Origin of the sequence: Streptomyces avicenniae (assembly GCF_000719135.1) — a bacterium.
In the GTDB taxonomy this organism is placed as follows: domain Bacteria; phylum Actinomycetota; class Actinomycetes; order Streptomycetales; family Streptomycetaceae; genus Streptomyces; species Streptomyces avicenniae.
Genome location: NZ_JOEK01000014.1, coordinates 1 through 55,271, shown reverse-complemented (window position 1 = coordinate 55,271; position 55,271 = coordinate 1). Strand labels below are relative to the sequence as shown.

57 protein-coding genes are annotated in these 55,271 nt (G+C 73.8%); 34 read left to right on the top strand and 23 right to left on the bottom strand.

Features of this window, described 5'->3' with window-relative positions:
* Window position 1 precedes the first annotated feature (1 nt).
* Complete coding sequence (locus tag IF27_RS23230) at window positions 2-1,417, top strand: NCS2 family permease (RefSeq protein ID WP_052851692.1); 1,416 nt, start codon at window positions 2-4, stop codon at window positions 1,415-1,417.
* Window positions 1,418-1,422: 5 nt separating this feature from the next.
* Window positions 1,423-1,929 (top strand): NUDIX domain-containing protein, encoded by a 507-nt coding sequence (locus tag IF27_RS23225; RefSeq protein ID WP_052851691.1) that lies wholly within the window; start codon window positions 1,423-1,425, stop codon window positions 1,927-1,929.
* 24 nt (window positions 1,930-1,953) lie between these two features.
* Here IF27_RS23225 and IF27_RS23220 read toward each other — a convergent pair whose 3' ends face one another.
* Window positions 1,954-2,724 carry an IclR family transcriptional regulator gene (locus IF27_RS23220; protein WP_052851690.1) on the bottom strand — a complete coding sequence of 257 codons (771 nt, stop codon included), beginning with the start codon at window positions 2,722-2,724 and terminating at the stop codon, window positions 1,954-1,956.
* A 116-nt stretch (window positions 2,725-2,840) separates the two neighbouring features.
* On the opposite strand from IF27_RS23220, the gene IF27_RS23215 reads away from it, so the two are divergent.
* Window positions 2,841-4,424 (top strand): aldehyde dehydrogenase (NADP(+)), encoded by a 1,584-nt coding sequence (locus IF27_RS23215; protein ID WP_052851689.1) that lies wholly within the window; start codon window positions 2,841-2,843, stop codon window positions 4,422-4,424.
* Between the two features lie 111 nt (window positions 4,425-4,535).
* Window positions 4,536-6,491, top strand: a complete 1,956-nt coding sequence (locus tag IF27_RS23210) for a PhoX family protein (protein ID WP_052851688.1) — start codon at window positions 4,536-4,538, stop codon at window positions 6,489-6,491.
* 75 nt (window positions 6,492-6,566) lie between these two features.
* On the opposite strand, the gene thpD is transcribed toward IF27_RS23210, so the two are convergent.
* The 4 genes from thpD to ectA all read right to left on the bottom strand — a co-directional run bounded on the left by thpD (window position 6,567) and on the right by ectA (window position 9,825).
* Window positions 6,567-7,466 (bottom strand): ectoine hydroxylase, encoded by a 900-nt coding sequence (gene thpD / locus IF27_RS23205; protein WP_052851687.1) that lies wholly within the window; start codon window positions 7,464-7,466, stop codon window positions 6,567-6,569.
* Between the two features lie 55 nt (window positions 7,467-7,521).
* Window positions 7,522-7,926, bottom strand: a complete 405-nt coding sequence (locus IF27_RS23200; protein ID WP_052851686.1) for an ectoine synthase — start codon at window positions 7,924-7,926, stop codon at window positions 7,522-7,524.
* Between the two features lie 64 nt (window positions 7,927-7,990).
* Window positions 7,991-9,253, bottom strand: coding sequence for a diaminobutyrate--2-oxoglutarate transaminase (gene ectB, locus IF27_RS23195; protein ID WP_052851685.1), 1,263 nt, complete (start codon window positions 9,251-9,253; stop codon window positions 7,991-7,993).
* A gap of 83 nt (window positions 9,254-9,336) precedes the next feature.
* Window positions 9,337-9,825 (bottom strand): diaminobutyrate acetyltransferase, encoded by a 489-nt coding sequence (gene ectA, locus IF27_RS23190; protein ID WP_052851853.1) that lies wholly within the window; start codon window positions 9,823-9,825, stop codon window positions 9,337-9,339.
* Between the two features lie 670 nt (window positions 9,826-10,495).
* Here ectA and IF27_RS23185 point away from each other — a divergent pair.
* Together IF27_RS23185 and IF27_RS23180 are read left to right on the top strand one after the other, a co-directional pair.
* The gene (locus IF27_RS23185; RefSeq protein WP_052851684.1) at window positions 10,496-11,587 is read left to right on the top strand and encodes an amidohydrolase family protein; all 1,092 of its coding nucleotides are present in this window, start codon (window positions 10,496-10,498) and stop codon (window positions 11,585-11,587) included.
* Between the two features lie 139 nt (window positions 11,588-11,726).
* On the top strand, window positions 11,727-12,701 hold the full coding sequence (locus tag IF27_RS23180; protein ID WP_052851683.1) for an SCO1860 family LAETG-anchored protein: 975 nt from the start codon (window positions 11,727-11,729) through the stop codon (window positions 12,699-12,701).
* 51 nt (window positions 12,702-12,752) lie between these two features.
* On the opposite strand, the gene IF27_RS23175 is transcribed toward IF27_RS23180, so the two are convergent.
* From IF27_RS23175 to IF27_RS23165, 3 genes are all read right to left on the bottom strand, one after another.
* Window positions 12,753-13,424 carry a CbiX/SirB N-terminal domain-containing protein gene (locus IF27_RS23175; protein ID WP_052851682.1) on the bottom strand — a complete coding sequence of 224 codons (672 nt, stop codon included), beginning with the start codon at window positions 13,422-13,424 and terminating at the stop codon, window positions 12,753-12,755.
* A 76-nt stretch (window positions 13,425-13,500) separates the two neighbouring features.
* Window positions 13,501-13,695 carry a hypothetical protein gene (locus IF27_RS23170; RefSeq protein WP_052851681.1) on the bottom strand — a complete coding sequence of 65 codons (195 nt, stop codon included), beginning with the start codon at window positions 13,693-13,695 and terminating at the stop codon, window positions 13,501-13,503.
* A gap of 60 nt (window positions 13,696-13,755) precedes the next feature.
* On the bottom strand, window positions 13,756-15,042 hold the full coding sequence (locus IF27_RS23165) for an inorganic phosphate transporter (RefSeq protein WP_052851680.1): 1,287 nt from the start codon (window positions 15,040-15,042) through the stop codon (window positions 13,756-13,758).
* Between the two features lie 70 nt (window positions 15,043-15,112).
* Here IF27_RS23165 and IF27_RS23160 point away from each other — a divergent pair, with 70 nt between their 5' ends.
* From IF27_RS23160 to amaP, 11 genes are all read left to right on the top strand, one after another.
* Entirely contained in the window at window positions 15,113-15,790 is a 678-nt protein-coding gene (locus IF27_RS23160) for a class II aldolase/adducin family protein (RefSeq protein ID WP_052851679.1), read from the top strand.
* A 54-nt stretch (window positions 15,791-15,844) separates the two neighbouring features.
* Window positions 15,845-16,948, top strand: coding sequence for an alpha/beta hydrolase (locus tag IF27_RS23155; RefSeq protein ID WP_052851852.1), 1,104 nt, complete (start codon window positions 15,845-15,847; stop codon window positions 16,946-16,948).
* 64 nt (window positions 16,949-17,012) lie between these two features.
* Complete coding sequence (locus IF27_RS23150) at window positions 17,013-18,386, top strand: hypothetical protein (protein WP_110946180.1); 1,374 nt, start codon at window positions 17,013-17,015, stop codon at window positions 18,384-18,386.
* A gap of 269 nt (window positions 18,387-18,655) precedes the next feature.
* On the top strand, window positions 18,656-20,254 hold the full coding sequence (locus IF27_RS23145; RefSeq protein ID WP_052851677.1) for an ABC-F family ATP-binding cassette domain-containing protein: 1,599 nt from the start codon (window positions 18,656-18,658) through the stop codon (window positions 20,252-20,254).
* Window positions 20,255-20,575: 321 nt separating this feature from the next.
* Window positions 20,576-20,797: a helix-turn-helix domain-containing protein gene (locus IF27_RS23140; RefSeq protein ID WP_052851676.1), complete on the top strand. Its 222-nt coding sequence runs from the start codon at window positions 20,576-20,578 to the stop codon at window positions 20,795-20,797.
* A 71-nt stretch (window positions 20,798-20,868) separates the two neighbouring features.
* A complete protein-coding gene (locus tag IF27_RS23135) occupies window positions 20,869-21,648 on the top strand; it encodes an enoyl-CoA hydratase/isomerase family protein (protein ID WP_052851675.1) in 780 nt (259 codons plus the stop codon).
* A 122-nt stretch (window positions 21,649-21,770) separates the two neighbouring features.
* Window positions 21,771-22,253 carry an Asp23/Gls24 family envelope stress response protein gene (locus IF27_RS23130; protein ID WP_110946179.1) on the top strand — a complete coding sequence of 161 codons (483 nt, stop codon included), beginning with the start codon at window positions 21,771-21,773 and terminating at the stop codon, window positions 22,251-22,253.
* A gap of 68 nt (window positions 22,254-22,321) precedes the next feature.
* Window positions 22,322-22,519: a hypothetical protein gene (locus IF27_RS23125; RefSeq protein ID WP_052851674.1), complete on the top strand. Its 198-nt coding sequence runs from the start codon at window positions 22,322-22,324 to the stop codon at window positions 22,517-22,519.
* 3 nt (window positions 22,520-22,522) lie between these two features.
* Window positions 22,523-22,927, top strand: coding sequence for a hypothetical protein (locus tag IF27_RS23120; RefSeq protein WP_110946178.1), 405 nt, complete (start codon window positions 22,523-22,525; stop codon window positions 22,925-22,927).
* Window positions 22,924-23,538 (top strand): DUF6286 domain-containing protein, encoded by a 615-nt coding sequence (locus IF27_RS23115; protein ID WP_052851673.1) that lies wholly within the window; start codon window positions 22,924-22,926, stop codon window positions 23,536-23,538. The genes IF27_RS23120 and IF27_RS23115 overlap by 4 nt, the downstream gene beginning before the upstream one ends.
* Window positions 23,539-23,549: 11 nt before the next feature.
* Complete coding sequence (amaP, locus tag IF27_RS23110; RefSeq protein ID WP_052851672.1) at window positions 23,550-24,131, top strand: alkaline shock response membrane anchor protein AmaP; 582 nt, start codon at window positions 23,550-23,552, stop codon at window positions 24,129-24,131.
* A gap of 16 nt (window positions 24,132-24,147) precedes the next feature.
* On the opposite strand, the gene IF27_RS23105 is transcribed toward amaP, so the two are convergent.
* From IF27_RS23105 to IF27_RS23090, 4 genes are all read right to left on the bottom strand, one after another.
* Window positions 24,148-24,990, bottom strand: a complete 843-nt coding sequence (locus tag IF27_RS23105) for a helix-turn-helix transcriptional regulator (protein ID WP_052851671.1) — start codon at window positions 24,988-24,990, stop codon at window positions 24,148-24,150.
* Between the two features lie 58 nt (window positions 24,991-25,048).
* The gene (locus IF27_RS23100) at window positions 25,049-25,816 is read right to left on the bottom strand and encodes an SDR family NAD(P)-dependent oxidoreductase (RefSeq protein WP_052851670.1); all 768 of its coding nucleotides are present in this window, start codon (window positions 25,814-25,816) and stop codon (window positions 25,049-25,051) included.
* Window positions 25,817-25,962: 146 nt separating this feature from the next.
* A complete protein-coding gene (locus tag IF27_RS23095) occupies window positions 25,963-26,805 on the bottom strand; it encodes an SURF1 family cytochrome oxidase biogenesis protein (protein ID WP_052851669.1) in 843 nt (280 codons plus the stop codon).
* Between the two features lie 84 nt (window positions 26,806-26,889).
* Window positions 26,890-27,918, bottom strand: a complete 1,029-nt coding sequence (locus IF27_RS23090; protein ID WP_110946177.1) for a DEDDh family exonuclease — start codon at window positions 27,916-27,918, stop codon at window positions 26,890-26,892.
* Between the two features lie 154 nt (window positions 27,919-28,072).
* On the opposite strand from IF27_RS23090, the gene moaA reads away from it, so the two are divergent.
* Window positions 28,073-29,062, top strand: coding sequence for a GTP 3',8-cyclase MoaA (gene moaA, locus IF27_RS23085; protein ID WP_052851668.1), 990 nt, complete (start codon window positions 28,073-28,075; stop codon window positions 29,060-29,062).
* Here the strand turns inward: moaA and IF27_RS23080 are convergent.
* From IF27_RS23080 to IF27_RS23060, 5 genes are all read right to left on the bottom strand, one after another.
* Window positions 29,045-29,314: a hypothetical protein gene (locus IF27_RS23080; protein ID WP_052851667.1), complete on the bottom strand. Its 270-nt coding sequence runs from the start codon at window positions 29,312-29,314 to the stop codon at window positions 29,045-29,047. The genes moaA and IF27_RS23080 overlap by 18 nt on opposite strands.
* 192 nt (window positions 29,315-29,506) lie before the next feature.
* Window positions 29,507-29,851 carry a DUF3099 domain-containing protein gene (locus tag IF27_RS23075; RefSeq protein WP_052851666.1) on the bottom strand — a complete coding sequence of 115 codons (345 nt, stop codon included), beginning with the start codon at window positions 29,849-29,851 and terminating at the stop codon, window positions 29,507-29,509.
* A 46-nt stretch (window positions 29,852-29,897) separates the two neighbouring features.
* Window positions 29,898-31,307: a tyrosine--tRNA ligase gene (gene tyrS, locus IF27_RS23070; RefSeq protein WP_052851665.1), complete on the bottom strand. Its 1,410-nt coding sequence runs from the start codon at window positions 31,305-31,307 to the stop codon at window positions 29,898-29,900.
* A gap of 97 nt (window positions 31,308-31,404) precedes the next feature.
* Entirely contained in the window at window positions 31,405-32,817 is a 1,413-nt protein-coding gene (locus IF27_RS23065) for a metallopeptidase TldD-related protein (protein ID WP_052851664.1), read from the bottom strand.
* Complete coding sequence (locus IF27_RS23060) at window positions 32,814-34,334, bottom strand: TldD/PmbA family protein (RefSeq protein WP_052851663.1); 1,521 nt, start codon at window positions 34,332-34,334, stop codon at window positions 32,814-32,816. Before IF27_RS23060 ends, IF27_RS23065 begins: the two co-directional genes overlap by 4 nt.
* 250 nt (window positions 34,335-34,584) lie before the next feature.
* Between IF27_RS23060 and fabG the strand changes: the two genes are divergently transcribed.
* Window positions 34,585-35,304 (top strand): 3-oxoacyl-[acyl-carrier-protein] reductase, encoded by a 720-nt coding sequence (gene fabG, locus IF27_RS23055; protein ID WP_052851662.1) that lies wholly within the window; start codon window positions 34,585-34,587, stop codon window positions 35,302-35,304.
* Between the two features lie 2 nt (window positions 35,305-35,306).
* On the top strand, window positions 35,307-36,086 hold the full coding sequence (gene fabI / locus IF27_RS23050) for an enoyl-ACP reductase FabI (protein WP_052851661.1): 780 nt from the start codon (window positions 35,307-35,309) through the stop codon (window positions 36,084-36,086).
* Between the two features lie 68 nt (window positions 36,087-36,154).
* Here fabI and IF27_RS23045 read toward each other — a convergent pair whose 3' ends face one another.
* Window positions 36,155-36,841, bottom strand: coding sequence for a FadR/GntR family transcriptional regulator (locus tag IF27_RS23045; protein WP_052851660.1), 687 nt, complete (start codon window positions 36,839-36,841; stop codon window positions 36,155-36,157).
* A 65-nt stretch (window positions 36,842-36,906) separates the two neighbouring features.
* Here IF27_RS23045 and IF27_RS23040 point away from each other — a divergent pair, with 65 nt between their 5' ends.
* The 4 genes from IF27_RS23040 to IF27_RS23030 all read left to right on the top strand — a co-directional run bounded on the left by IF27_RS23040 (window position 36,907) and on the right by IF27_RS23030 (window position 39,313).
* On the top strand, window positions 36,907-38,184 hold the full coding sequence (locus IF27_RS23040) for a CynX/NimT family MFS transporter (protein WP_052851659.1): 1,278 nt from the start codon (window positions 36,907-36,909) through the stop codon (window positions 38,182-38,184).
* Between the two features lie 16 nt (window positions 38,185-38,200).
* Window positions 38,201-38,317, top strand: a complete 117-nt coding sequence (locus IF27_RS31860; RefSeq protein ID WP_263053852.1) for an SGM_5486 family transporter-associated protein — start codon at window positions 38,201-38,203, stop codon at window positions 38,315-38,317.
* A gap of 193 nt (window positions 38,318-38,510) precedes the next feature.
* A complete protein-coding gene (locus IF27_RS23035; RefSeq protein ID WP_223291180.1) occupies window positions 38,511-38,702 on the top strand; it encodes a hypothetical protein in 192 nt (63 codons plus the stop codon).
* A gap of 92 nt (window positions 38,703-38,794) precedes the next feature.
* Window positions 38,795-39,313, top strand: coding sequence for a SixA phosphatase family protein (locus IF27_RS23030; protein WP_052851657.1), 519 nt, complete (start codon window positions 38,795-38,797; stop codon window positions 39,311-39,313).
* A gap of 59 nt (window positions 39,314-39,372) precedes the next feature.
* On the opposite strand, the gene IF27_RS23025 is transcribed toward IF27_RS23030, so the two are convergent.
* Window positions 39,373-41,658 carry an excinuclease ABC subunit UvrA gene (locus IF27_RS23025; RefSeq protein WP_052851656.1) on the bottom strand — a complete coding sequence of 762 codons (2,286 nt, stop codon included), beginning with the start codon at window positions 41,656-41,658 and terminating at the stop codon, window positions 39,373-39,375.
* A gap of 71 nt (window positions 41,659-41,729) precedes the next feature.
* Here IF27_RS23025 and IF27_RS23020 point away from each other — a divergent pair, with 71 nt between their 5' ends.
* Window positions 41,730-42,716, top strand: coding sequence for a helix-turn-helix transcriptional regulator (locus IF27_RS23020; protein WP_052851655.1), 987 nt, complete (start codon window positions 41,730-41,732; stop codon window positions 42,714-42,716).
* Window positions 42,717-42,756: 40 nt separating this feature from the next.
* On the opposite strand, the gene serB is transcribed toward IF27_RS23020, so the two are convergent.
* The gene (gene serB / locus IF27_RS23015) at window positions 42,757-44,016 is read right to left on the bottom strand and encodes a phosphoserine phosphatase SerB (protein ID WP_052851654.1); all 1,260 of its coding nucleotides are present in this window, start codon (window positions 44,014-44,016) and stop codon (window positions 42,757-42,759) included.
* A 218-nt stretch (window positions 44,017-44,234) separates the two neighbouring features.
* Between serB and IF27_RS23010 the strand changes: the two genes are divergently transcribed.
* The 5 genes from IF27_RS23010 to IF27_RS22990 all read left to right on the top strand — a co-directional run bounded on the left by IF27_RS23010 (window position 44,235) and on the right by IF27_RS22990 (window position 49,537).
* Window positions 44,235-46,748, top strand: a complete 2,514-nt coding sequence (locus tag IF27_RS23010; RefSeq protein ID WP_052851653.1) for an FHA domain-containing protein — start codon at window positions 44,235-44,237, stop codon at window positions 46,746-46,748.
* A gap of 164 nt (window positions 46,749-46,912) precedes the next feature.
* Complete coding sequence (locus IF27_RS23005; protein ID WP_052851652.1) at window positions 46,913-48,094, top strand: GAF domain-containing sensor histidine kinase; 1,182 nt, start codon at window positions 46,913-46,915, stop codon at window positions 48,092-48,094.
* Between the two features lies 1 nt (window position 48,095).
* On the top strand, window positions 48,096-48,734 hold the full coding sequence (locus IF27_RS23000; protein WP_052851848.1) for a response regulator: 639 nt from the start codon (window positions 48,096-48,098) through the stop codon (window positions 48,732-48,734).
* Between the two features lie 182 nt (window positions 48,735-48,916).
* Complete coding sequence (locus tag IF27_RS22995) at window positions 48,917-49,156, top strand: chaplin (RefSeq protein ID WP_052851651.1); 240 nt, start codon at window positions 48,917-48,919, stop codon at window positions 49,154-49,156.
* Window positions 49,157-49,297: 141 nt separating this feature from the next.
* Window positions 49,298-49,537, top strand: coding sequence for a chaplin (locus IF27_RS22990; RefSeq protein ID WP_052851650.1), 240 nt, complete (start codon window positions 49,298-49,300; stop codon window positions 49,535-49,537).
* Window positions 49,538-49,615: 78 nt separating this feature from the next.
* Here the strand turns inward: IF27_RS22990 and IF27_RS22985 are convergent, their stop codons facing one another.
* A complete protein-coding gene (locus IF27_RS22985; RefSeq protein ID WP_052851649.1) occupies window positions 49,616-50,413 on the bottom strand; it encodes a hypothetical protein in 798 nt (265 codons plus the stop codon).
* A 108-nt stretch (window positions 50,414-50,521) separates the two neighbouring features.
* On the opposite strand from IF27_RS22985, the gene IF27_RS22980 reads away from it, so the two are divergent.
* The 3 genes from IF27_RS22980 to IF27_RS22970 all read left to right on the top strand — a co-directional run bounded on the left by IF27_RS22980 (window position 50,522) and on the right by IF27_RS22970 (window position 52,877).
* Window positions 50,522-51,313, top strand: coding sequence for an ABC transporter ATP-binding protein (locus IF27_RS22980; RefSeq protein WP_052851648.1), 792 nt, complete (start codon window positions 50,522-50,524; stop codon window positions 51,311-51,313).
* A gap of 113 nt (window positions 51,314-51,426) precedes the next feature.
* Window positions 51,427-51,858, top strand: coding sequence for an NfeD family protein (locus IF27_RS22975; protein WP_052851647.1), 432 nt, complete (start codon window positions 51,427-51,429; stop codon window positions 51,856-51,858).
* 59 nt (window positions 51,859-51,917) lie between these two features.
* Window positions 51,918-52,877: an SPFH domain-containing protein gene (locus IF27_RS22970; protein WP_052851646.1), complete on the top strand. Its 960-nt coding sequence runs from the start codon at window positions 51,918-51,920 to the stop codon at window positions 52,875-52,877.
* Between the two features lie 69 nt (window positions 52,878-52,946).
* Here the strand turns inward: IF27_RS22970 and IF27_RS22965 are convergent, their stop codons facing one another.
* The gene (locus IF27_RS22965; RefSeq protein ID WP_052851847.1) at window positions 52,947-53,465 is read right to left on the bottom strand and encodes an HNH endonuclease; all 519 of its coding nucleotides are present in this window, start codon (window positions 53,463-53,465) and stop codon (window positions 52,947-52,949) included.
* Window positions 53,466-53,655: 190 nt separating this feature from the next.
* A complete protein-coding gene (locus IF27_RS22960; protein ID WP_052851645.1) occupies window positions 53,656-54,195 on the bottom strand; it encodes a YbhB/YbcL family Raf kinase inhibitor-like protein in 540 nt (179 codons plus the stop codon).
* 85 nt (window positions 54,196-54,280) lie between these two features.
* Between IF27_RS22960 and IF27_RS22955 the strand changes: the two genes are divergently transcribed.
* Entirely contained in the window at window positions 54,281-54,973 is a 693-nt protein-coding gene (locus IF27_RS22955; protein WP_052851644.1) for a DNA-3-methyladenine glycosylase, read from the top strand.
* Window positions 54,974-55,271: the final 298 nt, after the last annotated feature.

The following is a 55,271-nucleotide window of genomic DNA, read 5'->3' as shown; positions in this document are numbered from 1 at the left end:
CATGCCCTCTGCGCCTGCGCAGCGCCTGGACCGCTTCTTCCAGATCTCGGAGCGCGGCTCCACGATAGGCCGGGAGGTGCGCGGCGGACTCGTCACGTTCTTCGCGATGGCCTACATCCTGGTCCTCAACCCGCTGATCCTGGGCGGCGACAACGTCCAGGACATCAACGGTGACCAGCTGTCGTTCCCGCAGCTGGTCACCGTGACCGCCCTCGTCGCGGCGGTCATGACCGTCCTGATGGGCATCACCGCCAACCTGCCGCTCGCCCTCGCGGCCGGCCTGGGCATCAACGCGATGCTCGCCTTCCAGATCGCCCCGCAGATGACCTGGCCCGACGCGATGGGCCTCATCGTCATCGAGGGCATCATCCTGTGCGTCCTGTCCGCGACCGGGCTGCGCGAGGCCGTGATGAACGCCATCCCGATGGGCCTCAAGCAGGCCATCGGCGTGGGCATCGGCCTGTTCATCGCGCTGATCGGCTTCGTGGACGCGGGCTTCACCACCGGCCTCGCGGGCTCCCCGCCGCTGAGCCTCGGCGGCACCGGCGAACTGCACGGCTGGCCCGTCCTCGTCTTCTGCCTCGGCCTGCTCCTGACGCTGGCGCTCATGGCCCGCAAGGTCAAGGGCGCGATCCTCATCAGCATCCTGGTCATGACGGTCTTCGCGATCGTCGTCAACGCGATCGCCGACATCGACGACGCGGCCTGGGGCGTCACCGCGCCGACGCTGCCCGACGACGTCGTGGCGAGCCCCGACCTCGGCCTGCTGGGCGACTTCAGCCTCTTCGGCGCCTTCGGCGAGGTCGGCACGGTCACCGTCGTCCTGCTGGTCTTCACGCTCTTCCTGACCGACTTCTTCGACACCATGGGCACGGCCGTCGGCGTCACCGGCGAGGCCGGGCTGCTGGACGAGAACGGGCGGGTGCCGCGCCTGGGCCGCCTGCTGTTCGTGGACGGCCTGGCCGCCGCCGCGGGCGGCGCCGCGTCCGCGTCGTCCAACACGTCATTCGTCGAGTCGGCCGCCGGTGTCGGCGAGGGTGCGCGGACGGGCCTCGCGAACCTCGTCACGGGCGGCCTGTTCGCCGCCGCGCTCTTCCTGTCGCCGCTGGCCGCCGTCGTCCCGCCGCAGGCCGCCGCGCCCGCGCTGGTCGCCGTCGGCTTCCTGATGATGGTGCAGGTCGGCCGCATCGACTGGACCGACTACGCGATCGCCATCCCGGCCTTCGTCACCATCGCGGTCATGCCGTTCACGTACTCGATCACCAACGGCATCGGCGCCGGGTTCATCACCTACGTCGTCCTGAAGGTCGTCCTCGGCCGCACCAGGGAGGTCAGCTGGCTGCTGTGGCTGACGGCCGCCCTGTTCGTCGTCTACTTCGGGATCGACCCCGTCGAGCAACTGCTCGGTGTTGACTGACCCTCATGGGACTGTTCCGCAGAGCACGCCGCTTCGACCGCCGCACGGCACGCGTCCTCCTCCTCGACGCCCAGGACCGGCTGCTGCTCCTGCGCACGGAGGACCGCAGGACGTCCACCGCCGAGTGGCTCACCCCAGGCGGCGGGGTCAAGGCGCGCGAGGCGCTGCCCGCCGCGGCGGCGCGGGAACTGCGGGAGGAGATCGGCCTGCGGGTCACCGGCGCGGAACTGGGCGCGCCGGTGGCCCGCACCCACGGGTACCTGTCGGGGGAGTGGCTGACCGGCTGGGTCGAGGACGTCTTCTTCCTCCACCGCGTCGTCGCGCACGAGGTGGACACCGGCGCGATGGAGGCGTACGAACGGTCGGCCGTGACGGAGCACCGCTGGTGGGGCCTGCCGGAGATAGCCGCGACGACCGAGCGCGTCGTCCCGCTCGGCCTCGCGCCGCTGCTCACCGGCCTGATCGCGGGCCGCGTCCCGGCCGAGCCGGTCGAACTGCCCTGGCACCACTGACGGTCCGGCCGCCGCCGGGGCGGCTCACAGGTGGCGCGTGGCCAGCGCCAGCCGGTCGCGGGCGTCGAACAGCGCCTCGCGGATGAGCTGTTCGTGCCCGGGACGCAGGCGCGCCACCGGCACCGAGCAGCTGATCGCGTCCCGCGCCGGGCGGCGGTAGGGGATCGCGATGCCGAAGCAGGTGAGCCCGAGCGTGTTCTCCTCGCGGTCGATGGCGTAGCCGCGCTCGCGGATGACGTGCAGCTCCTCGATCAGCCGCTCGCGGTCGGTGAGGGAGTGCTCGGTCAGCGGCTCCAGCTTCTCCGGCAGCAGCGCGCGCACCTGGTCGTCCGAGTGCGTCGCCAGCAGTGCCTTGCCGAGCGAGGTGGAGTGCGCGGGCAGCCGCCGTCCGACGCGGGTGAACGGCCGCAGGTAGTGCTGCGACTGACGCGTCGCGAGGTAGACGACGTTGGTGCCGTCGAGGCGGGCGAGGTGGATCGTCTCCGACGTGTCGTCCGAGAGCCGGTCGAGCGTCGGCCGCGCCGCGGCCACCACCTCGTCGCCGTCGATGTAGGACGTGCCGACCAGCAGGGCGCGGACGCCGATCCCGTACCGGGTGCCGGTCGCGTCGGTCTCGACCCAGCCCAGCTCCACGAGCGTGCGCAGCAGCATGTACAGGCTCGACTTGGGGTAGCCGACGGCCGTCTGCACGTCGGCGAGGGAGTGCATGCCGGGCTGCCCGGCGAAGAACTCCAGCAGCTCGACCGTGCGTACCGCCGATTTGACCTGGGCTCCGCCCGTCTCCGGCACTGCCATCCGACCTGACCCCCTTGAATCGCGCCGCAGCCACATACTACAGTCCCGTTATTCACATACGGAGACGTCGTTCAGTATATCGAACTGTGCGTCGCGTGACAGGAGGGACGGGCCCGGTGGCCGAACCAGTGTGGAGCGTGGACCCGCGGACCGGGACGCGGCGGGTGCGGGTCGCCGGGGAGGCCACGGCCGCCGCCGTGGACGCCGCCGTCCGCGCCGCGCACGCCACCCGCGCCGCCCTCGCCGACCGTGACCGGCGCGTCGCCCTGCTGCGCGCGGCGGCCGACCGGCTGACCCAGGCCGGGCCCGAGCTGATCGCCGCGGCCGACGCCGAGACGGCCCTCGGCGTCCCCCGGCTCACCGGTGAACTCGCCCGCACCACGGGGCAGTTCCTCGCCTTCGCCGACGAGGTCCTGGACGGCGGCGCGCTCGGCGTCGTCATCGACCACGCCGACCCGTCCGCCACCCCGCCACGCCCCGACCTGCGCCGCCACAAGGTGCCGCTCGGCGTCGTCGCCGTCTACGCGGCCTCCAACTTCCCGCTGGCCTTCTCCGTGCCGGGCGGCGACACCGCCAGCGCCCTGGCCGCGGGCTGCCCCGTCGTCGTCAAGGCCCACCCCGACCACCCCGAGACCTCGGAACGCGCCGCCGCCGCCCTGCGCCTGGCCGCCGCCGACGCCGGGCTGCCCGAGGACGTGCTCACCCTCGTGCACGGCTTCCGGGCGGGCATCGACCTCATCGGGCACCCGCTGGTCACCGCGGCGGGCTTCACCGGCTCCGTACGCGGGGGCCGCGCGCTGTTCGACACCGCCGCGGCCCGGCCCGTGCCCATCCCCTTCTACGGCGAACTGGGCAGCCTGAACCCGGTCGTCGTCACCGAGCGCGCCGCGCGCGAGCGGGCCGGGGAGATCGGCGCCGGGCTCGCCGCCTCCATGACGCTCGGCACCGGCCAGTTCTGCACCAAGCCGGGGCTCGTGTTCGTCCCGCGCGGCGAGGCGGGCGACGCCCTGGTGGCCGCGCTCGCCGGGCAGGTCGCCGAGGCCGCGCCCGGCGTGCTGCTCGACGCCGGGATGCGCGAGGCGTTCGTCTCCGGCGTCGCCGCGCGCGCCGCGCTCGACGGCGTCGAGGCGCCTGTCGCCCCCGGCCCCGGCGCGGACGGCACCGTCGTGCCCGGCTTCCTCACCGTGGACGCCGCGCGGCTCGCCGCCGACGGGCCCCACGACCTGCTGCTCGACGAGTGCTTCGGCCCCGTCACCGTCGTCGTCCGCCACGACGCCGACGCCGACGCCGACGCCGACGGCCCGGCCGCCGTCCTCGCCCGCCTCGGCGGCAGCCTCACCGCGACGGTCCACCTCGCCCCGTCCGAGACCGGAGGTGAACACACCGCGACCGGCCGCGCCCTCCTCGCCGCCCTCACCCCGCTCGCCGGGCGCGTCCTCGTGAACGGCTGGCCCACCGGCGTCGCCGTCACCCCCGCCCAGCACCACGGCGGCCCCTACCCGGCCACCACCTCCCTGTTCACCTCGGTCGGCGCCACGGCGATCGAACGCTGGCTGCGCCCCGTCGCCTACCAGAGCACGCCGCCCGCGCTGCTCCCGCCGGAACTGCGCGACGACAACCCCCTCGGCCTGCCCCGCCGGGTGAACGGGGTGCGTCAGGGTGGAGGCGCGGGGCTGAACGCGCCGGGACAGCGCGGATGAATACGCCGTACGAATGGAGGTGGCCGGACGTTCACCTTCGGGGCTTCTTCGCGCCACCGGCGGCTCCTAGCCTCACGTGAACGTCATGCCGTCCACACGTGAGGTCACGCGATGTCAGGTCAGCTGCCCGTGTTCCCGGAGATCGACCCGGACGACGTCAGCTCCAACCCCTCCGGCAACCGCACCTTCGGCGAGGTGGCCGCGACGCGGCTGTCCCGCCGGACCGCCCTGCGCGGCGGGACAGCCGCCGCCGCGGGGTTCCTGATCGCGGCGGGCGCGGGCGCGGGCACCGCCTCGGCGGCGTCCGCCGCGACGGCCGCGCCCGCCGCCGCACCGGCACGGCACGGCCGTGACCTGCTCGGCTTCCGGCCGGTGCCCACCAGCACCGACGACACGTTCGCCGTGCCGGAGGGCTACGTCACGCAGGTCCTCATCCCCTGGGGCACCCCGGTACGCCCCAGCGGCCCGGCCTGGCGGTCCGACGCGGGCAACTCGGCCGAGGAGCAGGCCGAGCAGATCGGCATGAACCACGACGGCATGCACTACTTCCCCCTCGGGCGCGGCGCGGAGGGCAGCCGCCGCGGCCTGCTGGTGCTGAACCACGAGTACGTCGATCAGGAACTGCTGTTCCCGGACGGCCCTGAGGAGATGACGGCCGAGAAGGTCGCCAAGGCCCTGGCCGCGCACGGCGTCAGCGTCGTGGAGATCGAGCGGCGCGGCGACACGTGGCGCGTCGCCGAGTCGCGCCGCGCCCGCCGCATCACCGGCAGCACGCCCGTCACGTTCTCAGGACCCGTCCGCGCCGACCACCCCGCCCTGCGCGCGGAGGGCGCCCCCGCCGGGACGCTCAACAACTGCTCCAACGGCTGGACCCCCTGGGGCACGTACCTCACGTGCGAGGAGAACTGGAACAACTACTTCGGCACCGAGGACCCCGACTGGGAGCCCACGCCCAGCCAGGCCCGCTACGGCGTCTCGCGCACCGGCGGCGGCTTCCGTTGGCACCTCGCCGACCCGCGCTTCGACCTCGCCGAGAACCCGAACGAGATCAACCGCTTCGGCTGGGTCGTCGAGATCGACCCGCAGGACCCGCGCGCCAAGCCCGTGAAGCGCACCGCACTCGGCCGCGTGAAGCACGAGGGCTGCACCGTCACCGAGTCGCGCGGCCGGATCGTCGCGTACACCGGTGACGACCAGGACGGCGACTACATCTACAAGTTCGTCGGCCAGGGCAACTGGCGGGTGCAGCGCGCCCTCGGCCGCAGCCCGCTCGACCACGGCACGCTCTACGTCGCCCGCTTCGACGACGACGGCACCGGCACCTGGCTGCCCCTGGAGCACGGCCGCGGCCCGCTCACCCGCAGGAACGGCTGGGCCGACCAGGCGGACGTCCTGCTGCGCACCCGCGAGGCGGCCGACGCGCTGGGCGCGACGCGCATGGACCGGCCCGAGTGGATCTCCGTCAACCCGGAGAACCAGGACGTCTACTGCACGCTGACGAACGGCAGCGGCTGGGACAGCGCGGTCAGCCCCCGCCGCCCCAACCCGTACGGCCACATCGTCCGCTGGACCGAGCGCCGCCGCGACAACACCGCGACGACGTTCGAGTGGGACCTGTTCCTCCTCGCGGGCGACCCGGCCCACGACCCGGAGACGACCCTGGACGCGCGCGACGTCTTCGGCTCGCCCGACGGCCTCGCGTTCGACGCCGACGGCCGGCTGTGGATCCAGACCGACGTCTCCAACTCGACGCAGAACCTGCCGGAGCGCGGCCACGAGAACATCGGCAACAACCAGATGCTCGCCGCCGACCCGCGCACCGGCGAGATCCGCCGCTTCCTCACCGGCCCGCGCGGCTCGGAGATCAGCGGCGTCACGTTCACGCCCGACCGCAGGACGATGTTCGTGAACGTCCAGCACCCGGGCGAGGCCACGACCGCCTGGGGCGCCCCGAGCCCCGAGGACCCGCGGGCCGTCAGCAACTGGCCCGACTTCGACCCCGAGGGCCGTCCGCGCTCGGCGACCGTCGTCGTCCGCAGGCGCGACGGCGGCGTGATCGGCACCTGAACGACCGCGCGGGCCCGGGCACCCCAGGGGTGTCCGGGCCCGTCCGTCCCCGCGCGGCGGCGCCGCGTCGGCGGGTCAGCGCACCGGCGTGAAGTCCCGCGCGCCGATGAACTCGGGGCGCCGCACCGGCGCCGCGAACGGCTCGACGGCCGCGTTCTCCACGCTGTTGAAGACGAGGAACACGTTGCTGCGCGGGTACGGGGTGATGTTGTCGCCCGAGCCGTGCATGCAGTTGCAGTCGAACCAGGTCGCGGAACCGGCTGCCCCGGTGAACAGCTTGATGCCGTGCCGGTCGGCGAAGCCCGTCAGCGCCTCGTCCGACGGCGTCCCCGCGTCCTGCATCTGGAGCGACTTCTTGTAGTTGTCGCGCGGCGTCTCGCCCGCGCAGCCGAGGAACGACTCGTGCGAGCCCGGCATGATCATCAGCCCGCCGTTGGTGTCCAGGTTCTCGGTCAGCGCGATCGACACCGACACCGCGCGCATCCGCGGCATCCCGTCCTCCGCGTGCCAGGTCTCGAAGTCCGAGTGCCAGTAGAACCCGCTGGCACCGAAGCCCGGCTTCACGTTGATCCGGCTCTGGTGGACGTACACCTCGGAGCCGAGGATCTGCCGCGCGCGCTCCACGACCCGCGGGTCACGCACCAGCGCGGCGAACACCTCGCTGATCCGGTGCACCTCGAAGACCGAGCGGATCTCGCCGGACGCCGACTCCACGATCGACCGCTCGTCCGCCCTGATCCGCGGGTCGCCGACCAGGCGGTCCAGCTCGGCCCGGTAGACGGCGACCTCGTCCGGCGTGATCAGCTGCTCCACCGAGGCGAACCCGTCCCGTTCGAACGCCGCCAGTTCCCCGGCCGCGAAGGGGCCTGGCGCGTCGGTGCCCGCCCACACCACCGGGTCCTGGCGCGGCGTGGCCACCTCGGTCGCGCCCCGCGTGGGGTACAGGTCGGCTGTCCGCTCGGGTGCGGCTGTCATGACTGACTCCTCTCCTTCGGTGCTCGGTACTTCCGTGTCGTCGGCGCGGCTGGCCCTAGGAGGCGGGGGCCTCGGTCAGCAGCGGGTAGACGCCGTTCTCGTCGTGGTCCTCCCGGCCGGTGACCGGCGGGTTGAAGACGCAGATCGTGCGGAAGTCGGTGCGCGGGCGCAGCGTGTGCTTCTCGTGGCCGTCGAGCAGGTACATGGTCCCCGGCGTGATCTCGTACGTCTCGCCCGTCCCCTCGTCGGTCAGCTCGGCCTCGCCCTCGACGCACAGGACGGCCTCGATGTGGTTCGCGTACCACATGCGGGTCTCCGTGCCCGCGTAGAGCACCGTCTCGTGCAGCGAGAAGCCGACGCCCTCCTTGGCGAGCACGATGCGCTTGCTGCGCCAGGTGCCCGAGGCCGACCTGACGTCCCGGTCGGTGCCCTCGATGTCCTTCAACGATCGGACGATCACGCTTCTCCCCTTCGTCGTCTGCTTGCGGTGCGGCGGTGGCGTGGCGGTGGTGGCGGCGGCCCGTTCAGGCCGTCTCGCGCACCGCGCGGGTCAGCGTCCGCAGTCCCTCGTCCAGTTCCTCCGGCGTGACGGTCAGCGCGGGCAGCAGCTTCACGACCTCGCTCTGCGGCCCCGACGTCTCGATCAGCAGCCCCAGTTCGAACGCGCGGCGGCAGACCGCCGTCGCCCGGTCCTGGTCCTCGAACGTCAGGCCCCAGACGAGCCCGCGGCCCCGGTAGGCGGCGCCCGCGTGCTCGGCGGCCAACTGCCGCAGCGCCGTCTCGACCTGCTCGCCCCGGCTGAGGGTCTGCTTCTCCATCCCGCCGTCCGACCAGTACATGTCGAGCGCGGCGGCGGCCGTGACGAACGCCGGGTTGTTGCCGCGGAAGGTGCCGTTGTGCTCGCCCGGCTCCCAGATGTCCAGCTCGGGCGCCAGGAGCACCAGCGACATGGGCAGCCCGTAGCCGCTGATGGACTTCGACAGCGTCACGATGTCCGGCACGATCCCGGCCTCCTCGAAGGAGAAGAACGCGCCGGTCCGCCCGCAGCCCATCTGGATGTCGTCCACGATCAGCAGCATGTCGTGCCGCTTGCACAGGTCGGCGAGGCCGCGCAGCCACTCGGCCCGCGCGACGTTGATGCCGCCCTCGCCCTGCACCGTCTCCACGATGACGGCGGCGGGCTTGTTCAGCCCGGAACCGGCGTCGCCCAGGAGCCGTTCGAACCAGATGAAGTCGGGCGTCCGGCCGTCGAGGTAGTCGTCGAACGGCATCGGCGTGCCGTGCACCAGCGGGATGCCCGCCCCGGCGCGCTTGAACGCGTTGCCCGTGACCGCCAGCGCGCCGAGCGACATGCCGTGGAACGCGTTGGTGAACGACACGATCGCCTCGCGCCCCTTCACCTTGCGGGCCAGCTTCAGCGCGGCCTCCACGGCGTTGGTGCCGGTCGGCCCGGGGAACATGACCTTGTGGTCCAGCCCGCGGGGCTCCAGGACGACGCTCCTGAACGTCTCCAGGAACGCCCGTTTCGCCGTCGTGGACATGTCGAGCCCGTGCGTGACGCCGTCGCGCTCCAGGTAGTCCAGCAGGGCGCGCTTCAGGACCGGGTTGTTGTGGCCGTAGTTGAGCGATCCCGCCCCGGCGAAGAAGTCGAGGTACTCGCGGCCGTCCTCGTCGTACATCCGGCTGCCGCGTGCGCGGTCGAAGACGGTCGGCCAGGCGCGGCAGTAGCTGCGCACCTCCGACTCCAGGGTCGTGAAGACACTCGGGGCGGGCTGGGTGGTGGTCACGGCTTTCTCCTGGTCTGCGAGGTCTCTCGGGGTTCTGGCGGGCGGACGGCGGTGGTCCGGTGAGCGGCCGGACGCGCGCCCGGTCACGGACGGGGCGCCCCGTCGCGGGCGCCCACCGGCCCGATGCGGTACAGCAGTTCGGGCGCGTGCCCGCCCTCGGGGAAGAGCGCGGCGTCGAACAGCACCTCACGCTCCACGACGGCGCCGTGGCGTGCGGCGAACGCCGTGAACAGCCGGTCGGAGGCGTGGTTGTCGGGGGTGACGGTGGTCTCGACGGCGTCCACGCCCCGCGCGCTCCCCGCACGCAGGACCAGGGCGTCCAGCATGGCGGCGGCGACGCCCTTGCCACGCTGCGCGTGATCGACCGCCACCTGCCAGACCAGCAGGGTGCGCGGCGCCTCCGGACGGGTGTACCCGGTGATGAAGCCGACCGCCTCGCCCGATCCGTCGCGGGCCACGATAGAGGTCGCCGCGTAGTCGCGGCACCACAGCAGGTAGCTGTAGGAGGAGTTCAGGTCAAGGACGCGGGAGTCGCGGGCGATACGCCACAGCGCGGCTCCGTCGGCGGGCATCGGGGAGTCGAGGACGAGGTCGTCGTGCCCGGCCGGGAAATCACGGTCTCGCACAGTGCCGGGTGCTCGGTCGTGTGCGCCGTCACGCTCTCCGTGACGGGCATCGATTTCGGTACCTACGGGGTCTGGTTGTGCGGGGGTCATGGAGATTGAATTTACCCAGCGACGCCGGATAACGCATGGCGGCCCGGGGTTACCAAGGCTGTCCCGCCGTGGTAACGCGCGCGTGAACCGGTGTGATCCGGGCGGAGAAAACACCCGTTCTGTCCGTTAGTTACCGGACAAAAGGGGCGACTTTGTGGACCTCATCACAGATGTGTAACGTCCGTATGACCTTCTTGGCCTGATCCGGTGACCGTCGGAAAACTTCGCGAAGGGGGGTTTGGGGTCGAGGAGAGCGGGCAGAAGTGCGCCGGTAAGCTCACCCTCTTATTCGACGGATAAACGCAGTGGAAAACCGCCGGAATTCCCGCCTCCGGGATTGCGCCTTCCTTCTTGCTTTCCGTGTCGGATTCCCTGCGGAGCGTGTGGGGGAATCCGGGGGCCGGGGCCGCGCGCGGGCGCCGGGACGTCCCCGCGCCGTGCCTTCCGCGGCGTACCGTCCGCCGGAACTGTTCGACAGGGCATGCCACCCTCGCCCGTGCGTCCAGGCCGCCGCGTGCGTGTGATCATGGGGCCCGTGCCCGACCTCCATCTCACGGGACGCGTCCTCGCCGGTCCCGACGACGTACGGGACGAGCTGTGGGTCGTCGGCGGCCGGATCAGCCACACCCCGCCCGCCACCGACCGCGACACCGTCACGCTCGACGGCTGGGTGCTGCCCGGCCTCGTGGACGCGCACTGCCACGTCGGCCTCGGCCGCGACGGCGCCGTGGACACCGCCGAGACCGAACGGCAGGCCCTCACCGAACGCGACGCGGGCGCCCTGCTGCTGCGCGACGCCGGATCGGCCGCCGACACCCGCTGGACCGACGCGCGCCCCGACCTGCCGCGGATCATCCGCGCGGGCCGCCACATCGCCCGCCCGCAGCGCTACATCCGCGGCTACGCCGCCGAGGTCGAGCCCGAGGAACTCGTCGCCACCGTCCGCCGGGAGGCGCGCCGGGGCGACGGCTGGGTGAAGCTCGTCGGCGACTGGATCGACCGGACCACGGGCGACCTCGCCCCCTGCTGGCCGCCGGACGCCGCCCGCGCCGCGATCGCCGCCGCGCACGCCGAGGGCGCCCGTGTCACCGCCCACTGCTTCGCCGAGGACGCGCTGCGCGACCTCGTGGAGGCCGGGATCGACTGCGTCGAGCACGCCACCGGGCTCACCGAGGACACCGTCCCGCTCTTCGCCGAGCACGGCGTCGCCATCGTGCCCACGCTCGTCAACATCGCGACATTCCCCGGCCTCGCCGACAGGGGCGACGCCAAGTACCCGCGCTGGGCCGCCCACATGCGGCGGCTCCACTCGCGCAGGTACCGCACCGTCCGCGCCGCCTGGGAGGCCGGGGTGCCCGTCTACGCCGGGACGGACGCGGGCGGCAGCCTCGCGCACGGGCTGATCGCCGCCGAGGTCGCCGAGCTGGCCAGGGCCGGTCTCCCGGCGTCCGACGCCCTCTCGGCGGCCACCTGGGGCGCCCGCGCCTGGCTCGGCCGTCCGGGGCTCACCGAGGGCGCCCCTGCCGACCTCGTCGTCTACCCGTCCGACCCCCGCGCGGACGTCCGCGTCCTGGCGCACCCGCGGCGCGTGGTGCTGCGCGGACAGGTGGTTGCCTAAACCTCCCCAACTACGCCCGATCGAGTGAAGCGGGCGCATTCACAGCCCTTTCACCCCGCAGGCGTCGAAGGATGACCGACGTCCCGGACGCCGCCGCACACCCGGCGGCGTCCATCCTTCGCGAAGGGGTAAGTCACCCGTGTCCAACTCCGCCTTCCGCCGGCCCACCGCCGCAGCCGTCGCCACCGCCGCGGCACTCCTCGGGGCCCTCGCCCCGGCAGCCGTCGCCGCCGACGACACCCCCGACGGCGGGACCGCGAACGCGGCGGTGCTCCGTACCGGCCTGAACGTCGCGCTGCTGAACCGCACGCTCGAACTGCCGCTCTCCGTCGCGCTCAACGAGGTCGCCGCGCCCGACGGCGGCGGCACCGCCGACGAGACGCTGCTCACCGCCACGCTGGACGGCGTCGCGGGCGGCGACCCGTTCGAGCTGCTGCGCGCCGAGGTCGCCTCCGCGACCGCCACCTCGGACCCGCGCGACGGCGCGTCCGCCGAGGTGTCGCTCGTGAACGCCCGCGTGCACCTCCCCGGCCTGCCGGGTGCCGCGCTGGTCGAGGCCGACGTGGTCGGCGCCAGCGCCGTCTGCGCCACCGGCGAGGCGCCGACCGCCGACGTCACGATGCCCGCCGCCCTCACCGTCCTCGGGCAGCGCGTCGAGCTGAGCGCGACCGGCTCCACCGTCGTGGACGTGCCAGGCGTCGGCGAGGTCACCCTCGACCTCTCCCGCACCGAGACGACCGAAGCCGACGCCTCGGCCGCCGCCCTGCGCCTCGCCGTGGACGTCAACCCGCTGAACCTGAACGTCGCCGAGGTCACCGGCGAGCTGACCCTCGCCGAGGCCGCCTGCACGTCCCCGGCCGCCACCGAGGAACCGGGCGGCGAGGAGCCCGAGCAGCCGGGCGGTGAGGAGCCGGGCGAGGAGCCGGGCACCGAGGCGCCCCCGGCGGACGGCGAGGGCACCAGGCCGCAGACCGGCGGCGGGGAGGAGACCGGCCCCGACCTCGCCGAGACCGGCGGCGGCTCCGGCACGCCGCTGATGGTCGGCGGCGCCGCGGCCCTGCTCGCGGCGGGCGCGGCCACCGTCTGGGTCACACGCCGCCGCCGCTCCGCCTGACCGGCGGCCGGGCGGCGCCCCTGCCCACGGGGCGCCGCCCACCGGCCCGGTTCAGCGCGCCGCCGCCGTCCCCACGCGGTGCCCGCAGGCGTCGCACCGGTCCGCGTCCAGCGCCGCGCGGTAGCGCGCGAGCACGAGGTCGGCCAGCTCGTCCACCGGCCCGACGACGTCCGCGTGGCGCACCTCGGTCCCCGTCCGCGCCGCGGCCCAGCCCTCGGCCTGCGCGCGGGCGCGGTCGGCCGGGCCGCCGGGGAGGACGGCGAGGGGGAGCACCACGATCCGTCGCGCCCCGAGGGCCACGCAGCGGTCGAGGCCCGAGGGCACGTCGGGCGCCGCCACGGAGGCGAAGGCCACCTCGACGCCCGCCAGCCCGCTGCCCTCCCACAGCAGCCGGGCCGTCCGGTGGACCGCCGCGTTCGCCTCGGGGTCGGGCGAGCCGGGCGCGGCCAACAGCACGGTCGTGTCGGCCCGTTCCGCGAGCTTCAGCACGTCGCCGATGCGCCGCTCCAGGGCGTGCAGCAGCTCGGGGGCCACGGCTGCGCCGTCGAGCGCGACCGTCACGGCGTCCGCGGGGGCGTCGGCTCCCGGCGCCACCACCGGCACGCCCGCCGCCCCCGGCCGGTCGGGGAGCGCGCCGACGAACGCGCGGAGCGCCGCCGTCCCCTCGTCGTTCAGCGGGCCCTCGTGCACGACGAGCAGGGCGGGCGGATCGGACGGACTCACGGAAGGCTCCCCACGACGCAAAGCAGTCAACAGCACCTATGTTGACCGTTGTTGCGCGCGGATGATCCGCCGGGGGTCACACCGTGATCAGGAAGATGCCGTAGCCGACCGCCAGCGCGCACAGGGCGTAGCCCAGGTAGCCCACCGGCCGTACGGCGGCCCGGGGGGAGGAACCGGCGCGGATGCCGAGCGAGAAGAAGCCGACCAGCGCCACCGTCAACACCACGGAGACGGCGATGACCTGGGCGAGCGTGCCCCAGTCGATGTCCATCGGATTACCTCGGTCCAGGAGCGGGGGTCGGGGGGAACGGCGGGGTCACGCGGCGGCCGGTCACGGGAGCGGGCCCGTGGCGGGAGCGGGCGCCGGGGCCGCCACCGGCCCGGGGGAGGGGAGGACGACCTGCGCGGGCACGGCGGGCACCTGCGCCGCAGGGACGGCGTCCCCGCGCGCGGCGACCTCGGCGCCGGTGCCCGACCCCGCGCCGGTACCTGCGCCGGCGTCCGTGTCGGTGGCCTCGTCGCCGTTCACGTTCGAGTGGTCAACCGGCTGCCGCCGCGACAGCGACCAGATGAGCGCCGACGCCGCGACCAGCAGCGCGGCGACCGCCGCGACACCCCAGTCACCCTGGTCGGCCAGCACGGCGCCGCCCGCCCCGATGAGCCCGGCCGCCGGGAGCGTCAGCCCCCACGCGACGACCATCCGCGCCGCCGTGGACCAGTGCACGACGCCGCCCTTGCGGCCGAGGCCGCAACCCATCACCGCGCCCGAGCAGACCTGCGTGGTCGAGAGCGCGAAGCCCATGTGCGACGACGCCAGGATCGTGGTCGCCGCGCCGGTCTGCGCGGCGAAGCCCTGCGGCGGCCGGATGTCGGTGAGGCCGCGCCCCATCGTGCGGATGATGCGCCAGCCGCCCAGGTACGTGCCCAGCGCGATCGCCGTACCGGCCGAGGCGATGACCCACATCGGCGGGTCGGCGCCCGGCGCCAGCGAACCCCCCGCGATCAGCGCCAGCGTCATGACGCCCATGGTCTTCTGCGCGTCGTTCGTGCCGTGCGCGAGCGAGACGAGCGCGGCGGAGGCGATCTGGCCGGTGCGGTAACCGCGCGCCGCGGACCGCTCGTCGGTGCCGCGGGTGACGCGGTACGTCAGCCGCGTCGCGAGCAACGCGGCGACCCCCGCGACCAGCGGCGCGGCCACGGCCGGGATGAGCACCTTGGTGACGACCGCGTCGCCGTTGATCGCGTCCGAGCCGACGGAGGCCAGCGTCGCGCCGATCAGCCCGCCGAACAGGGCGTGCGAGGAACTGGACGGCAGGCCCGCCAGCCACGTCAGGAGGTTCCACACGATCGCGCCGACGAGCCCGGCGAAGATCACTTCGGGTCTGACGCCCGCCTCCTCGTCGATGATCCCGCCGGAGATCGTGCGGGCCACCTCCACGGAGAGGAACGCGCCGATCAGATTCAGGGCGGCCGACATCGCCACCGCCGCACGGGGTTTCATGGCCCCGGTCGAGATCGTGGTGGCCATCGCGTTGGCCGTGTCGTGGAATCCGTTGGTGAAGTCGAACGCCAGGGCCGTGATGATCACGACGGTGATCAGCAGCGTGATGTGTTCCATGTACCTGGACAATCATTCGGCGGGCCGGAGGGGAAACGCCGTTAACGTAAGGTGAACAGGTGAACAGCAGATGAATTTGCGGCGGCGTGTTCCTGATGGTTGGCACCGGGCATGGCAAGGGCTGCTCGACCATGCCAGGCGGACCGTCACCGACGGCCTCGTCGTCGGCACCTCGGGCAACCTCTCGGTGCGCGTGGAGGGCCGCGAGGAGGACGCCGTCCTCGTCACCCCGAGCGGCGTCCCCTACGACCAGCTCGGGCCCCGTGACCTGCTGGCCGTCGATCTGGACGGCCACCGCATCACCGGCTCGCTCCCACCCACCAGCGAACTGCCGATGCACCTGGCCGTCTACCGGGCCACCGACGCGGCACGCGCCATCGTCCACACCCACGCCGTGCACGCCACGGCCGTCTCCACCCTGGTCGATGAACTGCCCGCCGTCCACTACATGACGGCCGCCCTCGGCGGACCCGTACGCGTCGCCCCCTACGCCCGGTACGGCAGCGACGAACTGGCCGCCCACGCCCTCGCCGCACTCCGGGAACGCAGCGGCTGCCTCCTGCGCAACCACGGCACGCTCGTCCACGGCCGCGACCTGCGCCAGGCGTACGACAACACGGCCCAGCTCGAATGGATGTGCAAGCTGTGGCTGGCCGCCTCCGCCGTCCCCGGGCTGCGCCCCACCCTCCTGTCACCCCAGGACCTCGCCGACGTCGCCTCCCACCTGCGCGGCTACGGCAGGCACTGACCCGCCACCGCTCCCCGGTGGCCGATCCCCGGCCATGGGCCCATGCTGGGGACCATGCGTCGGCGCACCACGGCGGCTGTTGCCGCCACCACACTCCTGAGTGCCGGAGCGGCAGCGGCCCTGGCCGTCGCCGTGACCAACCGCCGTTCCCGCGGCACCCCCGCGGCCTTCCCGACGGCACGGCTCACCGTGCACGCGACGGCGGCGGGCCGCGTCACGCTGACCCGCACCGCCGAGTCCGTCCTGCCGGGCACCTACGCCCTGGTCGGCGACGACTGCCGCGCGATCGTCGGCCCCGTCGTGGACCACGCGCCCGACAGCACCCCCGACACGGTCGTCCGCCGCCTCGAACGCGTCGTCCACGGCGACCTGACGCCCGGTTCGGCCGTCACCCTCTCGCCCCAGCTCCACGCGGGCGACCCGGGCAGCGCCCTCGGCATCGACTTCACCGAGGTCGAGGTCACGGGCGACCGCGGCGCCATGCCCTCCTGGTTCGTGCCCGGGCTGCGCGACACCTGGGTCGTCGTCCTCCACGGCCTGGGCGCGACGCGCGAACTCAGCCTGAACCTGCTGCCGTTCCTCCACCACCAGGAGCTGTCCGTCCTCGTCCCGGGCGACCCCGACGAGCACGCCGACCGGCCGGAGCCCACCGGCCTCGGCTCCGCCGAGTGGACCGACGCGGAGGCCGCCCTGCGTCACGCCGTCCGCTGCGGGGCCCGCAGCGTCGTCCTGTACGGCACGTCCACCGGCGCCACCATGGCCCTGCACACCGCCGTACGCTCCCCGCTGCGCGGCCGGATCACCGGTCTCGTCCTCGACTCCCCGGTCCTCGACCCCGCCGCCACCGTCCGCGCCCTCGCCCGCCACCGCGGCGTCCCCGGCGCCCTGTGGCCGCTGGCCGTGCGCACCGCAGAGGACGTCGAGGCACCCCCGCCCGACCTGGACGAGAAGGGCAGGGGCACCACCCTGCCCGTCCTCGTCGTCCACGGCCCCGACGACACGATCGCCCCGTGGGAGGCGTCGCGCGCCCTCGTGGAGCGGCATCCGGGGACGACGACCCTGCACCCGGTCCCCGACGCGGGCCACGCCGCCATGTGGAACGCCGACCCGGCGGCCTACGAGGAGGTCCTCCGCCGCTTCCTCACCCCGCTCATGTGACTCGTCATACAAGCTCCTGTACGGGGAGTTTGGGATTCCGGGCCCGACCGGTGAAACTGCTCGGGTGACGTCCCGAACTCCGCGTGAGCCCCGGTTGCGACTTGTCCCCCAGACCCCTCCCCAGCGCGCCGCCACCAGCAGGCGCAGCGCGGTCGGCAGACGCACACCACGCCCTCCCCGGGGCATCGCCCCCCAGGAACGCCTCGCCGCCCAGGCCCGCACCCTCCTCGCCGACGCCGTACGCCTCGCCCGCTGGGCCGACAGCAACGGCACCTCCCCCGAGGCGGAGCTCCATCGCGCCGCGGCCGACCTCGGCCTGACCCGCGCTCAGGTCAGCGAGCACTGGGGCCGCGCCCGCCTCGCCGGTCTCATCGAGCAGGCCGACGCGGGCGGCACCGTACGGGGCGGCTGGCGTCTGCGCGCCTGGGACCGCGACGACACCGCCGTGCTGCGCGGCTGGGTCGCCCTCTTCGACGCCTGGTCGCTCTCCCGCCCCGCGCCCGCGGACGCCGACCCGCACGCCGCCGCCGACATCGTCGCCGCCCTCCCGCAACTGCTGTCCGTCATGCACCTGTCGGCCGGGCCCGTCACCGCGGAAGGGCTCATCGACCTGCTCGCCCGCCGCGTCTCCGAGCTGCGCGCCGACCGCCACGACCCCGGCATACCCGCCGACAGCGACGCGGCCGAACAGGAACGCCTCCTCGGCTGGGCCCTCGACACCCTCGCCGGGACCGGCGCCCTCACCCTGCACGCCCGCGGCTCACGCCCCGCGCGCGCCCGTCTCACCGACCTCGGCAGCTGGGCCATGTGGACCAAGCTGGAGCAGATCTGCATCGCCGCCCAGAGCACGGCGGGCGCCGGGAACATCGAACAGTCCGCCGTCGCGATGCTCCGCGGCTGCGCCAACCTCACGCCGGGCCCCTCCCGCGCCGAGTACCGCGCCTGGCTGGCCGTCCGCGCCGCCGGGCCCGCCGTCGCCGAACTCCTCGACGCCGCACGGGGCGAGGACGCCCTCATCCGCGGCCTCGCCTTCGAGGCCCTGCGCGTCGTCGGCGCCCCGGCCATCACCGCCGTACGGGCCGCCGCCGCCGAGCCCGTGCTCCGCCCGTACGCCCTCCTGTGGCTCGCCGACCACGAGGGCGGCGACCCCCGCGACCACGGCGAGTCCCACCAAGGCGTCCTCAGCCCGGGGGAGGCCACCTGGCTGTGGGTGGACACCGCGTCCGCCGCCCAGGAGAACGGCTCGGACCGGCTCCTCCTCGACCACCTCGACGCCGCGCCCCAGCCGTCGCTCGCCCAGCTCCTCACCGACATCAGGACCTGCGGCCACCCGCGCACCGTGCAGGTCCTCATGGCCCTCGCCGCCGCCCACCCCGACCCGGCGAGCGCGCGCCGCGTACGCCGCGCCGCCTTCCAGGTCCACGCGGGCGGCGCCTGACCAGGGCGCGGCACCCGTCGGCGAGGGGCCCGCGCGCAGCGCGCACGTCCCGCCCCGCCGCCGCGCGGGCGGTCCCACGCCCGCGTCCCGCCACCCCGGGCGCCCGCGCACGCCCCGCCCCCACCCCGGGGCCACGGAGCGGTCGCCGGGCGCGGCTAGACTGGCCGCATGGACATTCGCCCCCTCGTGGCTTAGCGGACGTACGCCGCCCCGGCAGTTGCCCGTCGCCCCTGTCCGCACGTCCACGTCCCGCTTCGGAGTTCCCGTCCATGATTACCGCCAGTGGAGTCGAGCTGCGCGCCGGCGCCCGCATCCTCATCGAGAGCGCCTCCTTCCGTATCGCGAAGGGCGACCGGATCGGGCTCGTCGGCCGCAACGGCGCAGGCAAGACCACGCTCACCAAGTGCCTCGCGGGGGAGGGGACCCCGGCCGGTGGCGCCATCACCCGTACCGGCGAGGTCGGTTACCTGCCCCAGGACCCCCGCACCGGCGACCTCGACGTCCTGGCCCGCGACCGCATCCTCGCCGCCCGCGGCCTCGACACGGTCCTGCGCGGCATGCGCGAGAGCGAGGACCGCATGGCGAGCGGTCAGGGCGACGTCCGCGACCGGGCGATGCGCCGCTACGAGCGCCTGGAGACCGAGTTCCTGACCCGCGGCGGGTACGCCGCCGAGGCGGAGGCCGCGACCATCGCCGCCAGCCTCGGACTGCCCGACCGCGTCCTCGGCCAGCCGCTGCACACCCTCTCGGGCGGCCAGCGGCGTCGCGTGGAGCTGGCCCGCATCCTCTTCTCGGACGCCGACATCCTGCTGCTCGACGAGCCGACCAACCACCTCGACGCCGACTCCGTCGTCTGGCTGCGCGACTTCCTGAAGACGTACCGCGGCGGCCTCGTCGTGATCTCCCACGACATCGACCTCGTCGAGACGGTCGTCAACAAGGTCTTCTACCTGGACGCCAACCGCGCCGCGATCGACGTCTACAACATGGGCTGGAAGCAGTACCGCGTCCAGCGCGAGGCCGACGAGAAGCGCCGCAAGCGGGAGCGCGCCAACGCCGAGAAGAAGGCCGCCGCCCTCAACGCCCAGGCCGACAAGATGCGCGCCAAGGCGACCAAGGCGACCGCCGCCCAGAACATGGCCCGCCGCGCCGAGCGGCTGCTCTCCGGCCTGGAGGCCGAGCGCCAGCAGGACAAGGTCGCCAAGCTCCGCTTCCCCGACCCCGCGCCCTGCGGACGCACGCCGCTCACCGCGGAGGGCCTGTCCAAGTCGTACGGCTCGCTGGAGATCTTCAACGACGTCTCCCTCGCCATCGACAAGGGCTCACGCGTCGTCATCCTCGGCCTGAACGGCGCGGGCAAGACGACGCTGCTGCGGCTGCTGGCCGGTGTCGAGAAGCCGGACACCGGCGAGGTCAGCCCGGGCCACGGCCTCAAGCTGGGCTACTACGCGCAGGAGCACGAGACGCTCGACCCGGAGCGCAGCGTGCTGGAGAACATGCGCTCGGCCGCGCCTGACCTGGACATGGTGTCCGTGCGCAAGACGCTCGGCTCGTTCCTCTTCTCGGGCGACGACGTGGACAAGCCCGCTGGCGTCCTGTCAGGCGGCGAGAAGACGCGTCTCGCGCTGGCCACGCTCGTCGTCTCGTCCGCCAACGTCCTGCTGCTCGACGAGCCGACGAACAACCTGGACCCGGCCAGCCGCGAGGAGATCCTGGGCGCCCTGCACAGCTTCGCGGGCGCCGTCGTCCTCGTCACCCACGACGAGGGGGCGGTGGACGCCCTCCAGCCCGAGCGGATCATCATGCTGCCGGACGGCGTCGAGGACCTGTGGAGCCCGGACTACGCGGACCTCGTCGCCCTCGCCTGACCGGCGCCCGGTGCGGCCGGGCGCCGGTGATCATGTACGGGTGGATCATTCGGCCGACGCTTGATCATTCATCTGAGTGAGGACGACTGGTACCCCGGCGTGTCGCCACGCCCGGGGCCCCGTCGTCCCCACGGGCCCGCTCCCACCGCGCTGACCAGCGGATTCGCCCCCCGCCCCCTGCTGTTCACCCCGCCGTGACCCACCCAGGAACCCACCTCCCGTGATCCGTTTGTCGTACGGGCACCGACGAATGGGTGGCCAGGACGACGGATAGGGGTGATCATGAGAGTCACGTCAGCGCACTTCCACGAGGAGGCACGGGTGGCCGAGACTCTGAAGAAGGGCAGCCGGGTGACCGGCCCCGCGCGCGAGAAGCTCGCGGCAGACCTCAAGCGCAAATACGAGTCCGGGGCGAGCATCCGGGCGCTGGCCGAGGAGACCGGCCGGAGCTACGGATTCGTCCACCGCATGCTCAGCGAGGCGGACGTCACCCTGCGCGGCAGGGGCGGCGCCACCCGCGGCAAGAAGACCCCGACCCCCTGACAGGACCGGCGGCCCGGCCGTTACGCTGCGGTGTACTGCTCAGTACTACCGTCTGGTAACCGGAGGCCGTCATGAGCCTGCTCGACCGCGACGGTGTGCGTGTCACCGTCCGAGACGCCGTGGCGTCGGTCACGCTGGTACGTCCCGACCGGCGCAACGCGCAGACCCCCGCCATGTGGCGCGCCCTGGCCGAGGCCGGACGCCTGCTCCCGGGGGACGTGCGCATCGTCGTCCTGCGCGGCGAGGGACCGTCCTTCTCGGCGGGCCTCGACCGGCAGGCGTTCACCGCCGACGGCATCGAGGGCGAGCCGTCGTTCACCGCGCTGGCCCACCTGGACGACGCCCGCCTCGACGCCGCGCTCAGCGGCTTCCAAGCCGGTTTCACCTGGTGGCGCCGCCCCGACGTCGTCACCGTCGCCGCCGTGCAGGGCCACGCGGTCGGCGCGGGCTTCCAGCTCGCGCTCGCGTGCGACCTGCGCGTCTGCGCCGACGACGTGACCTTCCGGATGCCGGAGACCTCCCTCGGCCTCGTCCCCGACCTCGGCGGGACGAAGCCGCTGGTCTCCCTCGTCGGCTACGCGCGGGCCCTGGAGATCTGCGCCACCGGCCGCGCGGTGCGCGCCGACGAGGCGGAGCGCCTCGGGCTCGCCACCCTCGTCGTGCCCGCCGCCGACCTCGCCGCGGCCACCGACGACCTCACCGCCGCGCTGCTCGCTGCGCCCCGGGACGCCCTCGTCGAGACCAAGGCGCTGCTGCGCGACGCCGCCGGGCGCGACCACGCCGCCCAGCGCGCCGCCGAGCGCGCCGCCCAGGCCCGCCGCTTCCGTGACCTCGCCGGGCTGGGGGAGTAGGGCCCGGCGGCGAGGGGGCGGCCACTCGTTCGGCCCGCGCACCCCGCCCACGTCACCCGCGGCGGCCCTAGGGTGACAAGGGTGGGGCGGGGGCAGCGCACCCCGGAAGGAGCGAGCCGACCATGACCGACCCGGGCACCGGCACCACCGGCACCACCGGCCTTCCCGACGACCCGGTGTCACCCGACGACCCCGTCCGCCCCGGCACGTGCGCGCCGGGCGACCGCGGGCACACCGTCATCGCCGACGGCGTCGTCGCGAAGATCGCGGGGATGGCGGCGCGGGACGTCCTCGGCGTCCACACCCTGGGCGGCGGCCTGGCCCGCACGCTGGACGCGGTGCGCGAGCGCGTCCCCGGCGGCGGCCGGTCCGTCACCCGCGGCATCAAGGCCGAGGTGGGCGAGGTGCAGGCGGCGCTCGACCTGGAGATCGTCGCGGAGTACGGCGTGTCCCTCGCCGAGGTGTCCCGTACCGTACGGGAGAACGTCGTCGCCGCCGTCGAACGCATGACGGGCCTCGAAGTGGTCGAGGTCAACATCACCATCGGTGACGTGTGGGTGCCGGACGACGACGTGGACGAGGAAGAGCGCCCGGCACTGCAATAAGCGGACGGGCTCGGGGCAGAACAAGCAGCATCAGGGGCCCGCCGGGCGCCGCCCAAGGAGCGCACACGATGAACAGCATGGCCGTGGTCGGCATGATCGCCGGGATGGCACTGGGTTTCGCGGGATACTTCGGCGGGTTCGCCGCCTTCCTGCTGGTGGCGGCACTCGGCGCCATCGGCTTCGTCGTCGGCCGGTTCGCCGACGGCGACCTGGACCCGGGCGACTTCTTCCGCCCCCGGGAGCGCCGTGACGACCGGCGGAGCTGACCCGTGGACACCCTGACCCAGGTGCCCGCCGCCGAGCGCGGCACCACGCGCGTCTCCGAGCGGGTGGTCGCCAAGCTCGCCGCGCAGGCGGCCTGGGAGGCGCTGACCGCCGACCGCACCGGGCCCCCGCCGCCCCCGCGCCACGACGGCCATCCGCTCGCCACCGCGGTCGTCCGCCGCCCGCCGGGCGCCGCGGGGGACACCGGGGCGACCGCGGCCGTCCGCGTCGAGCTGGAGCTCGCCTATCCCTGCGACATCGGCGCCAGCTGCCGCGCCGTCCGGCGGCACATCGCCGCGCGCCTCGGGGAGCTGGCGGGCATGGAGACCTACGACGTCGCCGTCACCGTCACGCGCCTGCACTCCCGGCACGGCGCCTCCGCCGGGCCCCGCAGGAGGCGCGTCCTGTGAACGTCACCGCCGCGGAACGCCCGCCCGAGCCCGACGCCGCGCCGGACGCCGAGGAGGCCCACGCCCACCCGGCGCGCCGCTTCTGGTCGGAACGCCGCGTCCCCGCCGTCCTGGTCGCCGCCGCCACGCTGATCACCGGCGGCCCCCTGCTGTACGACATCGTCGCCGTGCGCGCCGACCGCCCGGCCACCCAGTGGCGCCGCAACCTCGCGGACGGGCTCGACTCCCGCGCCATGGACGACGCCTGGGTGATCACCGGCTGCGCCGCCGCGATCGCCGTCGGCGTCTGCCTCGTGGTCCTCGCCGTCACCCCGGGGCTGCGCGGCATCCTCCCGATGCGCCGCCGCGCGGCCGAGCAGGTGCGCTCCGGCATCGAGCGCAGCGCCGTCGGCGTCGTCCTGCGCGACCGGGCGCTGGCGGTCTCCGGCGTGCGCGCCGTCCGCGTGACGGCGGGTCGGCACCGCGTACGGGTCCTCGCCGAGTCGCACTTCCGCGACCTCGACGTGGTGCGCGCCGACCTGGACGCGGTGCTCGCCGACGGCGTCCGCGACCTGGGCCTGTCGCGGCGGCCCGCCCTCACCGTCCACGCCCACCGGCCCGCGAAGCGATAGGTGCACCCGAGATGCTGCGCGCGACCAACCGCGTCCTCCTCCTGCTCACCGGCCTGCTGCTGATCACCGCGGGGACCGCGGGGCTGGCCACCGCCCTCGGCCTGGTGCCCGACGCCTGGGCCTGGCCCTGGCACCGCTCCGACGACGTCGTCCTCAGCCACGCGGAACGCGTCCACCTCCGCGAGCAGGGCTGGTTCTGGCCCGTCGTGATCGCCGCGCTGTCGCTGCTGCTCGTCCTCGCCCTGTGGTGGCTCCTCGCGCAGTCCCGCCGCCCCCGGCTCGGCGAGGTCCTGGTGGACACCGGGGACGGGGTCGCCGCCGTCGTGCGCGGGCGCGCGCTCGAAGAGGCCCTCACGGCCGAGGCCGAGGCGCTGCCCGGCATCGACCGGGCACGCGTCACCCTCGTGGGCCGCCGCACACAGCCGCGGCTCAAGGTCGGGCTGATCCTCGCGCCGCAGGCGCGCCCCGACGAGGCGGTCACCGCGCTGCGGACGGTGGCGATCGAGAACGCGCGCCGTTCCACCGGGCTGCCCGCGCTCCCCGCCGAGATCCGCATGCGCTCGGCTGGCCACGCGCCCGAACGCGTCTCCTGAGCCCGCCGCCGGGCCGTCAGGCGTACGGCGGCCGGTCGCCGACGGCGGCGAGCAGCTGCAGCTTCTCGTGGCTCTCCGTCCCCGGGGACGCCGTGTAGACGAGCAGCGCCTGCGCCTGGTCGGGCGCGTACAGCACCTGGCAGTGCAGGTCGAGCACGCCGAGGTCCGGGTGGAGGACGCGCTTCCTGTCGTCGGGGCGGCTCACCCCGATCTCGTGCGCGCTCCACAGCTCCGCGAACTCCTCGCTCAGCTCCAGCAGCCGCTCCGCCATCCGATGGGCCTCCGAGCCGCGCCCCTGGCGGGAGAAGGCATTGCGCAGGTTGGAGGTGAACACCCGGCCGTGCAGCGGGTGGTCCTCCTCCGGATAGGCGCGACGGGCGCGGGGGTCGGTGAACCAGCGGTAGACGATGCTGCGTTCCGGGCCGGTGAACCGCATCTCGTCGCCGAAGAGCGCGACGGCCGGTCGCGTCTGCGCCAGCGTCTCCGACAGCGGGCCGATCACCTGCGCCGGGGTGTCCTGGAGCCGGTCGAAGATGCGCATCATGCCGGGGGCGATGTGGCCGCCGCGCAGCAGGCGGCCTGGGGTGTTGTGCCCGGCGAGGCGGAAGAGGTGGTCCCGCTCGTCCAGCGACAGGCGCATCCCCTGGGCGATCGCGCCGAGCATGGGCTCGGACGGCTGGGGGCCGCGCTGCTGCTCCAGCCTGCCGTAGTAGTCGGCCGACATGCCGCACAGCGCGGCGACCTCCTCCCGGCGCAGCCCGCGGGTCCTGCGGCGCGGTCCGCGCGGCAGCCCGACGTCCTCCGGCTGGAGCGCCTCCCTGCGGGTGCGCAGGAAGTCCGCCAGCTGTGCCCGGTCCATACCCTGTCCTCTCGCCTCGCAGCCGCCGTGCCGTGCCGCCCTGTCCGCCAGGAACTGCCTACAGGAAGATGCCGCCCGACGCCTCGACGCGCTGCCCGTTCAGCCATCCGGACCCCTCGGACAGCACAGCGGTGATGACGCCGCCGATGTCGTCGGGCTCGCCCACCCTGGCCAGCGCCGTCTGCGCGCCGAGCGCGGCGCGCGTCTCGGCGTGGTCGCGCAGCAGCCCGCCGCCGAAGTCGGTCGCGACCGGTCCTGGCGCCACCGTGTTGACGCGGATGCCGCGCGGGCCCAGCTCCTTCGCCAGGTAGCGCGTCAGGACCTCCACGGCGCCCTTCACCGCGGCGTACGCGGACGAGCCCGGGTTCGTGAAGCGCGTCAGGCCCGTGGAGACGTTGATCACGCGCCCGCCGTCCGCGAGGAGCGGCAGCAGGGTCTGCGTGAGGAAGAAGACGCCCCGGAAGTGGACGTCGAGCAGCGCGTCCAGCTCCTCGACCGAGGTCTCGGCGAAGGGGCGGTACAGGGCCGTGCCCGCGTTGTTGACCAGGAAGTCGAACGTGTCGCGGTCCCAGCCCTCCTTGAGGGTGGCCCGCAGCTCGTCGGCGAAGGCGCCGTGGTCCGCGACGCGGCCGGTGTCGAGCCGCAGGGCGCGGGCCGTGCCGCCGAGCGCCGTGACGGCCTCGACGACCGCCGCGGCCTCCTCGGCGTGCGAACGGTAGGTGAGCACGACGTCCGTGCCGCTCTCGGCGAGCCGCAGCGCCGTGGCGCGGCCGAGCCCTCGGTTGGCGCCGGTGATCAGGGCGATCCTGCGGGTGCGCGTGGTCATGTGCCGGTTCCTCCGGATCGGGGGAGGGCCGCCGCGCGCCGTCCGCGCGGCTCTGGCACCCTCCGCCACGCGTTCCACCCTCGCGCCGTCGCGGCGGGGGATGAAGGGCGCACCTGTCCGGGGACCGCCGGTCCCCCTCTGCGGGCTCAGCCGCCGGTGGGGGACGCCACCGGGGCGGCGGGTTCGCGGGGCCGCGGCGGCGCCGCCGCGCGCCGCGCCTTGGCCTCCGCGGCCCTGATGTCCTTGACCTCGCGGCGCAGCAGGATGATCCAGCCCGCGGGCACGCCGCCGGTGAACAGCCACCACTGGATGGCGTACGCGAAGTGCGCGCCGATGCTGGAGTGGTCCGGCGCGTTCAGGAGCTGCGGCTGCGCGTCCGCGTCGGCGGGCGCCGGGGACGTCGCCGTCAGCACCAGGTAGCCGCCCAGCGTCGGGACGCCGCCCATCGCCTCGGACCGCTCGGCGCTGTTGATCATCATCACCATGCCGTCCGGGAGGCCGGAGCGGTCACGGATACCGGTGGTCGCGCTCGTCTCGTCCGTCATCAGGCGGCCGGTGACGGTCACCTCGCCCGGGGGCGGCGCGGGCACGTCGGGGAGCGTCGTCAGGTCCTCGCCCGCGCTGATCCAGCCGCGGTTCACGAGCGCGGCCGTGCCGTCGTCCTGGACCAGGGGGGTCAGCACCCAGTAGCCGACGGTCTCGTCGTTCGAGGAACGGTTGCGCACCACGACCTGGTGGCCGGTGTCGTACGTGCCGACCGCCGTCACCGGCCGGTAGCGGTCGTCGGGGTCGGGCTCGCCGCCGACCGAGGTCAGCTCCGCCATCGGCGTCTCGGGCGCCGCGAGGCTGTCGCTGATCAGCTCGTTGCGCGCGACCCGCTGCTCGTGGCGGTGCAGCTGCCAGAACCCCAGCCAGATCATCGACGGGATCAGGGTCAGCGCGACGAGGGTGAGGATCACCCACTGCCGGGTCAGCAGAAAGCGGTACACACCGCCCGACCGTACCCGAGGGGGGACGCTCCGCTCCCGGCAGGGTGCCTCTCGCCACGCGGGCGGCGCGCGCCGGGCGGCTCGTCAGCCCTGGTCGCCCTCGGCCGCGCGTGTGCCGGGCGCCATGTCGTCGAGCAGCCGGACGAACGTCGCCTCGTCGATGACCGGGGTGCCCAGCTCCCTGGCGCGCGACGCCTTGCCCGTCGGCGCCTGCGGGTCGTTCGACACCAGCAGGCTCGTCAGCCGCGAGACGCTGCCCGCGATGTGCAGCCCGGCGTCGAACGCCTGGTCCTCCAGCAGCTCGCGCTCCACCGAGGTGTCGCCCGAGATCGCGACCCGCATGCCCTGGACGAGCCGTTCACCCGCCGTGTAGCGGCCGGGGTTGACCCACGGGCACGGCGGGCGCCGCTTCGTCTGCCGCCAGCCGCGCTGGCCCGCCCAGGAGCCCCACCGGGCGCCCCGCTCCGCCGCGGGCGGCGGCTCGGACCAGCGGGTCACCGGCAGGCACGCCAGCAGGGGCAGCGGCAGACCCAGGCCCGCCGCCTGGTGCAGGCTGGGGCGGAACGCCTCGGCGAGGACGCGCGCGTCGTCCAGCGCGTGGTGCGCCTGCCGCTGCACGACGCCGAAGTGCGTCACCAGCGTCTCCAGCCGGTGGTTCGCCAGCGGCAGCCCCAGGGCCTTCGACAGGTGGATGGTGCACAGCCGTTGCTTGACGGGCGCGATCCGGCCCGCCCGCGCGTACTCGTGCGCCAGCATCGACCAGTCGAACTTCGCGTTGTGCGCGACCAGCACACGGTCCGCCAGCCGCTCCGCCAACTCCCCCGCCACATCGGCGAACAGCGGCGCGTCCGCCAGCATCCGGGCCGTCAGACCGTGGATGTGCACGGGCCCCGGGTCGCGCTGCGGGTTGACGGTCGAGTACCAGTGGTCCTCGACCTCGCCGCGCGCGGTGAGCCGGTAGACGGCCGCCGACACTATCCGGTCGTGCGTGGCCAGGCCCGTCGTCTCGACGTCCACCACGGCGTACCCGGTCGGGTAGCCCAAGGGCCACAGCCTGTCCTGGGTCTGCCGGACGGGTGTGTCTGGCGCGGGTGCCTGCTGGTCTTCGAGCATGGTTCCCGAGGATACGGGCCACCACCGACAGCGCCTCGCGAGGCACGAGTTGACGGGGCGCCGCCGCACCGTCCGCCCCCGCGCTCCCTCGGCGATGTCGGCGCCGTCCCGTACGCTGCGGAGCATCCGGTCCCCACGCGGCGGAGGTTCACCCATGTTGCCCGACACCCACGGCCGTAACGCCACGGACCTGCGCGTCTCGCTGACCGACCGGTGCAACCTGCGGTGCACCTACTGCATGCCGGAGGAGGGCCTGTCCTGGCTGGCGAAGCCCGAACTCCTCGACGACGACGAGATCGTCCGCCTCGTCCGGCTGGCCGTCACGGAACTGGGCGTCACGGACGTCCGTTTCACGGGTGGTGAGCCGCTGCTGCGGCCCGGCCTGACCGGCATCGTCGCCCGGTGCGCCGCCCTCACCCCCCGGCCCCGGCTCTCGCTCACCACCAACGGCATCGGCCTGGAGCGGACCGCCGCCGCCCTCGCCGCCGCCGGGCTCGACCGCGTCAACGTCTCGCTCGACACGCTCGACCCCGACACGTTCCACCGCCTCACCCGCCGCCGCCGACACGCCGACGTGCTGCGCGGCGTCGCGGCGGCCCACGCCGCGGGGCTCACCCCCGTGAAGGTCAACTCCGTGCTGATGCCAGGCGTCAACGACACCGAGGCGCCCGACCTGCTCGCCTGGGCCGTGGAACACGGCTACGAGCTGCGCTTCATCGAGCAGATGCCGCTCGACGCCCAGCACGGCTGGCAGCGCGCGGGGATGATCACCGCGGAGGACGTCCTGACGTCCCTGCGCGCCCGGTTCACCCTCACCCCGGAGGAGGACGGGCGGCGCGGCTCCGCGCCCGCCGAGCGCTGGCTCGTGGACGGCGGCCCGCACCGCGTCGGCGTCATCGCGTCCGTCACCCGCCCGTTCTGCCGCGCCTGCGACAGGACCCGGCTCACCGCCGACGGTCAGGTGCGCAACTGCCTCTTCGCGCGCGAGGAGACCGACCTGCGCGCCGCCCTGCGCTCCGGGGCCGACGACGCCGCGCTCGCCCGCCTGTGGCGGGCCGCGATGTGGGGCAAGAAGGCCGGTTCAGGGCTGGACGACCCGGCGTTCGTGCAACCGGACCGTCCGATGTCAGCGATCGGCGGCTGACGCGGGCGGCCACTCGGCCAGGGGCACGACGTCCTTCAGGAAGCCCCGCAGCCCGAGGAAGCGCGACAGGTACTCGCGGTGCTCCTCGCAGGCGACCCATGTCTTGCGGCGCTCGGGCGTGTGGAGCTTCGGGTTGTTCCACGCCAGCACCCACTCGGCGGCGTCACGGCAGTCCTTCGCGGAACAGACCACGGTCTGGTCGGCGGGCGCGTTCGTCACGGAATCCTCTCCCTCTCCGCATCGTCTCCCCATGAGGCACACAGGAGCGGACGGCGGCGGGAAAAGGGGCGACGCCGGGCAGCCACGGGGGGAGCCGCCCGGCGTCGGTCCGTCGCTCCGACGGGGGATGCGGAGCGCCCTAGAAGTATGACATGCAATGCCCTCTTCGGCGCAGCCGAACGGCCCAATTGGTTGCGTGCCACCGCTTCTTCGCCGCCGGACGCCTCAGTTCCGGTTGTGCGGATCGCCGCCGTCTGGCGGCAGCGCGCCGCGCCCGGCCCCGGTCACAAAGGTGGACGGGAGGGACGGAACGTTCTCCCGCCCCGCGTTGGCGACGACCACCGCGACGTACGGCAGCAGCGCGCCCAGCACGAGCGTCACGACGGCGACCGGCCTGCTGACGTCCCACAGCACCACGGTCGCGATGACCGCCGCCGTGCGGACGAGCATGGAGATCACATACCGCCGCTGCCGCCCACGGACGTCGTCCGTCAGCCCCTGCCTGGCCCCGGTGATCCTGAAGACCTCGGGACCGGCCTGCCCGCGTCCCGCTCGGTGTCCTACGCGCACGATGCCTCACCACCCGCCGTCCACGGTACGCCTGCCGCGCCGCTGCTCAGTCGCGCACCCGCGCGAGCTTGCGTCCCGCCTTCAGGTACACGCTGTCCGGCGTCCCCGCGAGCCCGTCGGCACGCTCGGTGACGACCTCGGCGAGCGTGCGCAGCGCGTCCTCCTCCGGCACGGTCTCGGTCCGTTGCCCGTCCGCCGTCTCCAGCACGAGCCGCAGCCCGTTCTGCCGGGCCAGCCGCCGCGCGGCGGACGCGCTCGGCACGAAGTCGAGGACCTTGGTCAGCACCGTCGTCACCGTCTCCGCGCCGTACTCGGCGAGCGAGACCTCGGGCAGCGCCGCCACCTCGGTGAAGCTCCGCCGCGAGAACCGCGCCGTGAACGCGGCGCGCGCGCCCATCGCGGCGTCCAGGTCGTGCAGCGCGGTCACGACCTCCCCCGCCAGGACCTTCTTCAGGTCCATCGGGTGCAGCGTGCCGTCCGCCAGCCGGGCCGTGACGACCGCCAGCTCGGCGTCCGTCCACTCGGTCAGGGCGCGCAGGTACGGCTCGACCAGCCGGTCGGGGATCGACATGACCTTGCCGAACAGCTCGTCGGGCGCGGCGGACAGGCCGATGTAGTTCCCCTTCGACTTGGACATCTTGGCGCCGGAGCCGTCGGTGCCCTCGATCAGCGGCAGCGTGACGACGAGCTGCGGCGTCTGGCCGTGGATCTCCATCACCCGGCGGCCCATCTGGAGGTTCAGCAACTGGTCCACGCCGCCCAGCTCGACGTCCGCCATGATCTCGACGGAGTCGATCGCCATGGCCACCGGGTAGATCAGCTCGGACATCGACAGGCCGTGGCCCGCGTCCAGCCGCCGCCTGAAGTCGTCGCGCTGGAGCAGCGCCGACGCCGACACCTGGGCGAGGATGCCGATCAGCCGGGGCAGCGTGATCCCGGCCAGCCACTCGCTGTTGTGCCGCAGGCGCACCTGCTCGAAGTCGAAGAACGGCCGCACCTGGTCGCCGTACCCGGCGAGGTTGCGGGCGATGTCCTCGCCGGTGAGCGGCGGGCGTTCCTCGGAGCGTCCGCTCGGGTCGCCGATGCTCGCCGTGAGGTCGCCGATGATCAGCGTCACGTCGTGGCCCATCCGCTGGAAGCGGCTGAGCACGATCATCGGCACGGCGTGCCCGAGATGGACGTCGGCGCCCGTCGGGTCGATGCCGAGCTTCACGCGCAGGCCGCGGCCCGCCTCCTGCGCGGCGGCGACTCGTTCCGCGAGCGCGTCGCCCGACGGCAGCACGTTCACCGTCCGCGCGCCGATCAGCTCGGCCTGCTCGCCCGCGGGGAGGTCGCTGAGATCCAGATACCGCCGGGACCCCGTCTCCTGGAGAAGCTCCCGCACGGTGGCGTCGGAGGAGAGGTCCTGCACGAGCAGCGCGGTCGCGCGCCGCACGGATTCGCCGAGGCGTGTCACGTCGGATCATCCCGGGGTTCTGGAGCGGTCGGGGGGCGGGCCCATCCTACGGCGCCACCCCCCGTCACCGCCCTGCCAGGACGGGCCCGCGACCGCCTCACACCCCGGGGCTGACCGAACTCATGTGGAAGTCGGGCACCCGCAGCGCGGGCATCGCGACGCGCGGGAACTCCTCGCCCCACTCCCGGGACCGCGTGCGCTCGCTCGCCCCCGCCTCGGCGGCGCGCGCCAGCACGTCCACCGGCGACTCGTTGAACCGGAAGTTGTTGACCACGCCCGTCACCTCGCCGTTCTCCACGAGGTAGACGCCGTCCCTGGTCAGGCCGGTCAGCAGCAGGTTCTTCGGGTCCACCTCGCGGATGTACCACAGCGACGTCACGAGCAGCCCGCGCTCCGTGCGCGCCACCAGGTCGTCGATCGAGCCGTCGCCGCCCGCGTCGAGCAGCAGGTTGCCCGGCAGCGGGGCGACGGGCAGGCCGGTGACGTCGGCGGTGTACCGGGTGGTGACCAGCCGCCGCAGCACCCCCTCCTCGATCCACTCCGCGCGGCCGAGCGGCAGCCCGTTGTCGAAGACGGACGTCTGCGGCCCGAACCCGGCGGCGGAGGAGTGCGCGACGACGAACGGCGCGGACCCGAGGCCCGGCGCGGCCGGGTCGCTCCACAGCGTGAACGGCAGCGAGGTCAGCCGCTCGCCGACGCGCGTCCCGCCGCCGGGCGCGGCGAAGACGGTGCGGCCGTCGTGCGCCTGCCGCGCGTCCGCCATCCACTGCTGGTAGACCACCAGGTCGGCCACGGAGGTCGGCGGCAGCAGCGTCTCGTAGCGCCCGGCCGGGAGATCGACGCGGCGCTCCGCCCAGGCCAGCCGCCCGGCCAGCGCGGCGTCCAGCGCGAGCGGGTCCACGTCCGTGAAGTCGTCGGTGGGGACCGACACGTAGGCGGAACGGCTGCGCGCGTGCGACTTGGCGTTCAGCTCCACGTGGCCCGCGGGCTGGTCGTGGCGCAGCCGCAGGCCGCCCGAGGTGCCCAGGTAGGTGGAGACGACCGTGTGTTCCGCGAAGCCGAACAGCTCGCGGCCCTGCGCCGCCGCGCGGGCGAACGTCTCGCCGAGCGCGGGCGCGAACGCGTCGAAGACGGCAGGGGACGTCGCGGCGGGCTCCGCGGTGAAGTCCGCCGACGCCGCGCCGCCCGTGTGCAGGGGCTGCGCGTCCTCGGCGGCGGGGGACTGGCGGGCGGCCTCCTCGGCGGCCCGCACCAGCGGCTCCAGGTCCTCGTCCGTGACGGCCGACCGCGTGACGACCCCGGCCGAGGTGCCCCGGGCGCCGTCCACGGTGGCGATGACGGTGAGCGAACGGCCGCGCGTGACGCCGTTGGTCGTCAGCGCGTTGCCCGCCCAGCGCAGATTGGCGCCCGACGTCTCCTCGGCGAGGACGACGGTGCTGTCCGCCCGCGAGAGGGCGAGGGCGCGTTCGACGATCTCGTGGGGTCTTCCGGTGCCGCCGGTGCCGCTCATCGGCCCGCCTCCTGCGTGGTGTTGAGGACGTTGATCTGACGGAAGAGGGCGGAGGGGCAGCCGTGCGAGACGGCGGCCAGCTGGCCGGGCTGCGCCTTGCCGCACATGAAGGAGCCGCCCAGGACGTAGGTGTCGGGGCCGCCGACCGCCTCCATCGCGCCCCAGAAGTCGGTCGTCGTCGCCTGGTACGCGACGTCCCGCAGCTGACCGGCCAGCTCGCCGTTCTCGATGCGGAAGAAACGCTGCCCGGTGAACTGGAAGTTGTAGCGCTGCATGTCGATGGACCACGACCCGTCGCCCTCGATGAAGATGCCGCGCTCCACGCGCGAGATCAGCCCGTCCGTGTCCGGGCCCGCCGGGTCGGGCTGCAGCGAGACGTTCGCCATGCGCTGGAGCGGCACGTGCGCGGGGGAGTCGGCGAACGCGCAGCCGTTGGAGCGCGCGGCGCCCGTCAGCGCGGCCGTGCGGCGGTCCGTCTGGTAGCCGACGAGCACGCCGTCCTTCACCAGGTCCCAGGACTGCGCCTCGACGCCGTCGTCGTCGTACCCGACGGTCGCGAGGCCGTGCTCGGCCGTCCGGTCGCCGGTGACGTGCATCGCCTCGGAGCCGTACCGCAGGCTCCCCAGCTGGTCGAAGGTGGCGAACGAGGTGCCCGCGTACGCCGCCTCGTACCCGAGCGCGCGGTCCAGCTCGGTGGCGTGGCCGATGGACTCGTGGATGGTGAGGAAGAGGTTCGACGGCGCGATCACCAGGTCGTACGCCCCGGCCTCCACCGAGGGCGCGGCCAGCTTCCCGGCCAGCAGGCCGGGGATGCGGGCGAGTTCGCCGTCCCAGTCCCACGCGGTGCCGGTGAAGTACTCCCAGCCGCGCGCGGCCGGTGGCGCGAGGGTGCGCATCGTGTCGAACCTGCCGTCGGGCGCGACGTTGGTCGCCGTCAGCTCCGGCAGGATCCGTACGCGCTGCTGCGTCGTGACGGTGCCCGCCGTGTCGGCGTAGAACTTGTTCTCCTGCACCGCCCACAGGCGCGTGTCCACATGGCTCACGCCCTCGCCCGCCAGCAGCCGCGCGCTCCGGTCGGCGAGGAGTTCGATCCGCTCGGCGCCGGGGACGTCGAACGGGTTCACCTCGTAGGGCGAGACCCACGTCCGCTCGCCGTGCGAGGGCTCGGGCGCCAGCTCGACGCGCTCGTCCGAACCGGCCGCGGCGATGACGCGGGCGGACAGCTTGGCCATCTCGACCGCCTGGGAGGCGACCCGGGCGGCGGCGTCCATCGTCATGTCCACGCCCGCCGCGAAGCCCCAGGCGCCGCCGTGGACGACGCGCACCGCGTACCCGGTGTCCGTGCCGTCCCGTGAACCGGCCGGACGGGCGTCGCGCAGCAGCCAGTTGGCGCTGCGGACGCGTTCGAGGCGGAAGTCGGCGTGCTCGGCGCCCAGCGCGCGGGCCCGCGCCAGCGCGGCGTCGGCCAGTGGGCGCAGGGGGAGGGCGAGGAAGGACTCGTCGATCGATCTGGGCACAATCTCTCCTGTCCGAGTGCCGCTGCGGTGCGGGGCCGGTCGGGCGCCCCGCCCGATCATGCACCTCCGCCCGCCCGCCGCCCAGGGAGTCCTGGCCGACGGGCGGGCGGAGGTGACCGCCCGTGACGTGCACCGGATGTAGGAACCCGACAGAGCGGCGACGGAGCGCCTGTCACGGCCCGCCCCCCAACGGGTCCGTGAGGGAGGTTAGCGTTGTCCGGAGCATACGACGCAGAAAGAAGGTGCCCCCTTGAGCCGCTCGGTTCTGGTCACCGGAGGCAATCGCGGCATCGGCCTGGCCATCGCCCGCGTACTGGCCGACTCGGGCGACAAGGTCGCCTTCACCTACCGGTCCGGCGAGCCCCCGAAGGAGCTGGTCGAACGGGGCTGCCTGCCCGTGCGGTGCGACATCACCGACACCGAACAGGTGGAGCAGGCGTTCAAAGAGGTCGAGGCGGTGCACGGCAAGGTCGAGAGCCTTGTCGCCAACGCGGGCATCAACCGCGACCAGTTGATGCTGCGCATGTCGGACGAGGACTTCGACGCGGTCCTCCAGACCAACCTCACCGGCACGTTCCGTGTGGTGAAGACGGCGGCCAAGGGCATGCTGCGGGCGCGGCGCGGGCGTATCGTCCTCATCTCGTCGGTCGTCGGCATGATGGGCTCGCCAGGACAGGTCAACTACGCGGCGTCCAAGGCCGGTCTGATCGGCTTCGCGCGCTCCGTCGCCCGCGAGATCGGTTCGCGCAACATCACCTGCAACGTCGTCGCGCCCGGCTGGGTGGACACCGAGATGTCCCAGGCCGTCAGCGAGGAGCGGCGCGCCACCGTCCTGGCGGAGATCCCGCTCGGCCGGTACGCGCAGACCGAGGAAGTGGCCGCCGCCGTCCGCTTCCTGCTCTCCGACGAGGCCGCGTACATCACTGGAGCCGTCATCCCCGTTGACGGCGGATTGGGCATGGGTCACTGAACATGAGCGGACTTCTCGCCGGCAAGCGCATCCTCGTCACCGGGGTGCTCACCGAGTCCTCGATCGCCTTCCACACGGCGAAGCTGGCCCAGCAGGAGGGCGCCGAGGTCGTGCTGACCGGCTTCGGGCGCCTCAGCCTGGTCGAGCGCATCGCGAAGCGGCTGCCGAAGCCGGTGCCGGTCATCGAGCTCGACGTGCAGAACCAGGAGCACCTGGCGGGCCTCGCGGAGAAGGTCACCGAGCAGATCGGCGAGGGGATCGGGCTGGACGGCGTCGTCCACTCCATCGGCTTCGCCCCGCAGGACGCGCTCGGCGGCAACTTCCTGCACACCGAGTGGCCTTCGGTCGCGACGGCGGTCGAGGTGTCCGCGTACTCGCTGAAGTCCCTGACGACGGCGCTGCTCCCGCTGCTGGAGCAGCGCGGCGGCTCGGTCGTCGGCATGGACTTCGACGCGCAGGTGGCCTGGCCGAAGTACGACTGGATGGGTGTCGCGAAGGCGGCCCTTGAGGCGACCTCCCGCTACCTGGCGCGTGACCTCGGCCCCCGGAACATCCGGGTCAACCTGGTCTCGGCCGGGCCGATCAAGTCGATGGCGGCCAAGTCGATCCCCGGCTTCGAGGAGCTGGCCGACGTGTGGAACAGCCGCTCGCCCATCGGCTGGGACCTGTCCGACCCGGAGCCCGCGGCCCGTGGCGTGGTCGCGCTGCTGTCCGACTGGTTCCCGAAGACGACGGGCGAGGTCGTCCACGTGGACGGCGGCGTGCACATGATGGGTGCCTGAGACCACCCCCGTCCCTTGCCCTGCCCCCGGCGGCCACCGCGCCGCCGGGGGCAGGCGCACGTCCGGGGTCAGTCCGCCGCGGCGGTGGCGACGGTGCGGCAGGACAGGGCGTACGAGCCCGCCTCCGCCTCGGCCGCCGCGGCGTCGGCGGCGCGGATCGCCGTGAGCAGCCCGGAGTGGTCCACGTACGTGGCGGGGCGCAGCCGGTCGCCGACGTTCTGCCGCAGGAAGGTGCGGACGACGCCGCCGAGGTCCGCGTACAGCGCGGTCAGCACCTCGTTGTGCGACGCCTTGACGACGGCCATGTGGAACGTGGCGTCCGCCTCGACGAAGCGTTCCGCCTCCCCGGCGGCCCACGCCTCCTCGCGCCGCGCGAGCAGCGTCTCCAGCTGCCGCAGCTCCCGTTCCGTGCGGCGCCCGGCGGCCAGCCGTGCGGCCTGGGCCTCCAGCGCGCTGCGCAGCTCGGCGACGTCCTGCGGGTCGGCGTCCTCGAAGCGCCGCAGCATCACCCCGGCCAGCTCGCTGGTCGCCGTCACATAGGTGCCCGAGCCCTGGCGGATGTCCAGCAGGCCGTTGTGCGCGAGGGCGCGGATGGCCTCCCTGACGGTGTTGCGGGCGACGCCGAGCTGTTCGACCAGCTCGGGTTCGGTCGGGATGCGGGAGCCGACGGGCCACTCGCCCGACGTGATCTGGTGGCGCAGCTGGGCGATCACCTGGTCGGCGAGCGCGGAACGGCGTGGCGCGGTCAGTGACATGGCTCTCCCCGGGAGGACGTGAATCCTGCGGCGCGGATTCATCCCATCATTCTATGATGGTATTCATGGAACTGGCGAAGAACGACCGTACTCTGCCGGCGTCCTCCCCCGTACGGGCGGCGCCCAGCCCTACGGCGGCGGCCCGCCGCGCGCCCTGGCTGCTGGCCGTCGGCCTGATGCTCACGGCGTTCAACCTCCGCCCCGCCGTCTCCAGCCTCAGCCCCGTCCTCGCCGAGGTCCGCGACGGCCTCGGCATGAGCGGCACGGTCGCCGGGATGGTCACCGCCGTCCCCTCCCTGTGCTTCGCCGCCTTCGGCGTCACCGCCCCCCGGCTCGCCCGCCGTTTCGGCCCCGCCGCCGTCGTCACCGGCGGGCTGTGCGCGATAGCCGCCGGGCTCGTCCTGCGCTCGCTCGCGGGCGAGACCGCCCTGTTCCTCACGGCCAGCACGCTCGCCCTCGCGGGCATCGCCGTCAACAACGTGCTGATGCCCGTCCTCACCAAGCGGTACTTCCCCGACCGCGTCGGCACCGTCACCGGCCTCTACTCCACGATGATCGCCGCAGGCACGGCCGTCGCCGCCGCCCTCACCGTCCCGGTCACCCGCGCCGCGGGCGACAGTTGGCGCGTCGGCCTCGGCGTGTGGGCCGTCGCCGCGGCCGTCGCCGTCCCCCTGTGGGTCATCGCCGAACGCCGCCACCGCGCCACCGCCGACCCCGGCACCGGCCTGCCAGGACAAGGACCGGCAGCCGCGACCGCCCCCGCGTACCGCGTCACCCGCTCCCGCACCGCCTGGAGCCTCGCCGGATTCTTCGGCCTCCAGGCCACCGCCGCGTACGTCACCATGGGCTGGGTCCCGCAGATGTTCCGCGACGCCGGCATCCCCGCCTCCACCGCCGGGCTGCTCCTCGCCCTGATCATGGCCATCGGCGCCCCCCTCGGCTTCGTCCTGCCGCGCGTCGCCCTGCGCATGCGCAGCCAGGGCCCGCTGCTCGCCGTCCTCGGCACGTGCGGCCTGGCCGGTTACGCCGGACTGTGGATCGCCCCCGCGGGCGGCGCCTGGGCCTGGGCCGTCCTCCTCGGCCTCGCCAACACCTCCTTTCCCGTCGCCCTCACCCTCATCGGCCTGCGCTCCCGCACCACCGCGGGCGTGGCCCGGCTGTCCGCCTTCGCCCAGAGCACCGGCTACCTCATCTCCGTCCCTGGCCCCCTGCTGGTCGGCACGCTCAACGAGGCCACGGGCGGCTGGCACGCGCCGCTGCTCCTCGTCGCCGCGCTGATGGCCGTCCAGATCGTGCTGGGCTTCGCCGCCGGACGGGACCGGTGCGTGGAGGACGGCGCCTGAGTGGGACACTGGTGCCATGCCAGCGCTCGACCCCAACCCCACCGGCGGCCAGCGGAAGCTGCTGCTCGTCCTCGGCGCCATGCTGGGGATCACCGTCGTCATCGCCGTCGTCGCGACCCTCGCGTCGCCCTGACCGCCCCCACGCCCCGCCCCATGGTGGGGCTGGTACCACCGTCCCCTAGGGGGCCGGCTTCAGGGGCCACTGGGTGGCCTGCCGGATGGGCCGCGGGACCGGCGGACCGTAGCGTCGTACCCGGCGCTCCTGGAAGCGCCCGGGGGAGACCCCGCGTACGACCCGACGCGACCGCATGGAGGCGACCTGCGTCATGTCCGTCCCGGCAGCAGACCATCCCACCGACATCGAGATCCGCCTGAGCTGGCGCTCCCTGGTGCTCCCCGCGCTGGCGTTCTGCGCCCTGCTCGTCCTGCTGGTCACCGGAGGCGAGGCGCAGGCCGCGCCCTCCCTCCAGCCCGCCGCCGAGTTCCTGCACCGGCTCCACGAGACGCTGCTCCGCTAGCCGTCAACCCCCGTCCGCGCAGGCCGCCCAGGGGGTTGCCGTGGCCCGGGATCACCCCTCACCACCTGGCACTTCCATGCGAAGCTGGATGCATGAGCCTCGACAGTCCTCGCAGGATCGTTCTCCTCCGGCACGCCAAGGCCGACTGGCCCGAGGTGCCCGACCACGACAGGCCGCTCGCCGAGCGGGGCCGCAAGGACGCGCCGCTCGCCGGGCGATGGCTCGCCGGGGCGGGGATCAGGCCGGAACTGACCGTGTGCTCCACGGCGGTCCGCGCCCGCGAGACGTGGAAGCTGTTCGCCCCCGAGCTCCCCGAGCGGCCGAGAACCAGCTACGACGAGCGCCTGTACGACGCCTCGGTCGGTGAGCTGATCGCCGTCCTGAACGGGCTCGACGACGCGGTGCGGGACGTCCTGCTCGTCGGCCACAACCCCGGTGTCCACGGCCTCGCCGACGGCCTGGCCGGTGAGGCCGAGGGGGACGCCCTCGCCCGCATGAACCGCTCCGGCTACCCCACCTGCGGCCTCGCCGTCCTCACGTTCCCCGGCGACTGGAAGTCCGTCGAACTCGGTGTCGCACACCTCGCCGCCTTCTGGTCACCGCACGCCTGACGCCTGACGCCTGACGCCCGCACGCCCGGCCACCGCGCCGGGCGGCACGTCCCGGGGCGTCACCCCGCCGCCACCGCGCGCCGCAGGTGCCGCCCCGTGACCGATCCGTCCGCCGTGAGCAGCCCGGCGGGCGGCCCCTCGTACACCACCCGGCCGCCGTGCCGCCCCGCGCCGGGACCCAGGTCGATCACCCAGTCCGCGCGCCGCACCACGTCCAGGTCGTGCTCGACCACGACCACCGTCGCCCCGGCGTCCACCAGCCCGTCGAGGACGACGAGCAGCGCGTCCACGTCCGTCATGTGCAGCCCTGTCGTCGGCTCGTCCAGGACGTACGTCCCCGCCCGCCCGCCCGACGCCAGCGCGGACGCCAGCCGCAGCCGCTGCCGCTCACCACCCGACAGCGTGTCCAGCGGCCTGCCCAGCGGCAGATGCCCGATCCCCGCGTCCACCAGCGCGCGCAGCGCCGCCCTCGCCCCCGGCACACCGCCCGCCTCCGACAGGAACGCCGCCCCTTCCGCCGCCGTCATCTCCAGCACGTCCGCGATCGACCGGCCGCGCACCGTACGCCCCAGGGCCTCCTGCGTGTAGCGCCGCCCCCCGCACGCCTCGCACCGCACCGTCACCGGATCGAGGAACGCCAGATCCGTCGTCACCCGCCCCCGGCCGCCGCACTGCGGGCAGCCGCCCAGGGAGTTGAAACTGAACAGCCCGGGCGCCGCCCCCGTCTCCCGCGCGAACAGCCGCCGCAGCCCGTCCATCACCCCCAGGTACGTCGCAGGCGTCGAACGCGCCGACGCCCCGATCGCCGACTGGTCCAGCACCACCGCGTCCGGGCACACCGCGCACAGTTCCCCCCGCACCAGCGAGCTCTTCCCCGAACCGGCCACCCCTGTCACCACCGTCAGCACCCCGACCGGCACCCGCACCTCCATCCCGCGCAGGTTGTGCCGCGTCGCCTTCCCCACCGTCAGCCACTCCCGCGGGGCCCGCACCCGCGTCCGCACCGGCGCCGGGTCCTCGTCCGCCCGCCGCAGTGCCCGGCCCGTCAGCGTGTCCGCCGCCACCAGCTCCCGCGGCGGCCCGGCGAACACGACCCGGCCCCCGTCCGCCCCCGCGCCGGGCCCCAGCTCCACCACGTGGTCCGCCAGCTCGATCACCTCCCTGTTGTGCTCCACGACCAGCACCGTGTTGCCCTGGTCCCGCAGCCGCAGCAGCAGGTCCATCAGCCGCCCCACGTCGGCCGGGTGCAACCCGACGCTCGGCTCGTCGAACACGTACGTCAGCTCCGTCAGGCTCGACCCCAGATGCCGCACCGTCTTCAGCCGCTGCGCCTCGCCGCCCGACAGCGTCGTCGCCTCACGCCCCAGCGCCAGATGCCCGAGCCCCACCGCCACCAGCCGCTCCAGCCCGGCGACCGCCTGCGCCGCGACCGGGCCGCCCACCGGGTCACTCACCTCCCGCAGCACGCCGACCAGATCCCCGGCCTCCATCGCGTACAGCTCGGGCAGCGTCCGCCCCAGCACCCGGCTCGCCCGCGCCGCCGCGTTCAGCCGCGCCCCGCCGCACTCCTCGCACGTCCCGCGCACGGTGAAGGCGTCCAGGTCGTCCCGGCCCTCGCCCGACCCGCCGCGCAGGTACACCCGCTCGAACCGCCGCACGACCCCCTCGTACTCGTTGCCCTCGCGCACATGCGTGCCACCCTTGCGCGAGACCTTGAAGCCCTCCCCGTACAGCAGCAGATCCCACTCCTCCGGCGTGAAGTCCGCGAGCCGCCTGTCAGGGTCGAACAGCCCCGAGCGCGCGTACAGCTGCCACTGCCAGCCGCCCACCCCGAACGGCGCGAAGCGCAGCGCCCCCTCGTCCAGCGTCAGCTCCCGGTCCACCAGCGCGTCCACGTCCGCCCGCCGCACCTGCCCGAGCCCGTCGCAGGCCGCGCACATGCCGCGCGGATCGTTGAACGAGTACGCCGTCGCCTCCCCTGCCGACGGCGTCCCGCAGCGCGAGAACAGCACCCGCAGCACGGCCGCGATGTCCGTCATCGTCCCGACCGTCGAGCGCGCGTTCCCCACCACCGGCCGCTGATCCACCACGACGGCGGGGGACAGGCCCGTCATCGCGTCGGCGAGCGGTCGCTCGTCACGCGGCAGCCGATTGCGCACGAACCACGGGTACGTCTCGTTCAGCTGCCGCCGCGACTCCACCGCCACCGTGCCGAACACCAGGGACGACTTCCCCGACCCCGACACCCCCACCACCACCGTGAGCGCCCCGCGCGGGAAGGCCACCGTCACGTCCCGCAGGTTGTTCTCCCGCGCGCCGCTGATCCTGATCGCGTCATGTGCCATACCCCCACGCTAGGAACCCATCAGGACAGAACCCGTCCGCTCCGGCCCCCGGGCCTGCCACCATGCCCCCTATGACCGACACCCCCGGCAGACTGCTGCGCCTGCTCGCGCTCCTCCAGGACGCCCGCCCCTGGCCCGGCCCCCGGCTCGCCGCCACCCTCGGCGTCACCGAACGCACCGTACGCCGCGACATCGACCGCCTCCGCGACCTCGGCTACCCCGTCCTCGCCGACCGCGGCTCAGGCGGCGGCTACCGCCTCACCGCCGGTACGGCCATGCCCCCGCTGCTCCTCGACGACGACGAGACCGTCGCCCTCGCCGTCGGCCTACGCACCGCCGCCACCGGACCGGTCACCGGCGTCACCGACAGCTCGGCGCGCGCCCTGGCCAAGCTCGAACAGGTCCTCCCGCCCCGCCTGCGCCCCGCCGTCCGCGCCTACCAGGAGGCCACCCTCCCCCTCACCGGCCCACCCGCCGACACCCCCGCCCGCGTCACGGCCGACGTCCTCACCACGCTGGCCGCCGCCTGCCGCGACACCGAACGCCTCCGCTTCCACTACGCCCCGCGCACCGGCGACCCCGCCCCCCGCCACACGGAGCCGCACCGCCTCGTCGGCGACGGCCGCCGCTGGTACCTCGTCGCCTGGGACCTCGACCGCGAGGGCTGGCGCACCTTCCGCGCCGACCGCGTCACCCGCCCGCTGCGCACCGGCGTCCGCGTGCCGCCCCGCACGCTCCCGGCCGCCGACGCGGCGCACTACGTCACCGAGTCCATCGCGGGCCAGCGCGCCCGGCACCAGGCCACCCTCACCCTGCACGCCCCGCTCGCCGAGGCTACCGCCGCGCTCCTGCCGGGCACGGGCGAACTGACCCCGCTCGACCCCGGACGCACCCTGCTCACCACCGGCGGCGACGCCCTCGACTGGCTCGCCTGCCGCATCGCCCTCATCGACCTCGACTACGAGGTGCACGGGCCGCCCGAGCTGATCGCCCTGCTCACCCGCATGGGCCGCCGCCTCACCCGAGGCACCACCGCGCCCGGCACGGCCCAGGACTGACGGCCGCGCCGCCACCCCCGCCCGTCAGCCCGTCAGCCCGTCAGGACGAGCGCAGCCCCGCCGCGACAGGACCGCCCTGCGCGTCGGCCGCCTCGACCTCCTCGCGGGTGATGCCCAGCAGGTACAGCACCGTGTCCAGGAACGGCACGGACACCGCCGTGTGCGCCGCCTCCCGCACGACCGGCTTCGCGTTGAACGCCACCCCGAGGCCCGCCGCGTTCAGCATGTCCAGGTCGTTCGCCCCGTCGCCGATCGCCACCGTCCGCGACAGCGGCACGCCCGCCTCCGCCGCGAACCGCCGCAGCAGCCGCGCCTTCCCCGCCCGGTCCACGATCTCGCCCGTCACACGCCCGGTGAGCCGTCCTTCCACGATCTCCAGCGTGTTCGCCGAGGCGAAGTCGAGACCGAGCCGGTCCGCCAGCGAGTCCGTGACCTGCGTGAACCCGCCCGAGACCACCCCCACCTGACAGCCGAGCCGCTTCAGCGTGCGGATCAGCGTCCGCGCCCCCGGCGTGAGCCGCACCTGCTCGCGCACCTTCTCCACGACCGACGCGTCGAGCCCCGCCAGCAGCGCCACCCGGGCGTGCAGCGACTGCTCGAAGTCCAGCTCGCCGCGCATCGCCGCCGCCGTGACCTCCGCGACCTGCGCCTCGCAGCCCGCGTGGGCCGCGAACAGCTCGATCACCTCGTCCTGGATCAGCGTCGAGTCCACGTCCATCACCACCAGCCGCGGCGCCCGCCGCGCCAGCCCCGACGCGACGACGGCGACGTCCACCGAACGCGCCGCCGCCTCCCGCGCCAGCGTCGTGCGCAGCTCCTCGGTGGCCACCCCCGACACGGCGAACTCCACCGCGGTCACCGGGTACTTCGCCAGCCGGAAGACGCGGTCGATGTTGCCGCCCGTCGCCGCGATCCGCGCCGCTATGGCGGCCGTCGTGTCGGCGGTCAGCGGCGACCCCAGCACCGTCACGTGGGAGCGGCCCACACCCCGCGCCGGGTTGTCACCCGTGCCCGAGATGATCTCGGCCTGCATCCCGTGCTCCTCGGCCCACGAGTGCACCGTGGAGCGCAGCCCGCCCTCCGTACCGGCGCCGGGAGCGGGCGCGCTCACCAGCGCGCACAGCACGATCCGGCCCCGGGTGACGACCTGCTCGATGTCGATGACATCGACCGAGAAGGCCGCCAGCGTCTCGAAGAGACCGGCCGTCAGACCTGGCCGGTCCTTGCCGAAGATCTTGACCAGCAGGGTGGGCGTATCCGCGTGGGCAGCGCCCCCGGCGGCGGTGTGCGCAGAGAACATGGTGGTCCCACGGTAGCCGCTCCGGCCGTCCGCGACTCCCCGGGGAGGCCCCGTCAGAGGCCCAACGTCACGGCCCGGCTCACTCTTCGCACCAGCTTCGTGACTTCCGGGGGGCGACTTTCCGATCGGGCGCCCTGCCTGGAATAGTTCCGACCCACGACAACCATCCCTTGACCTCCGGTCGGAGGTTGCTCGGGGGACAACTTTTGGGGCATGGAGTGCCGGAACTCGTACTCGAATTGAACGGACGGACCTGGACCCTGGACGCCGCCAGGCCGTACACCCTGGGGCGCGATCCCCAGGGCGACCTGGTCCTCCAGGACACCCGCGTCTCGTGGCGCCACGCCACCGTCCGGTGGAGCGGACAGACCTGGACCCTGGAGGACCACGGCAGCACCAACGGCACGTGGGTCAACGGCCAGCGCGTCCAGTTCGTCCCACTCGTCCCCGGCACCGCGGTGCACCTGGGGAACGCCAACGACGGACCACGGCTCACCTTCTCCGCCCCGGCCGTCACGGCCGGACAGCCGCAGCAGCCCGCGTACGGACCCGGCGGCGTACCGCCGTCCCAGGCTCAGGGCACCCCGCCGCCGCAGCACCAGCAGCAGCCGCCGCCCGCCCAGCCGTCGTACCAGCAGCAGGCACCGTCCGTCCCGCAGCAGCAGCAGCGCCCCGCGCAGCAGCCCGCGCAGGCCCACGGCTACGCCGCCGACCGCGGCGCGACCAGCCTCTACCAGCTCGCCATCGGCCAGGTCACCCGCATCGGCCGCGCCCTGGAGAACGAGCTGGTGGTCTCGGACCTCCAGGTGTCCCGCCTGCACGCGGAGTTCCTGGCCCAGCCCGACGGCCGCTTCGAGATACGCGACCTCGGCAGCCACAACGGCACCTTCGTCAACGGCCAGCGCCTGGAGAAGAACGGCCGCCGCGCCATCGGCCCCCAGGACACCGTCGGCATCGGCCACTCGACGTTCCGCCTGGTCGGCAGCCAACTCCAGGAGTTCGTCGATACCGGCGAGGTCTCCTTCTCCGCGCGCCACCTCACCGTGCAGGTGGGCGGCGGCAAGCTGACCATCCTGAACGACGTCTCCTTCGGCGTCCCGGAGAAGTCCCTCGTCGGCGTCATCGGCCCCTCGGGCTCCGGCAAGTCCACCCTGCTGCGCGCCCTCACCGGCTACCGCCCCGCCACCTACGGCGAGGTCCTCTACGACGGCAGGAACCTCTACCGGCACTTCGCCGAGCTGCGCAACCGCATCGGCCTCGTCCCCCAGGACGACATCCTCCACACCGCCCTGCCCATCCGGCAGGCGCTGCGGCTGGCCGCACAGCTCCGCTTCCCCGGCGATGTCGCCGAGTCCGAGCGCAACGCCCGCGTCGAAGAGGTGCTCGCCGAGCTGAAGCTCGGCCACCACGCCACCAAGCGGATCTCCTCCCTCTCCGGCGGCCAGCGCAAGCGCGTCTCCGTCGCCCTCGAACTGCTGACCAAGCCGTCGCTGATCTTCCTCGACGAGCCCACCTCGGGGCTCGACCCCGGCATGGACCGCGACGTCATGCAGCTCCTGCGCGGCATGGCGGACGACGGCCGCACCGTCCTCGTCGTCACCCACTCCGTCGCCGAGCTGGACCTGTGCGACCGCGTCCTCGTCATGGCCCCCGGCGGCGGCGTCGCCTACTTCGGCCCGCCCAAGGAAGCCCTCAACTTCTTCGGCTACGAGACCTGGGCCGACGTCTTCTCCGCCTTCGAGAACTACCGCGACTACGACTGGATGGGCCGCTGGCGCGGCTCGCAGCACTACCAGATGTACGCCGCCGAGTCCGACGCGGGACCGGCCCAGCCGCAGCAGCAGATGGCACCGCAGCTGGCCGCCATGGCCCAGCAGCAGAAGGCCCAGAGCTGGGCCTCCCAGGTCTGGACCCTGATGCGCCGCTACGCCGCCGTCATCTTCGCCGACCGCGGCTTCCTCGGCCTCAGCCTCGCCCTGCCCGTCGTCCTCGGCCTCGTCAGCGCCGTCATCCCGGCCGACCACGGCCTCGGCCCCGGGCCGGTGGAACGCCAGGGCCGCAACGGCGACGCCAGCATCGTCCTGCTCGTCCTCGTCGTCGGCATGTGCTTCACCGGCGCCGCCAACGCGGTGCGCGAGCTGATCAAGGAACGCGTCATCTACGAACGGGAACGGGCCGTCGGCCTCTCCCGCTCCGCGTACCTGATGTCCAAGGTCTTCGTCCTCGGCTTCGTCACCGTCGTCCAGGCCGCCATCATCGCCTTCATCGGCTTCGCCCCCCGCGAGATGCCCACCGACGGCGTCATCCTCGACGGCTCGCCCGCCCTGGAGATGACCTTCGTCCTCATGGCCCTGGGCTGCACCTCGATGATGATCGGCCTCGTCATCTCCGCCCTCGTGCGCACCTCCGAGATGACGATGCCGCTGCTGGTGATGATCTCCGTCGTCCAGCTCGTCTTCACCGGCGCGCTCTTCCAGGTCCACGGCACCCTCGGCGTCGAGCAGATCGCCTGGCTCATGCCCTCCCGCTGGGCACTGGCCGGTGTCGGCAGCACGGCCTACCTGAACGACCTCAGCGCCTCCCCCGAAGGCGCCGACCGCGACCCGCTGTGGGACCACGAGGCGGGCATCTGGCTCCTCGACGTCCTGATGCTCGGCATCCTCGCCGCCATCTGCGGCTACCTCGTGATGAAGTTCCTGCGCCGCCACGAGCCCGAGGTCATGCGCAACTGACCCACCCCGCGACACCCCACGCGACCACACCACGGCGGCGGGCCCCGGACCACGGGCGCCCGCCGCCGTCGTACGCCACCGGCCCCGCGCCCTACGCCCAGCGCCCTACCCACCCCCTGCGACCGCCCGATCCGCGCCCCGCCCGAACGCGTTACCGTCGGCACATGGCCCCCCGCACCGGACTGGCCGCCGTCAGCGCCGCACTCCTCGCCATGAACCGCACCCTCGAAGTGCGCGACGTGCTCCAGACCATCGTCCGCAGCGCCCGCGAACTCCTCGGCGCGCGGTACGCCGCCCTCGGCATCCCCGACGGCAACGGCGGCTTCGCCCAGTTCCTCGTGGACGGCATCAGCGACCGTCAGTGGAAGGCCATCGGCCCCCTCCCGCGCCAGCACGGCATCCTCGCCGCCATGCTCCGCTCGGCCGCCCCCGTCCGCCTCGCCGACGTCCGCCTCGACCCGCGCTTCGAGGGCTGGCCCGCCGCGCACCCCGAGATGTCCCACTTCCTCGGCATGCCCGTCACCGACGACGGCGAGGTCCTCGGCGCCCTCTTCCTCGCCGGGAAGCACGGCACCCCCACCACCCGCCGCCCGCCCTCCGGCAGGCAGCCCCGCACCGCCCCCGACGACGGCTGCGCCTTCACCGCAGAGGACGAGGAACTCCTGCGTCTCCTCGCCGAACACGCCGCACTCGCCCTGACCAACGCCCGGCTCTACGAACGCAGCCGCGAGCTGACCATCGCCGACGAGCGCGCCCGCATCGCCCACGAACTGCACGACGCCGTCTCCCAGAAGCTGTTCTCCCTCCGCCTCACCGCCCAGGCCGCCGCCACCCTCCTCCACCGCGACCCCGACCGCGCCGCCCAGGAGCTGGCCCAGGTCGCCGCGCTGGCCGCCGAGGCCGCCGAGGAACTGCGCGCCGCCGTCGTCGAACTACGCCCCGCCGCCCTCGACGAGGACGGCCTCCTCGCCACCCTCAGAGCCCAGATCAACGTTCTCGACCGCGCGCACCCCGCGCACGTCACCCTGTGCTGCGAAGAGCCCCGTGCCCTGCCCGCCGCCCAGGAGGAGGCCATGCTCCGCGTCGCCCAGGAAGCGCTGCACAACGCCCTGCGGCACGCGTCCCCCACCCGCGTCGAGGTCGCCCTCACCCGCCGCGGCACGGCCACCGTCCTGCGCGTCGCGGACGACGGCACCGGCTTCGACCCGGAGGCCGTCCGGGCCCGCGGGCGACACCTCGGCCTTGTGTCCATGCGCGACCGCGCCGCCGCGGTCGGCGGCACCCTGACCGTCCTGTCGGCCCCCGGCACGGGCTGCGTCGTAGAAATGGAGGTGCCGGGTGGCTGACCTGGCAGAAGTGATCCGCGTACTCCTCGTGGACGACCACCAGGTCGTCCGCCGGGGCCTGCGCACGTTCCTTGAGGTCCAAGGGGACATCGAGGTCGTCGGCGAGGCCGCCGACGGCCCCACCGCCGTCGCGTGCGCCGAGGAGCTGCGCCCCGACGTGATCCTCATGGACGTCAAGATGCCGGGCGGCGACGGCATCGAGGCCCTGCGCACGCTGCGCGAGCTGTCCAACCCCGCCCGCGTCCTGGTCGTCACCAGCTTCACCGAGCAGCGCACGGTCGTCCCCGCGCTGCGCGCCGGCGCGGCGGGCTACGTGCAGAAGGACATCGCCCCCGACGCCCTCGCCGGTGCCATCAGATCGGTCCACGCGGGCCACGTCCTGCTGGAGCCCGCGATCGCGGGGGCGCTCCTCACCCAGGAGTCGCACGGCGGCGGCAGCCGCACGGGCTCGCTGACCGAGCGCGAGACGGAGGTGCTGGGGCTCATCGCGCGGGGCCGCTCCAACCGGGAGATCGCCCGTGCGCTCGTGCTGTCCGAGAAGACCGTCAAGACGCACGTCTCGAACATCCTGATGAAACTCGACCTCTCGGACCGCACGCAGGCGGCCCTGTGGGCCGTGCGGCACGGGGTGTCCGACTGACCGCCGCCCGCGCCGTTACCCCATTCGGCCCCCTCCCACCAAACCCAGGAGCCCCTCCGGGCTGAGATTCATACGGTCGTGTGAGTGTCACCCGTACGGCGCATCCTCCCCGGCGCACGACCGTTCTCCATGGCGAGCCGCGGCGGCTGGCCGCGGCGAACGTGCGAGGAAGGTCAGAAGAAGTGAAGAACCTCAAGAGGGCCGCCGCTGTCACCCTGATGGTCGGCGGGATCGCCGCCACCGCCTCCGGCGTCGCCTCCGCGGCCTCGGACGCCGCCGGTGCGGCCGTGCACTCCCCGGGCGTCATCTCCGGCAACCAGGCGCAGGTGCCGGTCCACGTCCCGGTCAACGCCACCGGCAACTCCGTGAACGTCATCGGTGTGCTGAACCCGGTGTTCGGCAACCACAGCGTCAACCACTGACGACGTAGCCGCGACGCGTTGGGCCGATCGTGCGTATCGGGCCGCGAGCCCGTGCCGTGCCCTCGGCCCACGCGTTGTGCAGCACGTGACTCCGTGCCCAAGGAGTCGCGCGCACTGCAACGTCCAAGAGGAGCACAACTCATGAACACTGCCAAGAAGGCCGCCCTGGTGCTGGCCGCCGCCGGTGCCGCCCTCGGCGCGGGCGCGGGTTCCGCCGCCGCCGACGCGGAGGCCGCCGGCAAGGCGGTGAAGTCCCCGGGCGTCATCTCCGGCAACATCGTCCAGGTCCCGGTCGAGGTCGCCCCGAACGTGGTGGGCAACTCCATCAACGTCATCGGCATCCTGAACCCGGCGTTCGGTAACGTCGGCGTCATCGACTGACCCGTCCCCGCGGACGGACAGCGGACACGAAGGCCCCTCGGACTCAGGTCCGAGGGGCCTTCGCCCTTCTCCACCGCCCTATCCGCGCTGGCGCTCCAGCGTCTCCACGTACGCGTTGTACGCCGCCACCCGCGCCCGCCGCGCCGCCCGCTCCACCGGCCGCAGCAAGCGGTCCCGCTCCGCGATCTGGCCCGCGCTCACCGTCGCACCGGGCGCCAGCCCCTCCGGCTGCGCCGCGATCTCCACCAGCGCCCCCACACGCTGCGCCAGCTCCAGCACGCGCACCGCCCGCGCCGGATACCCGGGGGCCAGCACCTGCCGCTCCCGCTCCGCCCGCGCCCGGTACGCGTCCAGCCTCGCCCGCGCCACCGGCCCCGCGCCCGCCACGTCCAGCCGCGCCAGCGCCTCCGTCGAGTCGCGCAGCACCTCCGCCAGCTCCCGTTCCGCCTCACCGAGCGACGGCACGTCGGCCCCCGGCCCCTGCCGCACCGGGAGACAGCGCCACAGCACCTCGGTCAGCACGTCTCCTGCCGGTCCCGCCTCGTTCACCTCGGGCACGAGCCCCAGCGGCGCCCCCGACGCCAGCACGGCCTCCCCGGCCGCCAGCGCCGCCGCGTTGAACTCCGGCGGACCGCTCAGCCCCAGCGGATGACCGGGCGCCGGCAGCGCGATGCGCAGGCCGTACACCCCTTCGGCGCGCATCCGGCCGAGCGCGAGCGTCAGCCCCACCGGCCCCGACTCGCCCGGCAGGCCGACGACACGGTGCACCGTGTCGTCCCCCACCGCGCGCGCCGCGGCGTCGTCCGGCGCCGCCTGTCCGGCCAGCAGCGCATTGCCCCAGGCGGCGAGCCGCCCCGCACGAGGTTCCATGAGCATGCCCTCTACCTTAGAGAAGATTGCCCAACAACCCTCCTGACGACAGGGCGCGGGAGGCGGTGGCGTAGGTTTTGACTGACAGCGACTGCAAGGGGAGAGACCGCGCGCATGAGCGATGTACTGGAGCTGGTGGACGTATCCGTGGTCCGCGACGGCCGGCCTCTGGTGGACAAGGTCTCCTGGTCGGTCGCCGAAGGCGAACGCTGGGCCATCCTCGGCCCCAACGGCGCGGGGAAGACCACCCTCCTCAACGTGGCGTCCAGCTACCTCTATCCGACCTCGGGCAGCGTCCGGATCCTCGGCGAGGAGCTGGGCCACGTCGATGTGTTCGACCTGCGCCCCCGCATCGGCATGGCGAGCAGCGCCCTCGCCGAGAAGCTCTCCCGGCGCGCGACCGTCCTCCAGACCGTCCTCACCGCCGCCTACGGCATGACCGTGAGCTGGCAGGAGAGCTACGACGAGATGGACGAGCGCCGCGCCCGCGCGTTCCTCGACCGCCTCGGCATGAGCGGCCACCTCGACCGTAAGTTCGGCACCCTCTCGGAGGGCGAGCGCAAGCGCACCCAGATCGCCCGCGCCCTGATGACCGACCCCGAGCTGCTGCTCCTCGACGAGCCGGCCGCCGGTCTCGACCTCGGCGGACGCGAGGACCTCGTCCGCCGCCTCGGCCGCCTGGCCCGCGACTCCTACGCCCCGTCGATGATCATGGTCACGCACCACGTCGAGGAGATCGCCCCCGGCTTCACCCACGTGCTCCTCGTCCGCCAGGGCCGCATCCAGAGCGCCGGGCCGATCGAGACGACCCTCACCTCCGCGAACCTCTCGCACTGCTTCGGCCTCCCCCTCGTCGTCGAACGCCAGGGCGACCGCTGGACCGCCCGCGGCCTCCCGCTCGGCTGACCCTCCCCGTCCGCGCACCCCCGCCCCCGCACCCCCTTCACGCGACACACCCCCACCTCTCCCCGATCCACCCCCCGACGGGCCCTGTTCGCGACGCGGCCCCCCGCCCTACGATGAGTTCCGTGGACTTCTGGGTGGGGTGGCTCATCGCCGCCGGCGGATTCGCGATCGTCCTCGTCCTGACCGCCATGCCCGAGCTGGGCATGCTCGCGGCCGGCGCCGTCGCCGGCGCCCTGACCGCGGGCGTCACCGACAGCCTCGTCGCGCAGGTCGTCGTCTTCGCCGTCGTCTCGACGGCGCTCATCCTCGTCGTGCAGCCCCTCGCACGCCGCGCGCGCAGCGGTTCCCCCGCGCTCAGCAGCGGCGTGGACGCCCTCATCGGCAGGAGCGCCGTCGTCCTCGTCCGCGTCACCGGCAGCGGAGGCCGCATCAGACTCGCGGGCGAGGAGTGGTCGGCCCGGTCGCTCGGCGAGGACGACATCTACGAACCGGGGAGTCACGTCAGCGTAGTTGAGATCGACGGGGCAACCGCCGTCGTGATGTGATGGGCCGGTCACTTCATCGACAAACATCCCAACTCATCTAGACGCAGGGGGAGTACACGATGGGACCCATCATCATCGTGCTGGTGGTCCTGGTGGTGCTGGTCGTCATCGCGCTCGTCCAGACCATCCAGGTCATCCAGCAGGCCAGCGCGGCCATCGTGGAGCGCTTCGGCCGCTACACCAGGACGCTGAACGCGGGCCTGAACATCGTCGTCCCGTTCATCGACCGCATCCGCAACCGCATCGACCTGCGCGAGCAGGTCGTCCCGTTCCCGCCGCAGCCGGTGATCACGCAGGACAACCTCGTCGTCAACATCGACACCGTCATCTACTACCAGGTGACCGACGCGCGCGCCGCGACCTACGAGGTCTCCAACTACATCCAGGCCATCGAGCAGCTCACCGTGACCACCCTGCGCAACATCATCGGCGGCATGGACCTGGAGCGCACCCTCACCTCCCGCGAGGAGATCAACGCGGCCCTGCGCGGCGTCCTCGACGAGGCCACCGGCAAGTGGGGCATCCGCGTCAACCGCGTCGAGCTGAAGGCGATCGAGCCGCCCACCTCCATCCAGGACTCGATGGAGAAGCAGATGCGCGCCGACCGTGACAAGCGCGCCGCCATCCTCCAGGCCGAAGGTGTCAGGCAGTCCGAGATCCTCCAGGCCGAGGGCGCCAAGCAGTCCGAGATCCTGCGCGCCGAGGGTGACGCCCGCGCCGCCGCGCTGCGCGCCGAGGGCGAGGCCCAGGCCATCCGCACGGTCTTCGAGGCCATCCACGCGGGCGACGCCGACCAGAAGCTGCTGTCCTACCAGTACGTGCAGATGCTCCCGAAGATCGCCGAGGGCGACGCGAACAAGCTGTGGATCGTCCCCAGCGAACTCGGCGACGCCCTCAAGGGACTCGGCGGCAACATCGGCCGCTTCACCAACCCGGGCGGCGACGGGAACGGCGGCAACGGTGACGGCCCGGGCCCCAGCCTCGACAAGCCGACCCGCGAGCAGCCCCGCATCGAGTAGCCCGCCCGTACGTCACGACGCCCGCCTCCCCGGCACCGGGAAGGCGGGCGTCGTCACGTACGGCCCTCTCTACGCCGAGACCGCGCCCTTCGTCGCGAGCAGCCAGTCGGGCAGCGCGTCACCGTCACGCGCGCCGACCGCCAGCAGCAGGGCCGCCGCCGGGGTGGGCTCGAAAGGCTGCGCCAGCAGCCGCATCCCCGCCTGCGCCGGAGTGCGGTTGGCCTTCAGCTGGTTGTCCTCGGTGCACGCGGCCACCGTGTTCAGCCACGTGTCCCCGCCCCCGTGCGAGCGCGGCACCACGTGGTCGATCGTGGTCGCCCGCCGCCCGCAGTACGCACACCGGTGCTGGTCACGGACCAGCACCCCGCGTCTCGACCACGGGGCCCGTTGTCGGAACGGCACCTTCACATACCGGCGGAGTCTGATCACCTGTGGCACCGGCAGGTCCACCGCCGCCGCCCGCACCCGCAGCCCCGGATGCGCCTGCTCCACCACCACCTTCTGCTGGACGACCAGCACCACCGCACGACGCAGCGAGACCGTCGTCAGCGGCTCGTACGTCGCGTTCAGCACCAGGGTCTGCCGCACCCCGCCCACCTCCCGTTCCCTCCCCGCCCCGGCGACGGGCTGGCACCACTGTCCCCTCGCCGAGCAGGCCCGACAATGCATTTTGCGCGGGGAGAACCGCGCACAGGAGAGCTACCCGCCGCCGCGGCAGAACAGAGAGGCGAAGAGAAGGTGACGCGTGACCGTTACGGGCACGACACGGCCCGGCGACTCACCCCTCGGCCGGGACCTCGTACACGCCCACCAGCTGCGCGCGCCCGAGGGTGTGGAAGCGCAGGTTGAATCCGACGACCGCGGGCGAGGCGTCCTGGTCAGGGCCCAGCCGCTCGCTGTCCACCGCGTACACCGTGAACACGTAGCGGTGCGGCCCGTCCCCCGGTGGCGGCGCCGCGCCCCCGAAGTCACGGGAGCCGTAGTCGTTGCGCGCGTGGACCGCGCCGGGCGGCAGCCCCGCCAGGTCGCCCGACCCCGCGCCCGCGGGCAGCTCGGTCACCGTGGCCGGGATGTCGAAGAGCACCCAGTGCCAGAACCCGCTGCCCGTCGGGGCCTCCGGGTCGAAGCAGGTGACCGCGAAGCTCTTCGTCCCGGCGGGGAAACCGGACCAGCGCAGCTGCGGCGAGACGTTCCCCGCCGCCTGCACCTGGTCCTCCCTGAGCCGCTCGCCCTCCCGGACGTCGTCGCTCTCCACCGCGAAGGCGGCCACCGGCGGATGGAAGTCATGGGGAAGGGGACGCCGCTGGGGATCGGACATTACGGACCTCCTCGTCGCGTGACGCACTGTCCCGGCTAGCCTAGCCAGCGGGAACCCCCCTTGATCGTCCGGAGACCCGACACCCGTGAAGCGCACCGGCCCCACCCCCACCGCCGCCCGTCCGAGCGCGCCCCTGCCGCGCGCGTTCTTCGACCGGCCCGTCCTCGACGTCGCCCCCGACCTGCTCGGGCGCGTCCTGGTACGCGCCACCCCCGAGGGCGACATCCGGCTGCGCGTCACCGAGGTCGAGGCGTATGCGGGGGAGATCGACCCCGGCAGTCACGCGTACCGCGGGCGCACCGCCCGCAACGCGACGATGTACGGGCCGCCGGGTCATGTCTACGTCTACTTCACCTACGGCATGTGGCACTGCATGAACCTGGTCTGCGGACCCGAGGGGCATGCGAGCGGTGTCCTCCTCCGCGCCGGGGAGGTGATCGAGGGCGCCGAACTCGCCCGCGCACGGCGCGTCTCGGCCCGCACGGACGCCGAACTCGCCAAGGGCCCCGCCCGGTTGGCGACCGCGCTCGGCGTGGACCGTCTCCTGGACGGCAGCGACGCCTGCGGGGACGACACGGGCTCCCCCTTCCGAGTGCTGACGGGCGGCCCGGTCGCCGCCGAGCTGGTCGGCGAGGGGCCGAGGACCGGGGTCGGCGGCGAGGGCGCCGCCCATCCGTGGCGCTTCTGGATCACGGGCGACCCCACGGTGAGCCCCTATCGGGCGCACCAGCCACGGCGCCGGTCCCCGCGACTTGACGCGGGGGCGGGGGAGTCGTAACGTAGGTCGAGTCGCCTGAAGCGGGACACAACAGCACGCGGTCCACAGGACCCGCTGGACTGTCCGGTAGGCGCCACAACCTCAGCAGAAACCTCCCGACAGGGTCTCTTTCGCATCCCCGGAAATAATTCCAGGCGCGCGGAAATCGACCGGCCGGGGCCGGATTAGGAAATGATCCGGGGGTCCGCTAAGGTTGGGAACACCGAAGGGAAGCGCCCGGAGAGGCCCGAGAGGGTTTTGAAGGAAGCGTCCGTTCCTTGAGAACTCAACAGCGTGCCAAAAGTCAATGCCAATGTTT

What these genes read in the sequence shown, in the direction of transcription:
- IF27_RS23230 (WP_052851692.1), top strand. Translation starts at nt 2, where the DNA reads ATGCCCTCTGCGCCTGCGCAGCGCCTGGACCGCTTCTTCCAGATCTCG.
- IF27_RS23225 (WP_052851691.1), top strand. Translation starts at nt 1,423, where the DNA reads ATGGGACTGTTCCGCAGAGCACGCCGCTTCGACCGCCGCACGGCACGC.
- IF27_RS23220 (WP_052851690.1), bottom strand. Translation starts at nt 2,724, where the DNA reads ATGGCAGTGCCGGAGACGGGCGGAGCCCAGGTCAAATCGGCGGTACGC.
- IF27_RS23210 (WP_052851688.1), top strand. Translation starts at nt 4,536, where the DNA reads ATGTCAGGTCAGCTGCCCGTGTTCCCGGAGATCGACCCGGACGACGTC.
- thpD (WP_052851687.1), bottom strand. Translation starts at nt 7,466, where the DNA reads ATGACAGCCGCACCCGAGCGGACAGCCGACCTGTACCCCACGCGGGGC.
- ectA (WP_052851853.1), bottom strand. Translation starts at nt 9,825, where the DNA reads ATGCCCGCCGACGGAGCCGCGCTGTGGCGTATCGCCCGCGACTCCCGC.
- IF27_RS23185 (WP_052851684.1), top strand. Translation starts at nt 10,496, where the DNA reads ATGGGGCCCGTGCCCGACCTCCATCTCACGGGACGCGTCCTCGCCGGT.
- IF27_RS23170 (WP_052851681.1), bottom strand. Translation starts at nt 13,695, where the DNA reads ATGGACATCGACTGGGGCACGCTCGCCCAGGTCATCGCCGTCTCCGTG.
- IF27_RS23165 (WP_052851680.1), bottom strand. Translation starts at nt 15,042, where the DNA reads ATGGAACACATCACGCTGCTGATCACCGTCGTGATCATCACGGCCCTG.
- IF27_RS23160 (WP_052851679.1), top strand. Translation starts at nt 15,113, where the DNA reads ATGAATTTGCGGCGGCGTGTTCCTGATGGTTGGCACCGGGCATGGCAA.
- IF27_RS23155 (WP_052851852.1), top strand. Translation starts at nt 15,845, where the DNA reads ATGCGTCGGCGCACCACGGCGGCTGTTGCCGCCACCACACTCCTGAGT.
- IF27_RS23145 (WP_052851677.1), top strand. Translation starts at nt 18,656, where the DNA reads ATGATTACCGCCAGTGGAGTCGAGCTGCGCGCCGGCGCCCGCATCCTC.
- IF27_RS23135 (WP_052851675.1), top strand. Translation starts at nt 20,869, where the DNA reads ATGAGCCTGCTCGACCGCGACGGTGTGCGTGTCACCGTCCGAGACGCC.
- IF27_RS23130 (WP_110946179.1), top strand. Translation starts at nt 21,771, where the DNA reads ATGACCGACCCGGGCACCGGCACCACCGGCACCACCGGCCTTCCCGAC.
- IF27_RS23125 (WP_052851674.1), top strand. Translation starts at nt 22,322, where the DNA reads ATGAACAGCATGGCCGTGGTCGGCATGATCGCCGGGATGGCACTGGGT.
- amaP (WP_052851672.1), top strand. Translation starts at nt 23,550, where the DNA reads ATGCTGCGCGCGACCAACCGCGTCCTCCTCCTGCTCACCGGCCTGCTG.
- IF27_RS23105 (WP_052851671.1), bottom strand. Translation starts at nt 24,990, where the DNA reads ATGGACCGGGCACAGCTGGCGGACTTCCTGCGCACCCGCAGGGAGGCG.
- IF27_RS23100 (WP_052851670.1), bottom strand. Translation starts at nt 25,816, where the DNA reads ATGACCACGCGCACCCGCAGGATCGCCCTGATCACCGGCGCCAACCGA.
- IF27_RS23090 (WP_110946177.1), bottom strand. Translation starts at nt 27,918, where the DNA reads ATGCTCGAAGACCAGCAGGCACCCGCGCCAGACACACCCGTCCGGCAG.
- moaA (WP_052851668.1), top strand. Translation starts at nt 28,073, where the DNA reads ATGTTGCCCGACACCCACGGCCGTAACGCCACGGACCTGCGCGTCTCG.
- IF27_RS23080 (WP_052851667.1), bottom strand. Translation starts at nt 29,314, where the DNA reads ATGGGGAGACGATGCGGAGAGGGAGAGGATTCCGTGACGAACGCGCCC.
- IF27_RS23065 (WP_052851664.1), bottom strand. Translation starts at nt 32,817, where the DNA reads ATGAGCGGCACCGGCGGCACCGGAAGACCCCACGAGATCGTCGAACGC.
- fabI (WP_052851661.1), top strand. Translation starts at nt 35,307, where the DNA reads ATGAGCGGACTTCTCGCCGGCAAGCGCATCCTCGTCACCGGGGTGCTC.
- IF27_RS23045 (WP_052851660.1), bottom strand. Translation starts at nt 36,841, where the DNA reads ATGTCACTGACCGCGCCACGCCGTTCCGCGCTCGCCGACCAGGTGATC.
- IF27_RS23040 (WP_052851659.1), top strand. Translation starts at nt 36,907, where the DNA reads ATGGAACTGGCGAAGAACGACCGTACTCTGCCGGCGTCCTCCCCCGTA.
- IF27_RS31860 (WP_263053852.1), top strand. Translation starts at nt 38,201, where the DNA reads ATGCCAGCGCTCGACCCCAACCCCACCGGCGGCCAGCGGAAGCTGCTG.
- IF27_RS23035 (WP_223291180.1), top strand. Translation starts at nt 38,511, where the DNA reads ATGTCCGTCCCGGCAGCAGACCATCCCACCGACATCGAGATCCGCCTG.
- IF27_RS23030 (WP_052851657.1), top strand. Translation starts at nt 38,795, where the DNA reads ATGAGCCTCGACAGTCCTCGCAGGATCGTTCTCCTCCGGCACGCCAAG.
- IF27_RS23025 (WP_052851656.1), bottom strand. Translation starts at nt 41,658, where the DNA reads ATGGCACATGACGCGATCAGGATCAGCGGCGCGCGGGAGAACAACCTG.
- IF27_RS23020 (WP_052851655.1), top strand. Translation starts at nt 41,730, where the DNA reads ATGACCGACACCCCCGGCAGACTGCTGCGCCTGCTCGCGCTCCTCCAG.
- serB (WP_052851654.1), bottom strand. Translation starts at nt 44,016, where the DNA reads ATGTTCTCTGCGCACACCGCCGCCGGGGGCGCTGCCCACGCGGATACG.
- IF27_RS23005 (WP_052851652.1), top strand. Translation starts at nt 46,913, where the DNA reads ATGGCCCCCCGCACCGGACTGGCCGCCGTCAGCGCCGCACTCCTCGCC.
- IF27_RS22990 (WP_052851650.1), top strand. Translation starts at nt 49,298, where the DNA reads ATGAACACTGCCAAGAAGGCCGCCCTGGTGCTGGCCGCCGCCGGTGCC.
- IF27_RS22985 (WP_052851649.1), bottom strand. Translation starts at nt 50,413, where the DNA reads ATGCTCATGGAACCTCGTGCGGGGCGGCTCGCCGCCTGGGGCAATGCG.
- IF27_RS22980 (WP_052851648.1), top strand. Translation starts at nt 50,522, where the DNA reads ATGAGCGATGTACTGGAGCTGGTGGACGTATCCGTGGTCCGCGACGGC.
- IF27_RS22975 (WP_052851647.1), top strand. Translation starts at nt 51,427, where the DNA reads ATGAGTTCCGTGGACTTCTGGGTGGGGTGGCTCATCGCCGCCGGCGGA.
- IF27_RS22970 (WP_052851646.1), top strand. Translation starts at nt 51,918, where the DNA reads ATGGGACCCATCATCATCGTGCTGGTGGTCCTGGTGGTGCTGGTCGTC.
- IF27_RS22960 (WP_052851645.1), bottom strand. Translation starts at nt 54,195, where the DNA reads ATGTCCGATCCCCAGCGGCGTCCCCTTCCCCATGACTTCCATCCGCCG.